Below are 52,647 nucleotides of genomic sequence, written 5' to 3' on the forward strand. Positions count from 1 at the left end.
GGTCAGCAGGCAGCCGCCGATCACCGCGGCGATGATGTAGAGGAACTCGTTGCCCACACCCTCACCGGACTGCACGGAGTCGAACGCGAAGAGGTTGTGCATGCCCAGGACCCAGCCGCAGAAACCCACGGCCATGAACAGGCCGATCTTGGTCTTGGTGACCGGAACACCCACGGCGCGGGCGGCGTTGGCGTCGCCGCCGGCGGCGAAGATCCAGTTGCCCACCTTGGTCCGCAGCAGCACCCAGGACGCCACGGCCACCAGGACGATCCAGAAGAACACGGTGATCTTCACTTCAACACCGGCAATGTTCACCGACGAAGCGAACACCGCCCGGGCCGAGGCAAAACCGTCCATCTGCGCGATCGACGGGGAGGACACGCTGCCGCCGATAAGTCGCGTCAAAGCCAGGTTCAGGCCCGTCAGCATCAGGAACGTGGCCAGCGTGACGATAAAGCTGGGCAGCTTGGTCTTCACCAGGATCCAGCCGTTGATGAAACCGATGGACAGGGACATGGCCAGTGCCAGCAGTACGCCCACCCAGACGTTCACGCTGAAGAACCAGCTGAACATCGACGCCGAGAGCGCCGAGCTGATGACGGCCACGCCGGTGGAGAGGTCGAACTCGCCGCCGATCATGAGCAGTGACACGCCCACGGCCATGATCCCGATGGTGGAGGATCCGTACAGGATGGTCGCAAAGGCATTCGGTTGGGTGAAGGTGCTGGAGACCAGTGCGAAGAAGACGAAAAGGACGATGGCGCCCACCAGGGCACCCACCTCGGGACGTCCGAGGAGCTTGTGGAGCGGACTGCGCTTGGCGACGCGCTCATCGGACGCCGGTGACTTTGTCATTGACTTGGTCTGGGTGATGGTCATGATAATTCTCCTTGCTGCCGGGCCGGCGCGGGGCCGGCCCGGCGAGCGGGCTGTTAGCGGATGCCCTGCTGGACGTACTTCAGCACGTCTGAGATGTTGGATTTGTCCACGATGGCGGGACCGGTCAGGACGGGCTGGCCGCCGCCGACTTTGAAGCCGCCGCGCTTGGTCTGCCACACTGCATCCACTGCCAGGTAACCCTGCAGGAACGGCTGCTGGTCCACCGTGAAGAGAATCTTGCCGTCGTTGATTGCCTCGGCGAGAGCAGGGTTGAGGTCGAAGCTCGCCACCTTGATCGAGCTGTTCGCATCCGTCACCGCTTTGAGGAGTGTGACCGTGTACGGGGCGCCCAGGCCGATGATGACGTCGGCGTCCTTCGAGGCCTGCAGCTTCGCCGTGGCAGTGGACTGGACCGCGGTCATGTCCTTGCCGTCAACGTAGAGGATCTCGGTTCCCGGTACCTTGGCCTTGACACCGGCGCACCGCGCCTCGAGCTGTACCTGCCCCTGTGCCATGATCACGCAAATGGGGTGCTTGTAGCCGTCGGCCGCAAGCTTGGCGCCCACAGCCTCACCGGCCAGCTTCTCGTTGGAACCGAAGTGGGTGAAAGCGCCCAGCTGTGCGGAGACATCTCCGCCGGCATTGAAGCTCACAAGCGGAATGCCCGCGTCAGCGGCCTTCTTCATCACGTCCCTCATTGCGCCCGGGTTGGCAATGGTGACCGCGATGCCGTCAACCTTCTGGTCGATGGCCTGCTGCACAAGCTGTGCCTGGCGGCCGGCTTCGGAATCATTCGTGTAGAGGATCTCGACGTTGTCCTTCGCCGCCGCATCTTCGGCGCCCTTGCGGACGATGTCCCAGAACGTGTCGCCTGCCTCGGCATGGGTAATGAGGGCGACCTTGAGGCGGGGAGTGCTGGCAACCTGGCCGCTTCCTCCAATGGTTGCAGGTTCCGTCTTGCCCCCAGTACTCGAACACGCCGCCAAGGTAATGAGCGGAACGACGGCGAGGGCCATAGCGCCCCGACGCCAACTGAATTTTGCCACGTGAAATCTCCCTTGATTCGCGCAATTTCGACCGTCGTGAACGTTTTCGGTCGCATGCCGGGCATGGAGCGAATACGGAGGTCGCTGATGTTGTGAACGGATGTGATCCATCCCTCAGAATGGAACGCTCCAACTCTAGAATGCAACGAATCTGTAAGTCAATAGACCGTTCCAATAATTCTGTAGACCGTTCCAACGCTTTGTGGTTTGATACTGGAACGCACACAACAGATCGGGCGGCGGCCCTCATTTGTTTCAAAGGAGAACCATGACCAGCACCTATCCCCCGGAACTTGTCGCGTCCTGCTGGACCAGCGCCGGCAACGTTGCGCCGTTGCAAATTCCCGAGACAAGCCCCGTGCCCATCGCGGAACGGCTCGAAGCGATGGCTTCCACAGGTTGGTCAGGGTACGGGCTCGCCCACGACGACCTGGCATCAGCACAGTCAACGCTGGGCTTTCCGGGCCTGCGGAAGCTCATTGACGACGCTGGCTTCCGCTATGTTGAGGTGGAACTCCTCAGCGGCTGGTGGGACAAGAGCCTTGTCCACCTCTGGCGGCCACAATTCGACCTCCTCCTGGATGCGGCCGAAACGCTCGGTGCCCGGTTCATCAAAGTAGGAACGGCCATTGGCGATCCCCTGAATGAGCTCGACTTCCTCGTGGATCCTCTGCGGCGCCTGACAGCTGAGGCCGCGATGCGCGGTACCCGCATTGCTCTTGAACCGATGCCGTTTTCGATGGTCGGAAGCGTGCCGGCGGCTGCTGAGCTCATGCGAAAGGTGGACATGCCCGAATGCGGTCTCGTCGTCGACTACTGGCACGTCTTCCGTGCCGGAACCACCTTTGGCGAGCTGTCCCGGAGCCTTGAGGCCCAACAGATCTTCGGCGTGGAACTCAACGACGCGGACGCCGAAATCAGGGGCTCCCTCTTTGAGGACACACGCGATAACCGCCGCCTGTGCGGACAGGGCGACCAGGACGTTACCGGGTTTATCAGGACAATGAAGGCGATTGGCTTCGATGGTCCCTGGGGTGTGGAAATCCTGTCGAAGGAACATCGTCAGCTGCCCGTCAAGGAGGCCCTGCGGCAGGCCCACGCCACGGCACTGGCCTGCTTTCCGGCGGACCCGACCCCATTGCTGTAGCACTTGCTGCGTGGCGGCTAGGATGTAGCCGTGCACGTCCGAGCCAATGAATGGCACCCCGCAGGCAACGTTTCCGAGCAGGCACCCGGCGTCTTTTTCGTTGAAGGACCGGCTTCCAACTGGATCGTGGTCCGAGACGAAACCGGCTTCATGCTCATTGACAGCGGATACCCCGCCGACCGCCCGCTGGTCCTCGAGTCCATACGTCACGTGGGCTTGCGTCCAGCCGACGCCCGGGCAGTGACTCTCACCCACGGCCACGTCGACCACACCGGCTCCGCTGCCTACTTCTCCGAAACATACAGAACGCCGATCCTTTGCGCCCGGGAAGAACTAGCCCACGTCCAGGGGCGGGAGAAGCACCAGGTCACCTTCGGGCAGGTCATCCTCCGGGCGTGGCGCCCCCGCGTCTTCCGCTGGATGATCCACGCCATCAAGGCAGGATCCCTGACGGCCAAAGCTGCAACGCGGGCCGAGGCCTGGGACGCCGGGAGGCTCCGGAACCTGCCCGGCAGCCCTGAAGCGATCCTGCTCCCGGGCCACACCCCAGGCAACGCCTCGATCCTTCTCCCCGAAGCGGGCGCGATCGCCGTGGGTGACTCGTTTGTCAGCGGCCATCCGCTGAGCCGCAGCACCGGACCCCAGATGCTCCACCGGATGTATCACACGGACCGCGCCGCGGCGCTGGCGGCAACCCACCGGCTCGACGGCGTTACCGCCGCTGTCATACTTCCCGGCCACGGGCCCGCACTACTCATGCCCCTTACCGAAGCGCTGACGGCGCTGCGGCGTTAGGGCACCGCGCCATGTCCCGCATCTTCATCACGGGCTCCACCGACGGACTCGGACTCGCCACCGCCCTGTCTCTCGTGAATGACGGCCACGAGGTTTTGCTGCATGCCCGCTCCAGGGAACGCGCCGCCGTCCTCGATGAAATCGCCCCGCAAGCGGCCGGCGTCGTCATCGGTGACCTGAGCATCGCCACCGAAACGCGGGACCTCGCCGAACAGGTCAACGCGCACGGGCGGATGGACGCCGTCATCCATAACGCCGGCGTCTACCTCTCGCCGGGGCGCATCACCACCCCGGAGGGACACTCCCGAACCCTGGCGGTGAACGTGCTCGCCCCCTACATCCTCACGGCCCTGATCGACAGGCCCCGCCGCCTGATCTACGTCAGCAGCGGCATGCACCGCGGGGCTTCCGGCAACCTGCAGGACATCGACTGGACCGAACGCCGCTGGAATGCCGGCACCGCCTACTCCGAGAGCAAGCTCCACGTTTCCGCCCTCTCCGCGTCGGTGGCCCGCCACTGGCCCACGGTGCTCAGCAACGCCGTCGACCCCGGCTGGGTACCCACCAGGATGGGCGGCGCCGGCGCCCCTGACGATCTGGCCAAGGGCCACGAGACCCAGGCCTGGCTGGCTGTCAGCAACGACCCCGACGCCCTGGTCTCCGGCCGTTACTGGTATCACCGCCGGCAGCGCCTGGCGGCGCCTGAAGCTACCGACGCGACGTTCCAGGACAGACTCACGGCTAAACTCGCCGAACTCACCGGCATCACACTTTTCTAAAGCGCAGCGGCGGCCATGTCCCCCGCAGTCGGATGTCAGTAAAATGGGACGCATGACCGAGCAGGAACCGGCCCCGTTCAGGGCCGCTGCGGCTCCCGACGGCGGCGTCGACACGTCCTTGCGCAGCCCGGAACAGCGGTCCCGGACCTTCGCCGGCATCTTGGCGAACACCGCCTTGGCCAACATCACTACCAGCTACCTCTGGTTCGCCCTGACGTTCTGGGTGTATCTGGAAACGCGCAACGTGATCGCCACCGGCGTGATCGGCGGCGCGTACATGCTGTTGATCGCCCTTTCCAGCATCAGCTTCGGCACCTTCGTGGACCGCTACCGCAAGCTGGAGGTGATGCGTTTCGCCGCCGGCTTCACGCTGATGATGTTCGTACTGTCCGGGGTAATGTTCCTGCTGACTCCGGCCACCTGGATGCTGGACCTGACGCAGCCGTGGTTCTGGCTCTTCGCGCTGGTCATCCTGGTTGGCGCGGTGGTGGAGAACATGCGCAACATCGCCCTGTCCACCACGGTCACCATCCTCATCGAGCCGGATCGGCGAGCGAACGCCAACGGGCTGGTGGGCATGGTGCAGGGGCTGATGTTCATCGTCACGTCCGTATTCTCCGGGCTGTCAGTGGGGCTGCTGGGCATGGGCTGGACGATCGTCGTCGCCCTGGCGCTCACAGCCCTGGCATTCGCACACCTGATCACGCTGCGCATGCCCGAGGAGGTGCGTGCAGCGGCCACGGACGCACACGGCGGATTCGACCTGCGCGGCGCACTCGCCGCCGTGCTGGCCATCTCCGGGCTGTTCGCGCTCATCCTGTTTTCGACGTTCAACAACTTCATTGGCGGCGTGTACATGGCGTTGATGGATCCCTACGGCCTCGAGATGTTCCCCGTTGAGCTTTGGGGGACGTACTTCGCGCTGGGCGCCACCGGATTCGTCGTCGGTGGCGCACTGATCGGAAAGTTTGGCCTGGGGTCCAACCCGTTGTGTTCCATGCTCATCGCCGTGATCCTGATGGGTGTACTCGGTGCGGTGTTTACGCTGCGGGAGTGGGCATGGCTGTACATCGCGGGCATCTGGCTCTACCTGGTCCTGGTGCCTTTCGTGGAGGCCGCCGAGCAGACGGTCATCCAGCAAGTGGTCCCCCTGCACCGGCAAGGCCGGGTGTTCGGATTCGCCATGGCATTCGAGTCCGCGGCAGCGCCAATCACCGCGTTCCTGATCGCGCCCATCGCCCAGGTCTGGATCATCCCGTACGCGCGGTCCTCTGAAGGCGCCGCGCAGCTGGCCCCGTTGCTGGGCGAGGGCACGTCCCGCGGCATCGCGCTAGTGTTCCTGGTCGCCGGGATTGTAATGATCGCGGCCGCGCTGCTGGCGTTCCTGACTCCCGTCTACCGCCGGGTCTCGGCGACTTATGCGGCGACCGAAACGCCGGCACGGGCGGCGGGCTAGGGACGGCCGCCGTCAGCCTGTCAGCAGGTCCGCGTGGTGCACCCCACCGACGTTCGGGTGCGCCCGAAGGCGGTAGCGAAGGGCGTTGTCCCCGTAGGTTTCCAGAATCGGACTGTTCGTCGGGTCAACCGACAGGCCGCGGGCTTTGGCCTGGAACTCTGGGCTCACCGCCAGTTGCGGCATCCTCGCATCCAGCGCCGGATTGTAGAAGAAGGGGAGGGAGATCCTGTCGGTGCCGCGAGGCGGCGAGATCACCCGATGCAGGGTCGCCTTGAGGTAGCCGTTCGTGGCCAGCTCCAGCATCTCGCCGATGTTAACCACAAAGGTTCCGGGCACCTGGGGTGCGTCGATCCATGTCCCTTGGTATTCGACCTGAAGGCCGCCCTTGCCCGGCTCCACCAGAAGGAGCGTCAGCACCCCGCCGTCGCGGTGGGAGCCCACTCCCTGCTTGGGTTCGTCGTGGGATGACCCCGGGTACCGAACAACCTTGAGGACGGGGAAGGCCCGGGCAGCGAAGGCGTCGTCAAAAGCGTCTTCGGGCGCCCCGAGGGATACCGCCAGGGCCCGCAGGAGAGTCAACGAGACTGCGCTCAGCCGCTCCATCCACTCGGCGACAATCCCCCGCATTTCCGGCAGCGCCTCCGGCCACAGGTTGGGCCCTTCGAGTCGCCAGTAGTCCGCGACGCCCGGGCCCGGGGCCACCGCGGGGCGCTCAACTCCGATGTCGATCTGCTCGCGCCAATCTACTGCGCCGTCGGTGAGTTCTCCGCCGACGCGCGTGTAACCGCGGAACTGCGGGCTGTGGACGTTCTCAATCTCAAGTTTCTGCCCCTCGGGCAGCTCGAAGAAGCGGCGGGACACATCCAGCATGGCGTCTGTGAGCTCCTGCGGAATGCCGTGGCCGGCAAGGTACAGGAAACCGACCTCATGCATCGCGTTGCGCAGTTCGTCACGGAACTGCGACGCCTCCTCCGGGCCAGCGTTCAATCGGGAGATGTCGACTACCGGCAGTGTTTCGAATGGCAACGTCTCGGGTCCTTTTCAGCGAACTTGGCAACCCCGCGCATATATCTGCTTCCATGGTACGGCCGGGCCGCGGCGTTGGGCAGGCAGGTGCCGAATCTTCGGCTGCCAACCCCTTGAGTCCTGACCGAATGGCTAGAGGTAGTCGCCGGCCCGTTCGCGGGCGATTTCCAGCAGGGTGGAGTGGAAGGCCACCTCGGCCGGAGCGTAGACCTTGTCCTCGCGCTGCGCCAGCAGTACCCGCCGCAGCGGGGCGGCGGAACCAAGGCTCAGCACCTTGACGTCGGGATGCTGGAGCGCCACGGCGGTCTTGGGCACCATGGCCACGCCCATTCCCACGCTGACCATGGCCTGGGCCTCCTGGTAGTCGTTTGCCAGGAACCCGATCTCGGGTTCGAACCCGGCATCGTGGGCGGAACGCTGCAGAACCTCCACCACGGGGTGGGCTTCCGCACGCACGATCCAGGACTCGTTGCGCAGGTCCTCCATGCTCACTTGCTCCCGGTCGGCGAGCCTGTGGCTGCGGGCCACCAGAATCACTGTGCTTTCCCGGAAGACCTCCGTGACGCGGATGGAATCGTCCTGGAACGGGTTCCAGGGGTAGTCCCAGAGCAGGCACAGCCCCGTGACTCCGGACTGGAGATCCGCCACGAGTTCATCAAAACGGGCGCTGCGCAGGGAAAGCCCGATGGCCGGGTAGCGCTTCTTGAACGTCCGGATGACGATAGGCAGGAAGGATCCGGCCAAGGTCGGGAAGGTGCCCACGGTCAGGGACCCGCGTTTCAGGCCGGCGATCTGGTCCAGGTCTGACCGGGCTGCCTGCATTTGCCAGACGATCTTGCGGGCGTGGCCGGCCAGCACCTGGCCGGCCTCGGTGGGCACCACACCGCGGGAGCGGCGGTTGAGCAGAGGCTGCCCCACCTCTTGTTCAAGCTTGCGCAACTGCTGCGAGACGGCAGAGGGCGTGTACATCATTAGCTCGGCCGCGGCCGTGATGGACCCCTGCTCCACCACCTCAAGCAGCAGCGCCAGCCGCCGTATGTCGAACAAATCCTGCTTCTCGTCGTTTAGCAACGCTTCACCCTTCTGCAAATTTGGTTCATTTCCTGCCTGGAGGCCGCTTCAACCCGGGATACCCGTGCAGTTTCCGGGACGCGGAGCACGGAACTTCGGGAACGGGCCATTGTGCTGGCAGTGAATTAAGTAACTCTACATCCCCCTTCGAAAATCCAACATTGTCTAAAATTGTGATCTGGCTCAATCTCTTTTCAGGTCCTCATCCAAATCTGAGGCACGAGGAGAAGTGGGAACCACCATGAAGATCGAAGCGCAATGGATGCGGGGAGGCACCAGCAAGTGCTGGGTGTTCGAAGCGGAGCACCTTCAGGAGGGCGGCACCAGCCTGGACGTGTTGCTGCCGCGGCTGTTCGGCAGTCCCGACCCCCGCCAGATCGATGGCGTAGGCGGGGCAACCTCGACCACCAGTAAAGCCGTGATCCTGCACCGGCCCGTCGGCGACGACGTCGACGTCGAGTACACCTTCGCCCAGGTGGGCATCGAAGAGGCAGCCGTGGACTGGGGCAGCAACTGCGGCAACGGTTCAGCCGTTGTGGGCCTGTACGCCATCGAGAAGGGGTGGGTGCTCCCCAGCGGAGACGTCACCCGGATCGTCACCCGCAACACCAACACGAACCAGATCATCGTCCAGCGCGTGGCCACCCCCGGCGGTGCTCTGGCCAGCGTTCCTGACGCGCGGATGCCCGGCGTGCCGTTCCCCGGCCACCCCGTGGGGCTCGGTTTCCAGGACCCTGGCGGCAAGACTACCGGTGCGTTGCTGCCCACCGGTGCGGCCACCGACACCATCACCGCAGGGGGAACCCGCTGGACGGTTTCCATGGTCGACGCCGGAGCGCCCGTGGTGATTGTCCGCGCCGAGGAGCTGGGCCTGGACCCGGCCCGGTACGACAGCTGGGGCGCCGGCCTGGAGCTGCAGCTGGACACCCTGGAGCAGCTCCGGCGGCAGGCGGCGGTGCGGATGGGGTTGGCCGCCACCACTGCTGAAGCGGCGCGGGCGATCCCCAAACTCGCCATCGCCGCCGCCCCTGCGGCAACAGACCAGACCTGCGACGTCAACGTCATGATGCTCTCCATGGGCAAGCCCCACCCGGCGCTGGCCATCACCGGCAGCATCGCACTGACTTTGGCGGCCCGCACCCGCGGCACCGTGCTGCACAGCATCACGGGCGACGCTCCGGGAAGCACACTCCGGCTCCGCACGCCTGCCGGAGTCATCGAGACGTGGAGCCAGGAGCACAACGGGACGCTCCTTGTCGGCGTCGACCGCACGGCCCGCACCATCGCCACCACCATCATCCATCTCCCCGAGGTTCCCGGCAGCGCCGTCGCTGCTTCCCTCGCGGGAGCCACTCGCTGAGGAGACCATCATGACCAAAACTGAGCACCGCACCGCCGCCGCTGCGGCCGAGACCCGGGACGAGGGTCCCGGGCGTCCAACCCGTCGCCGCCGTATCCTACTGGTGGCGGTGGCCGCCGGTTTCGCGATCCTGGCGTTGATTGCCCTCATGCTGGGGGGTGACATCTTCAATCCGGCTCCCACCTCGGAACCGGAGCACACCATGACCGCAATCCAGATCATCCCGCTCGTCATCCTCGTCGTCGCCACGAAATGGCCGCTGAACATCGGGGTGATGGGGCTGGTCGCTTCCTTCGGCGTCGGCTACTTCATGCTTGGAATGACCGACAAGGAAATCCTCAAGGACTTCCCCGCCAGCATCGTCCTGACGATCATCGGGGTCACCTACTTCTTCAGCATGGCCCAGCGCAACGGCACCATCGACATCATCGTCCAGTCCTGCGTGCGCCTGGTCAGGGGCAAAACGATGCTGCTCCCCTGGGTGTTCTTCCTGATCGCTGCCGCGCTGACGTCACTGGGCACCTTCTCGCCGGCCGCCGTCGCCTTGCTGGCACCGGCAGCCATCGGGTTTGCCTACGAGTCCCGCATCCATCCTGTTCTGATGGGCGCCTTCATCATCAACGGAGCCCACGCCGGCGGCTTTTCCCCGCTGTCCGTGGCCGGTGTGCTGGTGCATGACATCGCCCTTAAGAACGGTTTTCCCATCTCACAGGGTGCGCTCTTCACCGCCAGCTTCGCCCTGAACCTCATACTCTCCGTCCTCACCATCGTCCTGTTCGCCCTGATCGGCCGCCTCCGCGACGGCGCAGGCGGCCAGCAGGCCGACGTCGACACCGCCCGAACCAGCCGGCCCCACGGACAGCAGATCCTCACCCTGTCCTTGATTGCGGTCATGCTGGTGTGCACCCTCGGCTTCCACATGCCGATCGGCTTCGTCGCCCTCTCCGCCGGACTCCTGCTGGCACTGGTCAACATCAAGGAACACCGGACCTTCATTGGTGGCGTTTCCTGGTCCACAGTCCTTTTGGTGGCGGGCATGATCACCTACGTTTCGCTGCTCCAGCACGTAGGCGTCATCGACACCCTCGCCGAGCAGGCCCTGGCACTGGGCGCACCGCTGCTGGTCGCACTGGTCCTCTGCTACGTCATTGGCGTCGGCTCCGCCTTCGCGTCCTCCACGGCATTGCTGACCGCGTTCATTCCGCTGGCCGGTCCGCTGCTGGCCACCAGCTCGCTGAGCGCCTCCGGTACAGTCGCAGCACTTGCCATCGCTGCCACGGTGGTGGATGTCTCGCCGTTCTCCACCGACGGTGCGCTGGTGGTCGCCAACGCCCGGGAAGACGACCGGCAGCGCGTCTACAAGCAATTGATGGCTTATGCCGGCGGCGTAGTGCTGGTGGCACCGGCCCTGGCCTGGGTCCTGCTGGTACCCACCGGCATCATGTGACAGGACCCGGCCCGTCCCACAGACCGCCGGACTCAGCATCCGGCACGCGTGCTGCGGTTCCCGCACACCATCGCAACAGGTAACCCGAAATTCGGGCGCGAGAACTGCGCAGCACGCAAAGGAGGCAGGGTGGCCACGGGCCACCCTGCCTCCTTCCACATCGATCTCCAGACAAGACATCCCGGCCCCCTCGACCAAGGAGAAATCCCATGGCTTTCCGCCATCGTCCCGCCAAACCGCGTACCGGATCCCCGGCACCTGAACCAGTGGCCAACTGGTCCAAGCTGTCCCGGGCCGACGAAGTGGAGATCCACGGTCACGGACAGGCCATAGCGTCGGGCCGCATCGACATGCTCGCACTGGACGGCAGCGTCCTCTGGCTTGAGCAAAACGGCGGAAAGGGCCGCGCGCTGTTTCTGCACAGCGATGGCGTGCGCGTTTACCGGCGGCCAACAAACAGAGGCGACTAGGGCATCACTGTGCGCGGCTCACGCCGCAGGCTCGTATCCGACAAGCCAGTGGAGTCCGTGACGATCAACGACCTGGCCGTCCGATGCGCCCCATGGCTTTGGTGAGAGGGGATCGATCACGGACCCGTCAACGGAGAGCTTGTCGAACCACTCATGGAGGACTGCCTGCTCGGCGGTTCCCAGTAACGAAAGCATGAGGCCTTCGAGTCGGACCGTTGTTTGGCCTTCGGCTGCATCCGATCCCGCCAGGGCTACTACGCCGCTGAGTACTCCGTGAGCTATGGCGTTTGGTGCGCCGTCGCTCCTGCCGAAGTCCTCGTAGGTGTACAGGGAAAGCTCGCCACCGAAAACATCCGCGTAAAAATTCAGTGCTTCCCGTGCCGTTCCCGGGAAAAAGACATAGACCTGAGGCCCGGCCATGCGTCCAGCTCTCCGGGTGGTGATGGCGGTACTCTCCTTGACGCGGTCCAGGGTCATGTCCCAACCCTCTCGAGTGCCGCCGTGGATAAGTTGTTGCACCTCCTCGATGCCGAGGTGCGCGGGGAACCGGACCGTGAGGGCGAGCTCCGTTTCTGTGCCGACGTCGGCGAGTTGGACTGTGACGATGGGGGCGGTTAGTTCGTTCCCGCCGTCGAGTTTCGGCCAGCCGCCGGCTGCTCCCCACCGGAAGACGAGTCGTTCGTCCGGAACGATCTCCAGGTACGTCCCCCCGGTAGGGTAGCTATGGTCTTGATTGACGACCATCTGCTGTTTCCAGGTACCCCCAACGCGCAGGTCCACTTCAACGGGAGAGGCGGGCGTGGGCATGTCGGGGTTGTAGAACCAGGCGAGGTGCTCAGGGTCGGTCCAGGCCGTGAAGACGGCGTGCCGCGATGCCGCCAAAATTCGGGTAAGGGTGAAGCTTCGAGCCTCTGTCGGGTGGTCGGCCATCGTCTATCCTCCGGTTCGGTGGGCTCGCCTCGGCAATTCCCCGGCTAAAGGGTGCATCCATGTGCGCTTCAGTGTAATTGCGCAGCTAAGTAATACAAGCCTCTCGCCCGTTGCTGGAGTCGATTTAGTCGCCGGTACCCTTCAGCCGGGGAAACAGGGCCTCGGCGTTGTTGCGGTCTATCGCTGCGCGCCGGACGGGGTCAAGCGCGTAGTTCTCGTACTGCGCATTCTGTAACCCGACCGCCATCGACGGGGCGAAGGGAAAGTCAGTGCCGTACGTGATGCGGCCAGGGTCAGCTACCTCGAGCAGGCTGGGCAGCGCCGACGGGCTCGCAGACAGGGCGACGTCGTAGTAGAACCGCCGCAGGATTGATTGCTTCTCGTCTATCAACGCTGCCAACGCGCTGAAGGCCAACTCCTTTTGGTTAAGCATCGTGAGCAGGATCCTGAAGGCGATGTAAGGCACGAAGCCACCCGCGTGGGCCAGGAGGAACTTGATTCCCGAGTACTTCTCCATCGCACCGAACAGGATCAAGCTGATAGCAGTGCGGGTGGTGTCGAGTAAGAAATCCGCGGCGAAGGTGGGGATGCCAGGCACCGCAGGAGCGGGGAGCTCGCCGGGGTGAACGAACACTACAGTGTGCCGGTGGTGCAGGAACTCCAGCAGAGGCGTGAAGTCCGGATCGCCCAGGTAGCGGCCGTCGTTGTTGGCCAGCAACACGACGCCGTCCGCGTGCAGGCTGTCCAAGGCATATTCCGCCTCCGCCAGGGCGCCGTCCACGTCCGGAAGCGTCAGTGTCGCGAAGAACCCGAATCGCTCCGGCCGGCCCGCTACGACGTCCGCGCTGTACTCATTGACCTCCCGCGCACGCCGCCGCGCCTCCAGGGCGTCCCCGAGGTAGACGCCGGGGGTGGACAGGGACAGGATGGCCGTCTGCACATCGTGGCTGTCCATGAACTTCAACGCGGAGCGCTCCGACCACGAGGGCAGGCGCAGGCCGCCCGGGCGGATGCCCTTCTCGTTGAGCCACCGCGCATACTCAGGCGGAACGATGTGCTGGTGAGTATCAATTCGGAACGGCCGACTCATCCAGATCCCCTGCCCAACGTACCCGGTGCGCCGACCCAAGGCCTTCAAATCAGCGGATGCCATCAATCTACTCGCTGTGGCCAGGTCCGTCTTTTGTGTGGGGAATTCTCTTCCTTGGAGACTTTCGCGTGCCATAGTCTGGGCACTCGAGCCTGCGGCCGACGGAGAAGAAGGCGGCGAGCAGGACACAGGACGTTTGGAAGGGACCAGCCATGCTGATCTGCGCAACCTGCGGCGTCGAACGCGACGAACCTGTCCCGGCGCTCTGCCCGATCTGCGCCGATGAACGGCAGTACGTGCCCGAGGACGGACAAAAATGGCTCATGCTGGACGCGATGGCGCAGGAAGGCCAGCAGCTATCGCTGAAGGAGAACGAGCCAGGACTCTTCGGGATCCGGGCGGAGCCAAAAGTCGGGATCGGCCAGACTGCCCAGCTTGTGGTGACACCGGAGGGTTCGCTGCTGTGGGATCCGGTCGGATATGTCGACGACATTGCTGCGAAGGCTGTGCTCGAGCGGGGCCCGGTCCTGGCCATCGCCACGAGCCATCCGCACATGTTCGGCGTGCAGGTCGAGTGGTCGCACCGGCTCGGTGGCGTCCCGGTCCTTGTGGCGGATGCAGACCGGCGATGGCTGGGCCGCCATGATCCGATGATCGAATATTGGGCGGGCAGTCACAGTGTCGCCGCAGGGTTGACCCTCCACCAGACCGGTGGGCACTTCCCCGGCAGCGCGGTGGCGCAGTGGGCTGCAGGAGCCGGCGGCAGAGGAGTCCTGCTAACCGGTGACAGCGTGTTTCCGAATTCGGACCGCCGCTCGATCGCGTTCATGCGAAGCTACCCGAATCATTTGCCGCTTTCCGGCGCGGTGGCCCTGCGCATCGCCGCGCAGCTGGAAGACCTCGAGTTTGACCGGATTTACGGCAACTTCAACAATGCAATCGCGTACGGAGCCAGGGCCGTTCTGCATGATTCTGCGCAAAGGCACAACGCGTGGGCGCGAGGAGACTTCGACGATCTGACCTGACCCGACCAGTACTGGCATGCACTGGCGGCGGCCGCGGTGGCGCTCCTAGACTTGCCTTGGCAATGGGGATAGTGGGCGAGCCTCAGATCGGAGCAGACCATGCTCAGGGCCCTGCTGTGCAAATTGAATCTCCGTCACGATTGGCACGAAGAGCACACCGAGGACGGGGGCCGATACAAGCGCTGCACGCGCTGCGGCAGGGATGACGACCGCGGCGGTGGCGGGACCGGCGCCGGCGGCGCCTGGGCGGGGCCGGCCGGGATGGGCTAAGCCAAACCCCCGCGTTCAGCCTTCCCCCAACCCGTCCCGCACACCACCCGGAAGCGGACCTCCCTCTGTGGGTCGGCGCTCTGTGGGTCGGCGCGCCCCCTACAGGCACGCCCCTTTACAGTAAGTAGGGTGAGCAGCAGAATCAGCACCTACGAGGCATGGCAGCGGCTGCTTGACGGCAACGAGCGTTTCGTCACGGAAGCTTCGCTACACCCGAACCAGAACGCCTCCCGCCGCAGCGAGCTGGTGAACACCCAAAATCCGTTCGCAGTCATCTTTGGCTGTGCGGACTCCCGACTCGCCGCGGAGATCATCTTCGACGTCGGCCTCGGCGACGTTTTCGTGGTGCGCACAGCCGGGCACGTGATCGATGACGCCGTTCTCGGCTCGCTGGAGTACGCGGTCTCGGTTCTCAACGTCCCGCTGATCGTCGTCCTTGGTCATGACAATTGCGGCGCAGTCACGGCCGCGAAGGAAGCCGTGGAAACCGGAGAGTCGCCCCCGGGCCACATCCGCGACCTGGTGGAACGGATCACACCGTCGGTGCTGAGGTCGATCCGTGAGGACAAAACTGACGTCAACGACATGGTGGTCGAGCACGTCAAGCAGACCGTGCGCCGGCTGATGGACAGTTCACGGATGATCTTCGACGCGGTGGACAATTACTCCGCCGCGGTGGTCGGCGTCGCGTACCGGCTCGAGGAGGGCCGGGCGCAGCTCGTCTCCACAGCCGGCGTCCTCTAGGAACCTGGCGAGGCCTGTGCCTCCCGTCGCCGGATAGAACGTGGCGGGCGGGCTTTCTGTCGCCGGCATGCCCCCATTTTGGTGCCCGTTGGCACTCGCCAACGTCCTCTCTTCCCCGTCCCGGAACCGCGTTTTCGTTGCGGAAAATGACCCCGCTTTGCGCCGTGCGAACCGCAGTGACAGTACATGTCAGACAACTTCAGCCCCGGCCCCTTGCGCTTCCAGGGTGATGCAAGACGTCCTCACACGGACCGGCACGACGACGTCCAGCGACTTCTCGACGACGGCACCTCGGCGGACCTCGGGGCTCGCTGGAATGCGGTGGTGGCGGCAGCGGCAGCACTGGCGCAGACTCCCCCGCGGCTCACTCCGGCCCATCTCGAGGCCCTGCAGGATGAGGGGCTGGATCCGCTGGAGCTCGCCGACGTGATCCATGGCAGTGCGTTCTTTAACTGGGCGAACCGGCTGATGCTCTCGCTGGGCGAACCCGAGCAGCCGGCTTAGGCAGCAACGAAGAAGGTGGGCACCCGGGTGTCACCACGGCGTCCTCGGGACAGAGTGCAGGCGGACGCCGTCACGCTTGCCATGCATCTGGCGGCCGGAGCCTTCCAGGCTCACCACCCAGGCAATTCCGGAGTCGGGCGTCTTGGCATCCACCCGGCCGAGGTATGGCAACCCTGCGGGCGGAATGACGTGGACGGTTGCCCCCACCTCTATTCCAGACCAGTCCTGCGCGGGGTGGTCCGGGACGCTGTCCCGGAGGCCAAGAACGCCAGCACTGGTCGTGGCGCCGGCGGCCGGCTGCTCAGGGCGGCGCCGCAGCCGGCGGGTCCCTGACTTGGCCCGTGTCATGCGGCGCTTTCCAGCTGCCCGGCCCGGGACGGCACGCCGTCGAAATAGCCGCCCTTGAAGAAGAGCAGCGGCCCGGCACCGTCCCGTGCACCCAGGGCACGGACCGACCCCACCACAATGGTGTGGTCGCCGCCGTCGTACTCCCGGTACAGCTCGCAATCCACCCACGCAAGGGCCTGATCCAGCACCGGATTACCCAGCGGCGACACCGAAAACCCCACACCGGCGAACTTATCGGTGCCCGAACGGGCAAACTGCGCGGCAAGATGCCGGTGCCCGGCCGGAAGGATGTTCACCGTGAACCGGCCCGCGGCCCGCAGCAGCGGCCAGGTGCTGGAACTGCGGGCCGGACTGAACGTCACCAGCGCCGGATCCAGGGAAAGGGACGAAAAGGACTGGCAGGTGAACCCGGCCGGGCCGTTCTCCGTCGCAGCCGTGACCACCGTCAGCCCGGAGGCGAAATGGCCCAGCACGTGACGCAGGCGCTGCGGAGTGAGATCAAAATGTTCGGTCATGTTCTATCCCTTTCAAGGCCGGTCACCCAAACCAACCACCCGCCCCGCACCCCGTTCAACCGGGAACGAAACGCACCGACGCGCAACGCAACCTGGCTTCACCGCCCGAAGCACAAAGTAACCAACGGGGGACGTGATTCTTCGTCCAGTCCATATTGCTGGCCCGGGGACTCAGGCCCCGCGTATCGTGGAAATCGAAGGTTTGAGGGTGGGCAGGGGCCGCGTCGCATGACCAACGATGGTGATCGCACCGAAGCGCAGACGGGATACGTGGCGCTTGTGACTGGCGCGAGCCGAGGGGTAGGCCGAGGGGTCGCGCTGGGCCTTTTGTCAGCGGGCTTTCGTGTGTATGGCACGGGGCGCTCGATCGACCGGGCGGATCTGCCGAGGGAGGTGCGACGAGTGCGCTGCGACCATCTCAGCGACGAGGAGACGGCCAGTGTCTTTGACGTGATCCGGTCCGAGTGCAGCTCCCTCGACCTCGTCGTCAACTGCGCCTGGGGCGGCTACGAGAAGATGGTCGAAGGCGGCGCGTTTACGTGGACTGCCCCGTTTTGGGAACAGCCGATGCACCGCTGGTCCGGCATGATGGACGCCGGCGTCCGGGCGGCCTTCGTTTGTTCGGCGCACGCGGCGCGCATGATGACAACGCGGCACCAAGGCCTAATCGTCAACATCAGCTTCTGGGCAGCGCAGCGCCACCTCGGCAACACCATCTACGGCATCGCCAAAGCGGCGACGGACAAGATGACGTCCGATATGGCGGTCGAGCTGAAGCCGTTCGGTATACCGGTGATTGCGCTCTACCCCGGTCTGGTGCGAACCGAGGCGGTTCTGGCAGCGGCGGAAAGTGGCGCGTTCGATCTCTCCACCAGCGAAAGCCCCGAGTTCATCGGCCGGGTGATCAACGCGCTGTTCCGCGACCCGAACCTAATGTCGCGCACCGGCCAGGTGCTCGTCGCCGCGGCGGTTGCGAAGGAACTCGGCGTACTGGACATCGATGGAACTTCGCCGCCAGTGCTGACTCTGGCGGACATCTAATCCGGTGCCTGGGCCATGCGTGCCATCCCTGCAGGACCCAATTCCGCCTCATCGCGATAAACTGGACCGATCATGATCGGTGCCCCGCTCCGTCGTCTTCTGATCCGGGTAGTCATCCTGGCGACCCTCCTCTCGGCCTGTACGCCCGCGACCAGACTCGATGAGACCACCACCGGTCAACCAATCCAGACCTCTTCAGCCCCGCCAGCCGCCCCCGCCGACGTCCCCGTTCCAAGGCTGACCCCGTCCCCGGCCCCGACATCGATTCCCGCGCCGCCCCCGGTGCCCCAAGCGTTCGCCCTCAACCTCTACCGGGAAGGGGACTTCGTCCCGCAGTACACGTTTGAGTGGTGTGTGGCGGCGAGCATCCAGATCATGCACAACCTCATCGACGACGCAGGGGCCGGCACGTGGACCGACAGTGCCCAGCAAGGTGAGCTCTGGGAGATGGCCCGGGCACGGTCGTTCAACTCGTTCAACGGTGCCAACCCCTTGGGCTGGGCGCAGGTGCTGAACGAGCTCGGAATGGGGCCGTACGCCGTCGTCAGCGTCGCTGACTACGGCGAAGCGCTGCGGACCGCGGCGCGTGCCATCGCCGAGACGGACCGGCCGGTCGGGCTGGTCCTGTGGCGCGGCCGCCACGTATCGGTGATGAGCGGCTTCGAATCCCTCGGCGATCCCGACCAGTTCCCGGAGTTCTCTGTCACCGGAATCCGCGTCCAAGATCCGCTCTACCCGTACGGCGGCGTGCAGTGGGGACCGTCCCCGGCGCCCAACAGCCTGCTCACCCCCGAGCAGTTGGCCACGCAGTTCGTCGTCCGCGAACCGCGGCGCTGGAGCACCGATATCCCGACCGGCTACCTGCTGGTGCTGCCGGTCGCCAAGGCCTGACCAGACCTTCAAGGAAGAAGCCGGCGCTCCTGAAACCTGAGAAGTGCCGGACGTAGATGGTTGCAGACAAAATCACCCGAGGAGGTCTCCATGACAGTCGCTTTCAACCACACCATCGTCTATGCAACGGACAAACAGCGCTCGGCAAGCTTCCTGGCGAGCGTGCTTGGACTGCCGGCACCCCACGTCATGTGGTCCTTTGTGACCGTTGCGTTGGACCACGGGGTGACCCTCGATTTCGCCACGACTGACCGGCCGATCTCCCCGCAGCACTACGCCTTCCTGGTCAGCGAGGAGGACTTCGACGGAATTTTCGCCAGGATCCAGGCCGAGAACGTCCCCTACTGGGCGGACCCGGGACGGTCCCGCCCGCAGCAGATCAACCACAACGACGGTGGACGCGGCGTCTACTTCGCGGACCCTGACGGGCATTTCCTGGAGGCGATCACGCGTCCGTACGGATCGGATGGTGCTTGACAGCACAGGCGGTCAGCCGAAGGCTTCCTTCGCCTGGGCACGAATGGCCCCGATCACCGGGCCTGACCCCTGGATGCGGTACACATCGATTGGCTTGGATCCCAGTTGCGCGTTGTGGCTGCACATCCAGACCATGGCCTGGGCAGGCGTGAAAGCACCGTGGAGATGACCTACCAGGGCGTCGAGGTCCGCCAACTGAAGCCTGCCATGCACGTCCGGCGCATCCTGGGCAGATGCCCAGCGGCCCAGGAGCTCTTCGCTGACCCCCAGCAGCGGTGCCGCGGCGTCCGCGCCCAACGATCCAATGAGCCGTTCGGCGATCGCCTTCGGGCTGTAGCCGGGGGCGTCCCTCAGCTCAGAAAGGCTGGCAAAAACTGTGGTGACAGACAACGCCGGTTCTTCAGCGCTCATGTGCTGAACCTGTTCCATGACTCAGTCTTGTCCTTTGGCGTCCCGTTGGACTAGGGCCACAGGACCTCCCGGGCCCGGGCGGCCGTTGACATCCCGGCAGGACCCTTTCTGCCGGCCCGTGAACCTAGGCAAGGCCCTGAGCTAGGCTGAACGCGTTGATTCCCGTGGATCCGCATCAGGGATGGAAAGTGCAGATTCGACAATGGGGGCTTGGGCAATGATCTGGCTGGGAACAGCGGCGGTGCTGGGGCCATGAGCGATTCCGTCGAACCGGGGCGCTCAATAACAAAACGGGCTTGGCTGTGCATTGCCGGGCTGATGAGCGTTGTGCTTGGGCTGAGCATTCGCACCTTCAGCGATGCGGCATGGACAGGTCCTGCGGGTGATGGCCTGTACGCGGTAATGGTCTATGTTCTCGTGGCAATCGTGATTCCGTCGAAGTCCAAGGCACTGATTGCTGCCGCTGCCCTTACTGTCTGTGTCATGATCGAGCTCCTCCAGCTCACTGGACTTCCTGCCGAGCTCGGGCAATCCTGGCCACTCCTTCGGCTGGTCCTTGGAACCACGTTCGGCACCGCGGATTTGCTGGCCTACACCGGTGGTGCTGCAGTCGCCTACATCGTGGACCGGATGTCGGCCACGGTGGTGGCTGCCGTCGCCACCACTAGGCGCTGGACAGAAGGTGCAGAATGTCCCTATGAGCGATGGTTCGGGTTTCCCTGCTCTCGACGCGACCGGCCCGGATCCGGAAGCGGACCGGCTACATGAGGCTGGCGTTCGGCTGGTCTTAGGATCCATGGTGAACGCGGCCGGAATCACGCTTGCCAAGAGCGTCCCGGTGGCCCGGGTCGACGCCTTCCACAGGGCCGGCATGGGTGCCGCTCCGGTCTGGCACGTGTTCTGCATCGACGGCGAAATCGCCTTCACCGACAGCATCAGTGCCGTTGGCGATCTGCGCTTGAGGATCGATCCCGACGCGTTGCGCAGCCTCGGAGGCGGCCTGGCGTGGGCACCCGCGGACATGTTCCTTCAGGACGGGAGCCGGGATCCGGCCTGTCCGCGGGGCACGCTCGCCCGTGTCCAGGAGCGGGTCAGGAACGCCGGCTATCACGCTCTCGTGGGCCACGAGCTGGAATTCGTGCTTGTGGCCGCCGACGGCACAGCGCTCGACGACGCCCCCTGGGCTCCGTACGGACTCACCGGATTGCTGGACCGGGAGCAGTTCCTGGCAGAGGTGGTGGCTGCCATGAACGATTCGGGTGCCCAGGTTGAGCAGCTTCACGCGGAATACGGCCGCAACCAGTTTGAGCTTTCACTTGCCCCGAAGGATCCACTCGCAGCAGCGGACACCGCAGTGCTGGCAAAGATCGTTGTCGGCAGGGTCGCCCGTGCACACAAGCTGCAGGCCTCCTTCTCTCCCGCACCTTTCCCCGGCTCGGTGGGCAATGGCGCCCACCAGCACTTCTCCTTCTCCCGTGGCGGAACACCCCTCTTCAGCGGCGGTTCCGGTCCGCACGGCATCACCGAAGAGGGCGGAGCCGCGATCGGCGGAATCATCCAAGGGCTTCCGGAGGTGCAGGGACTGCTCACCGGTTCCATCCTGTCCGGCATGAGGCTCGCACCCGGGGCATGGTCGGGCGCGTTCTTGTGCTGGGGCCTGGAAAACCGTGAAGCATCCGTCCGTTTCGTCGAGGGCGGTGTGAGCAACCCGCACGGTGCCAGTGTCGAAGTCAAGGTCATCGACCCGTCCGCCAACGTCTACCTGGCCACTGCCGCCATCCTGTCCCTCGCGCTCGAGGGCATCACCAGCGGCAGCAGCCTGCCCAATGAAATTCCCGGCGACCCAACCCGTCTTACCGCGGCGGAAAGGGACGCCGCAGGGATCGGCACCGTCCCGGACTCGCCCGCGGCCATCATCACGTCTCTGGACAACTCCGCGTACGCCCGAAGGCTGCTGGGCAACGAGGTGGTGGACACCACGGTGGCGGTGCGGCGCCATGAGCAGGAGGCGCACGGGGCCAAGGACCCCGAGGAACTCGGAGCCCTCTTCCGCCTGGCCTGGTCCATCTGATGACGGAGTCATTCGCCGGGTTTGTCGAAGACGTGCGGCTCATCGACCATCACGTGCACGGCGCGTACGGGGCCGATAGTGGCGAGGAACGCTTTCAGAACTCGCTCAACGAGGGCAACAGCGAACTCCTCGCCGAACCTTCGGCGGCCTATGAATCCCAGCTGGGGTTCGCCTTGCGCCGCTGGTGCGCCGAGATCATTGACTTGCCCCGGCATGTCACGGCCGAGCTCTACTGGCGGCGCCGCAGCGAACTCGGCGAACTGGAAATCAGCCGACGGATGACCCGGGCTGCGGGAGTGAGCCACTGGCTAATCGATACGGGATTCAAGACCGTTGGGATGCTCGATCCACGTGGGATGGCGGAAATTGCCGGGGCCACCGTCCACGAGATCGTACGACTGGAGACCCTCGCCGAAACCCTGATCCAATCGGACCAGGATCCGGGCGGCTACGTGGACGCGTTCACCGGACTGCTGGCCAGCCATGCCCCTATTGTCGTGGGGGCAAAGTCGGTTCTTGCCTACCGGGCCGGCTTCAATCATGACCTCAGCCGGCCGCCGGCAGACCGCGACGTCGCCGCGTCCGCAAGGCTGTGGCGGCAGCGGATCGAGTCCGGTGGGGCGGTGCGCCTCGATGACCCCACCCTCATCGGTTTTGGCCTGCACTGCGCGATCTCCCTCGGGCTTCCACTCCAACTCCATGTCGGGTTCGGGGACCGGGAGCTGGACCTTGACCGGGCCAACCCCCTGCTTCTGCTCGACTTCCTCCGGTCGGTGGAGGCCAGCAAGGTCCCGGTCCTGCTCCTGCACTGCTACCCGTTTGAGCGTGAAGCGGGTTATTTGGCCCAGGCCTTCGACAACGTCTACCTCGACGTCGGCCTGGCGGTGAACCACCTTGGGGTCCGGAGCCGGAGCCTCATCGCGCGCTCCTTCGAACTCGCCCCGTTCACTAAGATCCTCTACTCGTCCGACGCCATCGGCCCGGCTGAACTCCACTACCTCGGCGCCCGGCTGTGGCGCAACGCGATCACCGCCGTCTTCGGCCGGTGGATTGACGACGACGAGTGGTCGGAGGCCGATGCCCGCCGCGTGGTGGAGCTGGTCGCGCGGGACAACGCCCGAAGGGTCTACGGGCTGCCATAACGGCCAGTACCGGCCCCGGATACACCGGGACCGGAACATGGCACCATAGGAACATGGTTCCTCCTCAGGGTTTATCCGGCTTCTTTCGGCGTCCCCAGCCCGTCAAACCCCTGGCCGGCCAGGAATCGGTGTGGGACTACCCGCGGCCGCCGAGGGTCGAGCCGCGCTCCGAACGGGTGATCGTGCGGCTTGGCGGGCAGGTGATTGCCGACACCACCGACGCAGTGCGCGTCCTGGAGACCAGTCATCCGCCTGTCTACTACCTGCCAATGGACGCCTTCCCGGCCGGCGCACTCGTCCCGGCCGGAGGCACCAGCTTCTGCGAGTTCAAGGGAGAAGCGCACTACTTCGACGTTGTTGCCGGCGGAGTCACTGCTCCCCGTGCCGGATGGACCTACCCGGAACCCACCCGTGGCTTCGAGGCGCTCAGCACCCGGGTGGCCCTCTACCCCGGTTCCATGGATTCCTGCGAGGTCAACGGCGAGCAAGTGACCGCCCAGGAAGGCAACTTCTACGGCGGCTGGATCACCCGGCAGATCGTTGGGCCGTTCAAGGGTGCCCCGGGTACCGCCGGGTGGTGAGCACACAGCTCCCGCGCCGGCAAAACGTACCTGGCTCTTCAGCGGGCTACTGGTCCGTGGGCTGCTGGTCCGTGGGCAGCGTGCGTTAGTGCTCGGTGCCTGCCGCAGCAGCCTTCCTGGCGTTCTTGTCGGCGTCCTTCTCGGCGCGCAAGGCCTCCGCGTCGTGCTGTTCCTCGGCTTTTTCCTGGTGGATGAGCTCTGCGAAGAGCTTTTCCATTTCCTTGGCCACGCCGGCAGCTGACGCCGGATTCTGGCCGGTCACCAGCCGGTCGTCCACTACGACCTTCTCCTGAAAGACATCAGCGGAGACGTGTGTGGCGCCCTGTTCCTCAAGCCGGTCAGCCAAAGAGAACGGGATGACCTCGTCCTTCCCCACGGCAACCTCCTCCTCGTTGGTGAAGGCGGCCACCTTCCTGCCCTCGACGAGTCGCAGCCCGTTAGCCAGTTCCACGTTCAGCAGGCCCGCCGGTCCGTGGCAGACCGCGCCCACCAAACCGCCGGCGTTGTAGACACTGGCTACGAGGTTCTGCAAGCCCTTGCTGTCCGGGAAGTCCCACATGGTGCCGTGCCCGCCCACGAGGTAGACGGCGTCGTACTGGCCGGGATCAACGACGTCCACGCGGGCTGTGTTGTAGAGGCCGGCACGCGTGGTTTCGTCCTGCGTGAACGCAACCTGGATGGGATCTTCCGAGTCCACCTCGTCGCGCGGGGGCTGGCCGCCCTGGATGGACGCAAAGTCGACGAAATGCCCGGAATCCTTGAAGACCTTCCAGGGATGTGCAGCTTCGGCCACGTTGTAGCCGGTCTTCTCTCCGGTATCGCCGATCTCGGAAACGCTGGTCAGTACCATGAGGATTTTCTTCATGAAGTGCTCCTTTGTCTCAGTTCCACCCTACGCCCAGCCCAATTCGAGTCCTCCCAACCGCTACATCACGTTCGGCCAAGGTGTTGCGCCGGTCACATTGCCCTGCTATCGTCTATCCGCCCAATGACAAGCATCTCCCACTGAGTGGGAAGTCTTGCACTCGAAGACGCAGGCAGGAATCACATGACGCAGGAACTTTCTTTGGAGGGCAACTCCCTCCCGCTCCAGGGCATCCGTGTGCTGGAGCTCGGCAGCTTTATCGCGGCGCCGTTCGCCGCCCGGCTTTTTGGGGACTTCGGCGCGGAAGTCATCAAGATTGAAAAGCCCCAGGGCGGTGACGAGCTGCGGGATTGGCGCAAGACCCGTGGCACCACCTCCATGCTGTTCCGCACGATCGGCCGCAACAAGAAGTCGGTGGCCCTGGACCTCCGTTCCGAGGCGGGACGCGAAGCGGTCAAGAAGATCGCGGCACAGTGCGACGTTGTCATCGAAAACTTCCGTCCGGGCACCCTCGAGAAGTGGGGGCTCGGCCCGGAGGTGCTCCAGGAGCTCAACCCGGACCTGGTGATGGTGCGGATCTCCGGTTACGGCCAGACCGGACCGTACAAAAACCGCGCCGGTTTTGGCAGCTCCGCGGAATCCTTCGCCGGCCTGCGGTACATCACCGGTGAACCGGACCGTCCCGCTGGGCGTGCGGCGGCCAGCGTCGGCGACACCGTGGCCGGTTTGTACGGGGTCATCGGTGCCCTCATGCTGATGTTCCAGAAGGCCCGCGGGCTGCCCCCCGGCCCGTCGCAGGTGGTGGACGTCGCCCTCTACGAAGGAGTGTTCAGCCTCCTCGAGTCGCTGGTCCCTGACTACGACGCGTACGGAATGGTCCGGCAGCGCACCGGCGGCGCCCTGCCCGGCGTCGTACCAACCGGCTCCTACCTGTGCCAGGACAACCTGGAGGTGGTCATCGGCGGCAACTCCAATTCCGTGTTCGTCCGCCTCATGCGGGCGATCGGCCGCGAGGACCTGGCCGAGGACGAATCGCTGCTTGCTACGGAGGCCCGGGGCGCCCGGGAGGAAGAACTGAACGGTGCCATCTCCGCCTGGACGGGCAGCATGCCACTGACCGAAGTGCTGGACAAACTGGACGACGCCGGGGTCCCCGCGGGTCCCGTCTACGACGCACCCAGCATCGCCGTGGACAAGCATTACCTTGCCCGAGACATGATCCAGACCCACGAAGTGGTCATCGACAACGAACCCGAGCTGATCCGCTTCCCCGGAGTTGTCCCCAAGATCCCGGGACACGAAGGCCGCGTCAAATGGGTCGGGCCTGATCTGGGCCAGCACACGGAAGAGGTCCTGCAGGAACTTGCCGGCATGACCGCCGGCGAAATTGCCGGCCTCGGACTGCAGGGGGTGCGCTAAATGAAGGTGGAAATCACCGACGTCTTCCTGCGCGACGGCCTCCAGGACGAACCGGTCATTGTGTCAGCAGCGCACAAACTCGAAATCTCCGAGGCCCTGATCGCAGCAGGGCTCCAACGCATCGAAGCGGCGTCCTTCGTCAACCCGAAACGCGTGCCGCAGATGGCCGACGCCGCCGACATCATTTCCACCCTGCCCGCAGTTCACGGCGTGACCTTCACCAGCCTGGCGCTCAACGGAAAGGGCATTGACCGGGCCGTGGCCGCAGGCGCAACCGATATCCAGGTGGTCACCTCCGCCAGCCAGGCGCACAGCAACGCCAACGCAGGGCAGGCCATCGAAGACGCCCTCGCCGGCATCAGCGAGGCAGTTTCCCGGTACCCGGAGGTCCGTTTTTTCGCCGGGATCTCCACTGCTTTCACGTGCCCGTTCGAGGGCAGCATCGACCCCGGCTACCTGCTGCGTGTGGTCCGCGCCTTCAAGGACATGGGAATCGCCGACGTCGGGCTGGCCGACACCTTGGGCACCACTCCCACCGCGCGGGTGATGGCCAGCCTGCACACAGTCCGCGACGCCGAACCTGAGCTGACCTACTACCTGCACCTCCACAACGCCCACGGCCAGGCACTGGCCACCGCCAGCGCTGCGGCGGGAACCGGCGTCGTCCGTTTCGACGCCGCACTCGGCGGCTACGGCGGCTGCCCGTTCGCGCCCGGCGCTCACGGCAACATCGCCACCGAGGAACTGGTCAGGCACCTGCACGCCGAAGGCCACGAAACCGGCATCAGCGAGGACCGCCTCGCTGAAGCGGTCAGGCTCGCCCGCGGGATCCTCCTGCGCTCCCCCGCCGCCGGGCTGCTGGACCCTGCCCGCTAACCCCCAACCGCACAACATTCCCGCTATCAATTCCTACTCACCGTTTTGGAGACGAAGATGTCTACAAGCCCGCGCACCACGGAATTTCCCACCGAACCAACGGACACGGCCATGAACGAACCCTCCCCCGGCCCCGCCGGGGGCATCGAACACCCGGTGACCCGGACCGCTGGCCCACGTCCCGGGACCCACTATCCCGGCCGGCAAGGCTTCCGCATCGCCAGCCTTCCCGCCCCGCTGTACCTCGTCCTCGCAGGCCTTGTCCTGACCGCCGCCCTGACCGGCAACCTCCCCGACACGATGGTGGCCGGCTTTGCCACCACCATCCTGCTCGGCGGCCTGTTCATCTGGATCGGGAACCTGTTCCCCGTGGTCCGCGACTTCGGGCTGCCGACCGTCCTGTGCACCTTCGCTCCCGCCACCCTGGCCTTCCTCGGCCTGATGCCCGGGAACCTGGTCACCGTGGTACAGAACTTCATCGACGGCCACGGCTTCCTGGACTTCTTCGTCGTCGGCATCATCGCCGGTTCCATCCTGGGCATGCCACGGGCGCTCCTGCTCAAGGCAGGACCACGCTTCGCGGTGCCCATCGTGGGTTGCCTCATCGCCACCTTCGTCCTGGTGGGGCTCATCGCTGCCCTGACCGGCTTTGGGTTCATCGAAGGGATCCTCTTTGTCGCCGCGCCCATCATGGCCGGCGGGCTGGGCGTCGGCGCCCTGCCGATGTCCGAGATGTACGCCTCAGCCACCGGCGGCGACTCCGCCACCTTCATGGGTGACCTCATGTCCGCCGTGGTCATGGCCAATGTCGTCTGCATCCTCATCGCCGGCGTCTATAACGGACTGGGCAAGCGCAAAAAGCAGCTCTTCGTCGGCTTCAACGGGCACGGCCAGCTCCTGCGGATCAAAGGCCGCTCGGACGAGCTCACCCTGCCTCCGAAGCGGGACACCTCCTCCTTCATCGCCCTGGGCAAGGGCCTGCTCATCGCCGGCAGCCTCTTTGTCTTCGGCAACCTCGCCGCGGGATTCCTTCCCGGGCTGCACCCCTACGCCTGGGCCATCATCGCCGCCGCCGCCGTCAAGATCTTCGGGTTGCTCCCCCAGGACGTCGAGGACTCCACCGCGGACTGGGGCGACCTGATCGGCGCCGTCCTGGTTCCCGCACTCCTGGTGGGCGTCAGCCTCACCTACATCGACATCACCGACGTGCTCGCCTCGCTCAGCAACCCGCTGTTCATCCTCCTGACCATCTGCACGGTCGTCATCGCCACCCTGACCTCCGGCATCCTTGGATGGCTGGTCAAGTTCAACTTCGTCGAAGCCTCCATCACACCCGGCCTGGTGATGGCGGACACCGGCGGTAGCGGTGACGTGGCGGTCCTCAGCGCGGCGAACCGCATGCACCTCATGCCGTTCGCGGCCCTGACCAACCGCCTCGGCGGTGCGCTGGTCCTCTTCGTGACCTCCCTGATCGTCCCGTTCCTCGGCTAGCTGCCTGTTCACCCGGCACCACGGAATTACGACGGCGGCGCCCCGCACCTTCCGCGGGGCACCGCCCCTCCACCCCAGCAAAGGAAAACCCATGACTTCGCACATCCTGGCCATCGACGGCCGCAACCCCGCACTCTCGGAAGATGCGTGGATAGCCCCCACCGCCGTCGTCGTCGGCTCGGCAACCATAGGTGCCGGCACCGGAATCTTCTACGGCGCCGTGGTGCGGGCGGACATGGAGGACATCAGCATCGGCGCCGGCAGCAACATCCAGGACGGCGCCGTCATTCACGCCGACCCGGGCTACCCGGCACGCGTTGGCAGCCGGGTCAGCGTGGGGCACGGGGCCGTGCTGCACGGCTGCACCGTCGGGGACGGGACGCTGATCGGAATGAATGCGACGGTCCTGAACGGCGTCGTCATCGGCGCCGGCTCCCTGATCGCAGCCAACGCCCTGGTGCTCGAAGGTATGGAGGTCCCGCCGGGATCGCTCGTGGCGGGCGTCCCCGGAAAGGTGCGCCGCCCGCTCACCCCCGAAGAAATCAAGCACTGCCGCCAAAACGCCGCCACCTACCTCGAGCTCACCAGGAAGCACCGCGGCGCCGCTCGGCTGGTCCCGTCCGGCAGCTAGCGCCTTGCCCGAACCCAGGAACATGAAGGAAACCATGATCATCACCAGCACAGAACCTGCAACCGACGCACCCGCCCTCCCGGACGAAGGCCACGTATCCGCGGTCGTCGCGGACGTCCTAGCGGAGCGGGCCGGACATCTGTTCGGCCTGATGGGCAACGGCAACGCCCACCTCATCAGCCGGCTCACACGCCGGGGTTTTCCCTTCACATCGGCCCGGCACGAGGCTGCCACCGTGGCCATGGCGGACGCGTACCACCGGGCGACCGGAAGCATTGCCGCCGCCACCACCACCTACGGCGCCGGCTTCACCAACGCGTACACCACCCTCGCCGAGGCGCGGATGGCCCGCATCCCGCTGGTCCTCGTGGTGGGAGACGCGCCCTCCACCGGCCCGAGACCCTTCGACGTCGATCAGGCCAAGGCAGCAGAGGCAGTCGGTGTAGTGACCTTGGTGGCCGGCCCGGGCAACGCCGCCGCCATCACCCACCGCGCGTTCGACCTCGCACTGCAGAGCGTCCAGCCCGTGATCGTGGCCATTCCCTATGACCTCGCCACCGCCCCGCCTTCAGTTCCGGAACCGCTCGAGCCCCTGCCGGCAAAGCCTGCGTGGCCCGCAGAACCGGGAGACCTGGACCGCGTCGCCGGCCTGCTCGCAGCAGCGGAACGGCCGCTGATCCTGGCAGGGCGGGGCGTCCTGCTGGCACAGGCGGCTGAACCCCTGCGCGGCGTGGGAGACCGGCTCGGCGCGCTCTACATGACATCAGTCATGGCGGCCAACGCGTTCAACAGCCCGTGGGACCTCGGCATTGCCGGCGGGTTCACCCGCAGCCACCGCCTGGCCGTCGCGCGCCAGGCCGACGTCGTCCTGGTGGTGGGAGCCAGCCTGAACACCTTCCAAACACGCTACGGAAAACTGTTCCCGGACGGCACCAAAATTGTCCGGGTGGACAACGAACCGGACCCGGGACAGCCGGCGGCGGAGTACATCCGGGCGGACATCCTCCCGTTCATCGAGGGCCTGCTGAAACGCGTCCGCACCGCCTCGTCTTCCACCTGGCGTGACCACGTGCCGGAGGTATCCCGGGCCGAGTTCCGGTCCTCCGTGCCCAGCGAGGACCCGGGCGAGTTCGGACCGGATGGACGGCTAAACCCACGTGCCGTCGTGGCCGCACTGGACCGCATCCTCCCGGCCGAACGCTCTGTGGTCATGGACGGCGGCCACTTCATCTGCTGGGCGCCCATGTACCTGACCGTGCCGGACCCGCACGCCATGGTGCTGGTGGGCACCGCCTTCCAATCGATCGGCCTGGGCTTCGGGTCCGCGGCCGGCGTCTCGGTGGCCCGACCGGAGCGCACCACCGTCTTGGTCAGCGGCGACGGCGGCGGGCTGATGGGGCTCGCCGACTTCGAGACTTTCCTCCGGGCCACCCGAAAAGGTGTGGTGGTGGTGCTCAACGACTCGGCCTACGGAGCGGAGCTTCACCAGTACGCCGCCAAGGGACTCCACGACCAGGCGATGCTGATCGACGAAGTGGACTTCGCCGCCGTCGGGCGTGCACTGGGCGCCCAGGGCGCCAAGGCCCGCACCCTGGCCGACCTTGGCCAGCTGCAGGAGTGGCTTGGGTCCCGCCAGGAAGGCGTTTACGTCCTGGACGTGGCGATCTCCCAAAAAGTGGTGGCCGAGTTCATGGCTGAGTCCGTGGCAGCCAAAGGCTAGCGACGCCATAAGCTGGCCACATGCCCTCTAGCGACACCAACGGAACCAACCGCACGCTCGAACGTGCCGCCGCCATCCTCGATGCCGTGGGCCGGTCCTCGGCGTCGGCCAGCGAGCTGTCCCGGCGCACCGGCCTGTCGCTGTCGACGGCGCACCGCCTTGCGCTGCAGCTCGCCGACTACGGCTTCCTCCGCCGAACCGAAGGCGGCGCGTTCCGGCTCGGGGACCGGTTCGTCAGGTCAGCTCTCGAAAATGCGGGAATACCCGCCCTCAACGACCTCCGCGACCAGACCGGCGAAACAGCACAGCTATGGGTGCGCCGGGGTGACGACCGCGTTTGCCTGCTCAGCGTCGACAGCCGGCACGAACTCCGCGCCACCCTGCCTCCCGGCTCCAGGCTGCCCCTCCCCCAAGGGTCCAGCGGCCGGCTCCTCGCCGCGGAGGAGGATGCCCTGGCAGAACTGGCCGCCAGGGGCTGGATTGAATCGATAGGTTCCCGCACGCCCGGCCTGGGCTCCGTCAGCGCCCCCGTGCGCACCGACGACGGAATCATCGCCGCAGTCTGCCTCGCCATGCCGCTGGCCAGGGTCTCTGAGACCCCGGGCAAGGACCACGGCAACCTGGTGGTGCAGGCGGCGGAGCGCATTGCCGAAGCAGCCCGGCGACGGACCTAGCCCTTACCCACCTCAAGCAGGGGCGCCGCACTGGTCTCGCGCGGCACCAGGACCGGCAGCACGCTGCTGTTCACGGCCTCGGCCCTGCCGCCCACACGCTCCAGCAGGAGGCGTCCGGCGGTTGAACCCATGTTGAGGCCTGATTGATCGACCGTAGTCATCGAGATCGGCGCCAGCGACGTGGTGAAGATGTTGTCAAAGCCCGCCACGGATATTTCGTCCGGCACCCGGATGCCCGCGTTCCACAGTGCCGTCAGGACACCGAACGCAGCAACGTCGCAGCCGGCAAACACAGCCGTAGGCCTCTCTTTCCGGGACAGGATCAACCGGCCCGATTCCTCGCCCCCTTCCTGGCTCCACTGCGATTGGATGATGTCAATGGCGTCCCCCAGGCCGTGACGGATCATCGCATCGACATACCCGCGGACGCGGACCTCCTCAGGGAGCCTGGCGTCGTTCGTTCCGGTCGTCGTGTGGTTGACGTAGGTAATCTGCCGATGCCCGAGGGACACTAGATGGTCAACTACGAGGTTCGCACCGGCAAAGTCGTCGGCGGCGACGGAATCGAACTCCGGGCTGGCCCCGTGGCGGCCGAGTACGACAACAGGGATTTTCTTGGCCAGTTCCTCCAGCTCGGCGTCAGTGCCGAGGGGGGAAATCAGGACGATTCCGTCCATTGCCCGGTCGATCAGGTCTTCGACCATGCGGTCCTGGGCGTCCTTGCCCGAGCCCGCAGGAGCCACCAGCAGCCGGTACTTCTGCCGTTCGCACTCCCGCCTGATGCCTTCGACGAGCAGCGATGAGAATTCGTTGTGCAGGTCCGCGACGACGACGGCCACGGTGTACGTTCGGCCGCGCATGCCACGGGCGGAGGCCAGCGGCCGGTATCCGAGTGCCTTCATGGAAGCCTGCACCTTGGCCTTCATTTCCGGGCTAACACCGTAGGCGCCGCGAAGCACTTTGGACGCGGCGGCGGTGGAAACACCCGCGTGGGCTGCAACGTCCACGATCGTGGGCCGCTTGGTCACGGAACTCCTGCTCATCGCGCCTCCTTGAGCTGCGTTGATGGTGATCACCCCTTCTTATCGCATAAGTAGCGACGACCCCTTGGCAGATCGCCATGTTGTGATCTACGCTATAAAAAGTGTATAACGTACTACACGGATTCAGCGAGAATGTGCTTACATCTTCGTAGAACGTATTACTGGAAACATCACACCGGACACCCCCATCGCGAAGAGCCGAAGCTCAGGCCGCGCAACTTTCTCTGAAACGTTTCAGAGCGGGTGGGTTTCACCTCCGCCAGAGGCGGAGACGTCCTCGACGAAGAGAATGGAGAATGCGATGACCCAACGTGAACTCGCAGACCCCCGCACGGGGGACCCTGGCCGTTCCACGACACCCCAGCCGCCCGGGCCTGCCCGGCCGAGCAGACGCCGGGCAGGCGTCGGCACAAGGGCGCCGTGGTGGTTCCTGCTGCCGGCGCTGGCGCTGTTCACCCTGGTTGTCGTGATCCCCAGCTGGCGCGGGGCGTTCTACTCACTGACGGACTGGGACGGGCTGTCTCCGCGTTTCGACTTCGTCGGACTGGACAACTTCTTCCGCGTCTTCCGGGACTCCGCTACCGGCGCATCAATCATGAACACCGCCCTATACGCGCTCGGCATCACGGTGGTTCAAAACTTCATCGGCCTGCTTTTGGCGCTTGGCGTCAACTCCGCCATCCGCTCCCGCAACTGGCTCCGGGTCCTGTTCTTTGCACCGGCGGTGGTTACGCCACTCGTTGTGGCAAACCTCTGGCAGTACATCCTTGCCCCCCAAGGGGCGCTGAACATCGCCCTTCGAGCGATCGGCTTGGACTTCATGGCCCAGGACTGGCTCGGAAACGCCCAACTGGCGTTGCCGGCAATTATCTCCGTAGTGGTATGGCAGTTTGCCGGATACTCCATGGTGATCTTCCTGGCGGGCCTCCAAAGCATCCCGGAGGACATCTACGAAGCCGCCAGCCTCGACGGGGCCGGGTCTTTCAAGACCTTTTGGAACATCACCCGGCCCCTGCTGGCTCCGTCCATGACCATCAACCTCATGCTGTCACTCATCGGCGGCCTGAAGCTGTTCGACCAGGTGCTGATCATGACCCAGGGCGGGCCGGGAAGCGCCACCGAAAGCCTGAGCACTATCGCCTACAAGGACGCCTTCCAGTTCCAGCTGTTCGGATACAGCACCGCCCTGACGCTGGTCCTGAGCGCGTTCGTCGCGATCGCTTCCATCATCCAGTTCACCCTGCTCCGCCGAGGAGAAGACAAATGAAGCGCTACACCCTGAAGACGGGCGTCCTCGAGGTCGTCATGATCCTTGTCGCCCTGCTGTTCGCGGCCCCGGTATACGTACTGCTGAACACCGCCCTTAAGCCGGGAGGCGTAACAACGTCCCTGGCGCCCGTCCAGAACCCGTCGTTCGACAACTTCGTCACCGCATGGGTCAGCGGAGGACTGGGGCCCGCAATGGTCAACAACATCGTCATCACCGTCGTGTCAGTTTTCCTGATCGTCGTGATCAGCGCCTCCGCAGCCTACCCGCTGGCCCGCATAACCCGGACCTGGTCCAAGCTGACATTTGCGTTCTTCCTGGGCGGGCTGCTCATCCCCGGCCTGCTGGCGCTCATCCCGCTGTACACGACCTTCCGGGACCTGCAACTGATCGGGTCGATCTGGGGTCTGATCATCATCTACGTCGGTGCACAGATGCCCTTTTCCATCTTCCTCTACGTTCAGTTCCTGCGGTCACTTCCCCTTGATTTCGAGGAAGCAGCCACCCTGGACGGCGGAAGCCCGTTCCGGGTCTTCTGGCAGGTCGTGTTCCCGTTGATGCGCCCCATCACAGGCACCGTCGTCATCCTGAACACAATCCATGTCTGGAACGACTTCTTTACCCCTCTCCTTTACCTCTCGGGTAGCGGAACGAACACCATCCCGATCGCGATCTACTCCTTTACCGGGCAGTACGTGAACCAGTGGGGAACGATCTTCGCCGCCCTCATCATCGGGGTCGTCCCCCTCCTGATCTTCTACTTCCTCCTGCAGCGAAGCATCATCAAGGGCTTCGCAGGAGGTCTGAAGGGTTGAGCGCAGCACGCACGCAACATCCCCGCCCAACCAGCACCACCCGCCGTCCACACCCCCCAACCCATGCCTTTCAAGGGAGAATCATGCGTCACAAGAATGTCCTCACCGCCATCGGGGTGATAGCCGCCGTCGGCATCTCGCTCACCGGATGTTCCTCAAACCCGCCTGCAGCCAGCTCAAGCGGCACAGTCACCGTGGCCCGGCTGTCCGGCTCCGATGAGAAGTGGAAGGCAATCGCCGACAAGTTCCACGAACTCAACCCGGACCTGACGATCGAATACACGGTCATCCCCACGGACAGCTACAACCAGCAGATGGGCACCCGCCTCTCGGCAGGAACCGCCACCGACGTCCTGAACGTCTTCCCTGGCAGCGGAAACGCCACTGCCGTACGCACCCTTGCCAAGAACGGCTACCTCGCGGATCTGTCCGGCGAAAGCTGGGCTTCCGGCCAGCCTGGGTCCACCACTGCCCCGACCAGCTACGAGGGCAAGAGGTACATGTTCACCGACGTGGCCACGGCCAACACCCTGGGCGGCGTCTACAACGCCAAGGCTTTGCAGGACGCCGGACTGAAGATCCCCACAACCTACGCCGAAGTCCTGGGCTTGTGCGCCGACGCGCAAAAGGCCGGCAAGGTGGCCTATGCCCTGGGCGCACAGACCCAATGGGTCACCCAGCTGGTTACCTACGCCCTGGCGGCCACGGACGTCTACGCCAAGGATCCGGACTTCAACCAGAAGCAACTCAACAAGGAAGCCACCTTCCAGGACAGCAGCTGGGCAGACGCCATGACCAAGTACAAGGAAATGTACGACAAGGGCTGCTTCAACAAGGACGCCCTGGGCACCTCAGTGGACAGCCAGACCGCCATGGTGGCCGACGGCCGCGCCCTCGGCGCCATCCAGATTTCGACAATGGGCAACTCCATGACAAAAGCGAATCCCGATTTGAAGATCCAGCTGGCGCCCCTTCCGGCAACCGACACAGCAGCCGACACCCGCTTGGCTTTCGGACTCGGAGTGGGCTGGGGCGTCAACGCCAAAGCCAAAAACGCCAACGGCGCGAAAAAGTTCCTCGAATTCCTGGCCGGCAAAGAAGGCAGCGCCATGAACGCCGACAAGTTCGGCGTGGCTCCCGGAGGCGTGATCGAGGCCAACGACGTCAACAGGCTCGAGGTTCCCTTCGTCGAAGAAGGAAAGACTGTTCCGTTCCCTGACGTTGACTGGCCGTCACCCCAGGTACAGAACCTTCACCTGACGGGTGTCCAGGAGATGCTCGGCGGATCCAAGGCCCCGAAGGACGTCCTGACCTCAATGCAGGAAGCCTTTACCGGCGCACTGAAATAGGACCGGCAGAGGGGCGGCCATCAACCATGGCCGCCCCTCGCTACTCACCCTTTGCCGACCAACCGGCAACCCCACGAAACGTCGATGAGAAATGAAAAGCTTCCCAGTGGTTCAAACAGAGCACGTCGTTACGAAGCAGGATCTGGGCGGTCCGTGGTTCGAACTGCCTGCGGGCCCCGATGGGGTACCCGGCGACGGTGTCGCATCGTCCATGCGGTTCCGTTCCCGCGTCGCCGTCGATTCCCCCGTAGCCGGCCCGGCATGGCTCCATATCAGCGCCGACTCACGCTACCGGCTGCACATCAACGGCGCACTTGTCGCCGCCGGCCCCGCCAAGCCTTCCGGCCGGACGTGGTTCGCTGATGCCGTCGACGTCGCTTCCTTCCTTGTCGCCGGTGAGAACATCATCGGGATCGACGTCTTGACGTATTCACCGACGTCCCTCGGAAACGCGTCGGTCCAGCGTACGGGCAGGCCCGGTTTGCTGGTCAGGGGAATCGTCGGGGAAACGGACCTTTCGGTTCCGACGGCCTGGAAATGCCGGCCGGTGAAGGGGCGTCGGTTCCATCAGGGCCGCAGCACTCTTTTCCTCGGCATCCAGGAAACAGTGGATGGGGCCGTCAGCGAGCACGGCTGGCTCAGCGGAAGTTTCAATGACGCCGCCTGGCGGATCCCCGCGCTGGACAGCCAGGAGCCGTTCATCGCAACACCCAGGCCGCCCCTTGCAGCACGGCCCATACCGCAGCTGACACTGGCCCCCGTGCCGGTCATCGGCGTCACCAGGACTTCGGACCCGGGACTTGACTGGACACGGCTCCTCAGCGGCAACACGGTGGAGATCCCGCCCAACTCAGACGTTAGCGTTGATGTGGACGCCGGGTTCCTGATGACCGCGTTCCTGGCCATTGCCGTCGAAGCGGGCCACGGCGCCCGGCTGCAGCTCACGGCGGCCGAGTGCTACGAACAGCTCCCCGTTGACATACCCTGGCTCCGCCGGAAAGCAGACCGCACCGATCACGTCACCGGTGACCTCTACGGGGACCCGGACCACTACGTCTTCGCGGGGACCGGCACCCCGAACGCCCCAGAAGTATTCTCGCCCTTCTGGTTCAGGACCTTCCGGTACCTGCGGCTCAGAATCACCACGACGGACGCGCCCCTCCGGCTGCAATCCCTGAAACTCACCCGGACGCATTATCCGCTCGACGTCACGGGCTCGTTCTCATCGTCCTCGGATGTGCAGCGTCAGCTGTGGGACGTGAGCGTTCGGACCCTGCTGAACTGCATGCATGAAACCTTCGAGGACTGCCCGTTCTATGAACAGCTGCAATACGCCATGGACACCCGTTCTCAGGCACTGTTTTCGCTGCACCTGTCGGCTGATGACCGGCTCATCAGGCGGGCCATCGGGGACTTCGCGGCCTCCGGAAGCCCGACCGGGCTGACCGAAAGCCGTTCCCCCTGTGTCGAGCCCCAGTTCATCCCCGGCTTCTCTCTCTACTGGATCAGGATGGTCGCAGAGCACGTCGATTTCGTTGGCGACCGTTCCTTCACCGAGCGGTTCATCGGCAGGATAGACGCCGTCCTGGGCTACTTTGACGACCGGCTGTCCCCCGACGGATTCATCATCTCCGCCGAGGGCGACGGTATTCTGTGGAACTTCGTTGACTGGACAGAAGCCTGGCGGGCCAGCCGCGGCGTCCCCGATCTGGGACCCCGCCGGGCTAACACCATAGCCACATTCATGTACATCTCCGCCCTGAAGTCAGCGGCATCCATCGCGGACTTCTGCGGGCGGACAGGACTCGCCGAGGAGTACACCTCCCGCGCGGACGCCGTGACCCGCCGGATTGCGGACGGGCCTGCCTGGGACGAGCAAACAGGCTATTACCTAGACACGGACAGCGGGTCACCGCAGAGCGTCCACGCCCAGATGTGGGCCGTCCTCTCCGGAGTTGTGCAGGGCGCTGCGGCCGCGGACCTGCTCCGCAGGGCCGTGGCGGACAGTCGCCTTGCTCCGTGCTCCTACGCCACCGCACTGGACCTTTTTGATGCCCTCCGGCTTGCCGGCGCCCACTACAGCGTGGACTGGAAACCCTGGGAGGACATGCTGGCTCAAAACCTTACGACCTGGGCAGAAGACACGGTAAGCCTGCGCAGTGATTGCCACGCCTGGGGCAGCGTGCCGCTGCAGCACTTCCCGCGTTACATCCTCGGCGTGTCACCGGCAGCGCCAGGCTTCACAAGCGTTGCCATCGACCCGGCACCGAGCGACCTGGAGTGGGCCGAAGGAACCGTCCCCACCCCCCAGGGCTTGGTCACGGTGGCGTGGAAACGCACGCCTTCCGGCCGGGAGGTGACAGTCTCCGCCCCCGTAGCCGCCGTGCTGAACCTTCCCGCTACCGCTTCCGGAACCACCGAGCACGTCGACACCGGCCGACGCACCTTGACCTTCATCCTCTGACGACCTACATCCTCTGACGCACTGCCGCGCAGCAACCAAGAAATGAGAATCCCCGTGAACACACCGCAGAGCGACCTCCGCACCGCCCCCTACACCAACCCCGCGTTGCCCATCCTGGAACGGGTTGATGACCTGCTGGGCAGGATGACGCTGGAAGAGAAGGTGGGCCAGATGCTGCAGCTCGACGCCCGCGGAAACATCGAGGACCTGGTGCTCGGCAAACTGGCCGGATCACTCCTGCACGCCTCCCCCGAACGCATTATGGAAGCACGCAAACTCTTGCTCACCACGCGTTTGCAGATCCCCCTGCTGATGGCAGACGACTGCATCCACGGCCACTCATTCTGGCCCGGAGCCACCATCTTCCCAACGCAACTTGGCATGGCGAGCACCTGGGACCCTGCCCTCGTGGAAAAGGGAGCCCGCGCCACGGCCGTCGAAGTCGCTTCCACCGGGCTGCACTGGACCTTCTCCCCCGTCCTCTGCATCAGCCGTGACCTACGCTGGGGCCGGGTCAACGAGACCTTCGGCGAGGATCCGCACCTGATCGGCGCCCTCGGAAAAGCCATGATCCGCGGCTACCAGGGAAACGGACTCACAGACACCACCGCCATCCTCGCCACCGCGAAACACTTCGCGGGATACTCAGAAACCCAGGGTGGCCGGGACGCCAGCGAGGCGGACATCAGCCGGCGGAAACTGCGGTCGTGGTTCCTACCGCCATTCCAGGAAGCAGTGGAAGCCGGGTGCCGCACCTTCATGCTCGGATACCAGGCCATCGACGGAATCCCCGTGACAGCCAACAAGTGGCTGCTCAACGACGTCCTCAAGGGCGAGTGGGGATTCACCGGCACGCTGGTCACCGACTGGGACAATGTAGGGCGCATGGTGTGGGAACAGAGGGTTTGCGAGGACGACGTCCAGGCAGCAACCGTCGCAGTGGAAGCCGGGAACGACCTCGTTATGACGACGCCGCAGTTCTTCGAAGGAGCGCAGGAGGCCGTCAGGCGCGGTGATCTGGACGAGCGGCTGATCGACGACGCCGTGCGCCGGCTGCTGACCCTGAAATTCGAACTCGGGCTGTTCGAGAATCCCCGCATCCCGGACGCGGCCCGGCAGGCCAAGGTCATCGGCTCCGCAGAGCACGCCGCAGTCAACCTGGAAATGGCCCGACGCTCGCTCGTCCTTCTCACCAACGATGGCACGCTGCCGCTCGACGGCGGTCTGGTCCCGTCGGGCACGGTCAGGGCCGGAATTTCCGGCGAGCCACGAACGATTGCCATCATCGGTCCCAACGCCGATGACCCCCACGCACAGCTGGGCGATTGGGCCGGCGCCTCCGGGCAAATCAACTGGCTGACTGACGGTCACCCAAGGCACCTGACCTCAACCGTGCTCGACGGGTTCCGCGCAGCCGTGCCGGAGGATTGGACCGTCACCCATGCCCGAGGGGCCGACATCGGGCGGCTCGTGCCGGACCCGGCAGGACCCACCTACGCCGACGGACAGCCGCGGCCTCCGATGTTCCTGGCAGCCGGGACCGATGAGGCCATGCTCCAGGAAGCGGTCCAGGCTGCCCGGAACGCCGACTACGTCGTCGCCGTCATCGGCGACACCGTGGCGCTGGCCGGCGAGACCAAATCGACGGCAACCCTGGAACTCCAAGGCGGCCAAATCGAGCTTGTGGACCGCCTCATCAAAACCGGCGTTCCCGTCGTCGTCGTTCTCGTTCAATCAAAGCCCTCGGTCCTGCCGCGGTCCGTCCTCGACGCCGCTGCCATCATCGAGGCGTTCAACCCCGGCATGATGGGTGGCCGGGCCGTCGCCGAACTGGTCCTGGGGCTGATCGAACCGACCGGCCGGTTACCCATCTCCTTCGCACGCCACGCCGGTCAACTCCCTATCTACTACAACCAAATCCGGGGCCAGCACGGCGACCGCTACGCAGACCTGTCCCAAGACCCGCTGTTCGCATTCGGCGAAGGCCTCAGCTACACCACCATCGAATACTCCGGGCTCCGAATCCTTAACGAATCAGTTACTCCTGACGACACAGTGCAAGCCGTCGTAACCCTCAGAAACACCGGAAACCGGCCTGCCATCGAGACCGTCCAGGCCTACGTCACCGACGTCGTCACCAGTGTGACCTGGGCGGAACGCGAGCTGAAGTTGTTCACGCGGGTGCGCGTCGGGCCCGGACAATCCGTCGACGTCGAACTGTCCCTCCCGGCCTCCGCATGCTCCCTCGTGGACCAAAACGGCCACCGAGTCGTCGAACCGGGTGTCTTTGAGCTCCTGGTCGGCAAGAACTCCCGCGACGCCGGGATGCTGAAGGCAGAATTCCGGATCACCGCATAGCCCCCGCAAGACCCGGTCAGGAGACGTCAAGTCCGAGGCCCCGATTGGGGCGGCCAAAGGGGCCAGAAGGCAGGTTAATTCGGGTTCAACGCCTTTTGCCCCCGACACCCGGCACGGACGCGGCCTGCTTCATCCACGCCGCATTCTGTCGCTCGTCGATGTCCTCGATGGATTCGAGCTCCACGCCCCGCGTCGACTTGCCCATCCCGACCGGTGTCACCGGCGGTTCAGGCTCGAGCGCCCCACCATTGATGAACATGAGCTTCACATGGCCGGCAAAGCCGCCGCAGCTGAAACACCATCCGTCGCCGACACCGTAGTAAGCCATGCCCCACTTCACGGAGCGCCGGAGGCCGGGCAGCGTCTTCGCCGCCAGCGCATCGACCGCTTCGGCGATGCCGCGCTGCGGCTGCGGCAGGCTGGCGATATAGGCGAAGACCGGCTTGTCTCCGACCGCCGCTTTCGCGGGGCTGGCCCTGCCGGTCATGGCTTCCGGCAGCGTGGTGGCGGCATCGGCATCTGCCCCGGCGTGCGTGGCCGGCTTTTGGGCTTCCCTCTTACCGATCTCCCTACTCGTCATGGAGAGCATTATTCCTCACGCCTCCCGGGACGCCGCCGGTCCTCAGGCAATCAGGTTGAGCGTGAGTTCCACGGCACTGAGGAAGAGCGCCAGAACCGACGTGCCAAGCCCAGCCACCAAAAGCAGGCCCGGGTGGGCCAGACCCACCACAACGCGCCGGAGTTGGGGCGAATGCCGCAGGAACCTCTTGGGCAGCCGCGACTCTTCCGGGATCTGCCGCCACCCGCGGAGACGGCGCAGGAACCACGCGCAGCGCACGATAAGCGCCATCCACAACACCGACACAACCAGCGGGACCGCCGCAAGGAGCAGATTGAACCCCAATGACGTCACGGCACGTTCCGAGTTCCCGGCCAGTGCCTGCACCGTTGTGGAAATCGAGCCGCTGGCCACGACGGAGAGGCCCCACACCAGAAACGCGGCCGTCAGCGCGAGGAACCGGACAAAGAAGTGCGCGAGCACCGATTCCTTCTGGGGCTTGAGGTAGCGACGAGGGGTCGCATGGAGCACGGCCACAGTGCAGGCCAGTGTGGGCAGGGCCGCCATCCCCACCAGCACGTACCAGGTCCAGCCGGCGAGGTCCACGAACTCGTCAACGACGATCAGCAACGCCCAGAAACCGGTCCAAACCCAGCCTGCATAAAGCGGATTCCGGATCAGCCAAGCAGGCAGACGCTGAGCCACCGGGACAGAGGGCGGAACAGGTGGCAAGGAATCAGGATTCCGGACCCTCCCAGTTACGGGCGCAACAGCAGCCGGACCGACGCCGACGGCGCCGTTGGGCAGGGCCCCTGCCCGGGCGTCCGGCGGGTTTTGTTCCCCTTCAGCCATGCTCATGGGCTCACTGTAGCAATGCGGGAGGCGGGTCCGCCGTCGTCCGTCCCTGCGGTTGAGTACGGCGCGGGGCAGCGGAGAGCCGCTGGGTATCGCTGAGGAAATCGGCCCGTTCCAGGGTCGGGGCCGGAAGCCGTGTGTAGGGTACTGATATGGCTTCTCCGCAGACGCTAAGCGAGGCCGAGCGCCGCGTCGTCGCAAGTTGGGCAGCCGACTGCGCTGAGCGGGTCGTTGCCTTATTTGAGGCAGAGGCGCCGGCAGATGGCCGCCCCCGTGATGCGATCGCCCGAGCCCGGGCCTTCGCCCGCGGTGAGCTCAGTGCCGCCGACGAGATCCGCCGGCGGTTTGTTGCCGGCCGTGCCGCAGGAGAGGTAGACAGCCCTGCTGCGGTGGCTGCCGCCCGGTCTGCCACGCAAGCCGCAGCCGTCGCCCACATGGGAGCGCACGCCTTGGGCGCCGCCGCCTATGCCGCGAAAGCGGCCGGGCTGGCAGCACCCCATCGACCCGGGACGGTCGACGACGAAGTCCGGTGGCAACTCGAGCACATGACTGACGAAGCCCGGTCTGCGCTTCGACGCTTGCCGCCGCTAGGTGAAAATTCCGCCGGTCCGCTGGGTCCAGGACTGCTCTCGTCCGGCATCCTCGCCACGATCATCCGCGCGATCCAGGCCGACCTGGCTCGCCCTGACCGGCCTGCCTCCCCCAACTGAAACTGCTGCCCACCCGCGGTCCTGTCCGGAGGCACGTTCGGTGCTGCCGCAGGCTATGGCCGCCGGCTACCCGGCAGACTTAAACTTGTTGTACTTTCCGGGATTTCGTGCACGAGGGAGAAATGTCATGGAGATCATGGAGCAGGTGCGTGAAGGAATGCACGTCGTGGCATCTGACGGGAAGAAGATTGGCAAGTCGAGGACCTGAAAATGGGTGACCCGGAGGCAGTGACCTCAGACGGCCAGACTGACCCGGAAACAGGAGGCCTCGCCAACACCGTGATCGAAAGCTTTGCTGTTTCCTCCAGCCTGCCTCGGCACGCTGCAGAAAGGCTCCTGCGGATCGGCTATGTAAAGGTCAACAGGTCCGGTTTCCTGGCCGGGCACGGCTACTTCGCCTCGGATGAGCTGGACCGGGTCGACGGCGATACTTTGTGGCTCAAAGCGGGCCGGAACGCAGATTCATAGAGAGCCGAAAGCCCATATGGCAGGGCCGACCGGATGGAAGCACGAAGCGCGAGTACGCGATGGAAACCCGCAGCGGGGAAACAGGTAGCGCTCACTCACGCCGGTCAACCGGAGACGTCATAGACTTTGGTTCCGTTCGCCGCCTGGGGGATTTCCGGCCACCCTCCCGTGTAGCAGAATGGGCGCATGTGCGGCAGATACGTGATGTCAAAGGCGACCGGGGATCTTCTCTCGAAGTTTGATGCCAAGGAAATCGAGGGCACCCCGCCCGCGCCGAGCTGGAACGTGGCCCCTACACAGGACGTTCCGATCATCGCCGAAAGGCTGGACGAGGGCGCCTTTGACCGGCGGCTGCTGATCGCCCGCTGGGGCCTGGTCCCGTCCTGGGCCAAAGACCTCAAGATCGGCTCTCGGCTGATCAACGCCCGGAGCGAATCCATCCTGGAGAAGCCCTCGTTCCGCAAAGCAGCCGTGAAGCGCCGAGCCGTGATTCCCGCGGAGGGCTACTACGAATGGCAGAAGACCGAGGACGGGAAGAAGATCCCGAACTACCTTTACTCCGAGACGGACGACGTCCTCGCCTTCGCCGGCCTCTACGAGTTCTGGCCGGACCCGACTCTGCCCGAGGACGATCCCGGCCGCTGGCTCCTCAGCTGCACGGTCCTCACCACGACGTCCCATGACACGCTCGGGCACGTCCACGACCGCGCCCCCGTTATCGTCCCTCCAGCCATGTACGCGGACTGGCTAAACCCCGGAACGACCGACAAAGATGCCGTGCAGCGGCTCCTGAACGGCATCCCGGAGCCGGTTCTTACTCCGCGCGTCGTTAGCGACCGGGTGAACAGCGTCCGGAACGACGGGCCGGAACTCATTGAACCGGCCTCCTGAACCACCTCGTCTATGACGAACGCTGGCGGTTAAGAACGCCCTCTTAACTGTTCCTACTCACCATCGTCCGGTGACGCCGCGGCATGCCTTCCGGACGGCGCTCTCCTGACAACGGGAACAGCTGCTGTATCGAAAAACTGATAGTCGGTCGCTGGAACACGGATGGTTCCGGCAGCCTCCGCTTTCTCCCGGATGAAATCGTGATCGGCCCGCGAAAGCACAATCTGCCCGTGCGGGTCGCACTCGAAGTCCCTGCGGGCTTCCTTGCTGATTTTTGCCGACACAGTACGGGGCACCACCAGACATCCCGGATTTTCCAGAAGCCAGGTCCGGGTCTCGGAATCGAGACGGTCCCACTCGTCCTTGAGGCTCATACCTGCCTGTACCCCTTCCAATACGTCTTGTCATGAGGTGAATTCCGTTTAGAGTACGCCTCCAGTCATGCGGTTGACAGCCCCCAAACGTGCCCGCGGGAATTACCGGCCCGGAGGCCACGCCAACCGGCCCGGGAGCGACCATAATGCCGCAAGGGAGGTGGGAGCCTCGCCGGCTTTTCCTTCAAAAAGGGGTGTGACCGGGCAGAAAGACAGGTAACTGATACTCCAGCCCAAACCGGGACGTCTGCTTACAGTTTTTATGAGAGGTCGTTTTCCTTGGAAACAACTCTCGGCGGTAGCTGCGCCAGTGCCCGGATCACGGTGGGCAGCCTTTCGTCAGCACCCCGGCAGTTTCGGCCGAAGATTGGAAGGCCACAGTGCCTGTTATCAAAGCCCGTAGAGGCGTAGCGTCAATCCAACGGAGTACTGCGGCGATCGACGGTTCCACTTAGAGCCCGTGCCGTCGCCCCGGTCTTGAGCCGTTTGAGGAGGCGGGGATGGCTGGATGGAATGCTGACACAGCTGCTGGGCCCGTAGGGTCCGGGACGGTCACTTTGGTGGAGGGTTCATCCTTCTGTATTTCGTTGGCCAATGGCGACATCCATCCGGAACATCCGCACGGTGTCTTCTACGAGGACACCCGCATCCTGTCGCGCTGGAACCTGGCAATCAATGGGCAGCCGCTGGAGGCGCTGACAGCTTCGACGATGGAACCCTATCGGGCCTTGTTTATCGGCCGCGTTCCCCGCTCCGACGGATACGCGGACAGCCCCCTGATCGTGGAGCGCCTGCGGGAAGTGGGTGCAGGGATCACGGAGGAGATCACCATCCGGAACTACTCTTTGGACGAAACCGACTGTGTGGTCACCTTCAACGTTGAATCGGACTTCGCGGACCTCTTTGAAGTCAAGGAGGCACGTGTCCAGCGGCGGTGGGAGGAAGTCCGCCAAACGGAGGGCGACTCACTCACCATTGAGGCAGCCTGGCAGGACGTCCGCAAGGGCGTGGTCGTTAATGCGAGTGGCGCAGACGTCACCCCGGAGGCACTGACCTATCGGGTGGTCGTTCCGGCGCGCGGACACTGGAGCACCCGGGTGAACGTAGTGCCAGCCGTCGACGGCACCGGCCGCGTGGCACCGTTCGTTCGTCCGGTTCCAGGTGAGGTTTCTCCCAGCGACCGTCGCCGCCAGGAGTGGGTTGCGAAGATTCCCAAACTGCACATGGGTAACCGCTCCATCGAGCGGACCCTGCGTCGCAGCTACGACGACCTGGGCGCCCTCCGCATCGAGGACCCCGCCCACCCGGAGCGGATCGTGGTGGCCGCCGGCGCACCGTGGTTCATGACGCTATTTGGCCGGGACTCGCTCTGGGCCTCGGAAATGGCACTACCGGTGGACCCGTCAGTGGCACTCGGGACCTTGCAGACACTGGCTGACCGGCAAGGCAGTGTGGTGGATCCGATGAGCGAGGAGGAGCCGGCAAGATCCTGCACGAGGTCAGGCTCGGTGTGTCCAGCGGGCTCTCCCTGGGCGGCAAGTCCGTCTACTACGGCAGCGTCGACGCGACCCCGCAATTCGTGATGACCCTCGCGTCCGTGAGCCGTTGGGGTTTTGCCAAGGACACCATTTCCGCGCTGCTGCCCCACGCCGACCGCGCACTGGATTGGATCCGGACATACGGTGACAAGGACGGTGACGGGTTTGTCGAGTATGAGCGGCTCAACGAGCAGGGCCTCGTCAACCAAGGCTGGAAAGACTCCTGGGACGGGATCAACTTCGCCGACGGGCGTGTGGCGGAGCCGCCCATCGCGCTCTGCGAAGTCCAGGCCCTCACCTACTCAGCGTTCTTGTCCCGGGCATGGATGGCGTACGACGCCGGTGACTCGGCTTTGGCTGCGCGGCTTACGGAGGACGCCGCACAGTTGAAGAAGAGGTTCAACGAACAGTTCTGGATGCCGGACCGCGGCTACTACGCCATCGCGCTGGACGGCAAGAAACGGCAGGTCGATGCGTGCGCATCCAACATGGGCCAGTGCCTGTGGCACGGCATCGTCGATGAAGACAAGGCTCCGAAGGTGGCTGAACGTCTCATGTCCCCCGAAATGTTCAGCGGCTGGGGCGTGCGAACCCTCGCCAGTGACATGGGCGCCTACAACCCCGCGAGTTACCACAACGGCTCGGTCTGGCCGCATGACAACGCGGTCATCGCCGCCGGCCTGATGCGCTACGGTTTTGTAAAAGAGGCGCAGAGGATCTCCACCGCCCTCTTCGAAGCGGCCGACTACACCGACGGCCGACTCCCGGAGCTGTTCTGTGGCTTCACTCGCGAGCAGGTCGCCGAGCCCGTGCCATATCCCACCGCATGCTCTCCACAGGCCTGGGCGGCCACGACACCGATCATGCTTGTGACGAGCCTGATGCGGTACGACGCCCATATTTCCCGCGGCGGATTCTGGATGGACCCGGCCCTCCCGGAATCCTACGGCGACCTGCACATCACCAACGCGCCCATGGCGGCAGGCCGGATCACCATCGACGTCAGGGCTTCAGAACCGTCCGTGCAGGGCCTGCCAGAGGGAATAGTCTTCCACCGTGGATATCGGCCGTGGCTGACTGAACTCGTGGAACAAGCCAAACTGGGAAACGACGGCTAGCAGGACCCCTGCGAAGCCAGACAGCAATGTTTGCGGCAAAAGCCCCGGGTGGATCTTGACACCCGGGGCTATGGCTACCTCCTCAGCTCAGCACTCGATGACGTTGACGGCGAGGCCTCCGCGGGAGGTTTCTTTGTATTTGGTTTTCATGTCCGCTCCTGTCTCACGCATGGTTTTGATGGCTTTGTCGAGGGATACTTTGTGGCTTCCGTCGCCGTGGAGGGAGAGTCGTGCGGCGTTGATGGCTTTCACGCTGGCGATGGCGTTCCGTTCGATGCAGGGGATTTGTACTAGTCCGCCGACGGGGTCGCAGGTCAGGCCGAGGTTGTGTTCGATGCCGACTTCGGCGGCGTTTTCGACTTGTTCGGGGGTTCCGCCGAGGACTTCGCAGAGCCCGGCGGCTGCCATGGAGCAGGCGGAACCCACCTCACCCTGGCAGCCCACCTCGGCGCCGGAGATGGAGGCGTTGATCTTGAACAGGATTCCGACGGCGGCCGCCGCCAGCAGGAAGCGGACCACGCCGTCGTCGTTGGCGCCGGGGACGAACTTCACGTAGTAGTGCAGCACCGCCGGGACGATGCCCGCCGCGCCGTTGGTGGGCGCGGTGACGATCCGGCCGCCGGCGGCGTTCTCCTCGTTCACGGCCAGGGCGAAGAGGTTCACCCATTCCATGGCCCGCAGCGGATCGGTCACGCCGGTGTCCGCCGTCAGGGTCTGGAACAACGACGGCGCACGGCGGCGAACGTTGAGGCCGCCCGGAAGGATTCCTTCCGCGGCGCAGCCGTTGTCCACGCATTCGCGCATGACGGCCCACAGCTTCAGCAGTTCCTCCCGGAGTTCGGTTTCGGTCCGCCATGTCAGTTCGTTGGCGAGCATGACGTCGGAGATGGACATGCCCTCGCGTTTGCAGATTGCCAGGAGTGCGTCGGCGGTGGTGAAGGGGTAGGGCAGGACGGTGTCATCAGCCACCACGTTGTCGCCCGGGGCGGCGTCCCCGTCGACGACGAAGCCGCCGCCGATGGAGTAGAAACTCCGTTCGCTCAGGACGGCCCCGGTGTGGTCCAGGGCGCGGAAGGTCATGCCGTTGGGGTGGGCCGGGAGGGACTTGCGGCGGTGCAGGAGCACGTCCTCGTCCCAGTTGAAGTCCACCCGGTGGGTTCCGGCGATCAGGAGTTCGGCGTCGAGGGCTGCGGCGGCGACCTGGTCGTCCGCGGTGGTGGTGTCCACGGTTTCGGGGTCCAGGCCCTTGAAGCCCAGGACCACGGCTTTGTCCGAGCCGTGGCCCCGCCCGGTCGCGCCGAGCGATCCGAACAGTTCTGCCTGGACGCGTTTGGTGGAGCTCAGGTGGCCGTCGCCTTTGAGTCCGTCGGCGAACAGCTTCGCTGCCCGCATCGGGCCGACCGTGTGGGAGGAGGACGGCCCGATGCCAACGGAGAACAGGTCCAGGACGCTGAGGGCCATTTAGGGGACCTCGGGCGAGGCGTACTCGCGCATGGCGTCCAGGAGCCAGCGGCCCAGGAAGTCCGCGAACGAGGCCCGGGGGAAGAGCCGGAAGCTTTCCTCGCCGGTCTTCTGCAGGACCACGGGGATGTTGCCGACCTCGGTGGAGAGCGCGGTTCCCGGGGTGAAGCTGCGCGGGTGCAGGTCCAGGGCACAGCCCTTTTCCAGGACGGCCCGGGCCCGCGGGCCGGTGAGCTCGAACGTGGTGCGGTTCGCGGAGAGGTCCACGACCTGGCCCGGGGCGCCGCCGAGGGCTTCGGTGAGGGAGCCGATGAGGTTCCCGCCCAAAGAGTCGTGGGCTTCTTCCGGTGCGATCACGAGGAACTCGGCCGGGCCGAGCCAGAGGACGCTGACGCCGTCGGCGCCGCCCACCTCGCCGCAGCGTGCGGGCAGGCCGCCGGTGCCGGCGGCAATCCGTGCGCCTTCTTCGGAGCGGGGGTTCACCCGGACCCCGGCCATGGTCTGGAAGGGGCCTTCGGCGAGGACGACCTTGCCGGGGACGGAGCCGGTTTCCAGTGCGGGAGCGAGGTGGGAGGCGGGGCTGCGGCGGATGTCCCGGAGTCCATTGATGCCTGTCAGTGCTGGGGTGTTAGCCATCTTTGCGGGTCCCTTCGGGGTCAAACAGTACGGTTTCGGCGACGACGACGTCCACGAGCTGGTCGCCGGCGGCAGCAGTGAGGGTTTCGCCAATGCGGTTGCGGCCGTTCTTGATCAGGGCCAGGCCAAAGGACCTGCCCAGGGCGGCGCTGTGGTAGCTGGAGGTGACGAAGCCTTCCATCGGGACCGGCCCGTAGGCGGGGTTGGTGGAACGGCCCTTCTCCACGAGCTGGGTGCCTTCGGGCAGCCGGATGGTGCCGTCCACGGGAAGGACGCTGACCAGGTGCTTGCGGTCCTCCCGGCTCGCGTCGGCCCGGGCGTAGGAGCGTTTGCCGATGAAGTCCTTGGCCTTGGAAACGATCCAGTCCATGCCCGCGTCCTGCGGGGTGACGGTCCCGTCCGTGTCCTGGCCGACGATCGGGTAGCCCTTCTCGGCGCGGAGCACGTGCATGGTTTCGGTGCCGTACGGGGTGATGTTGAACTCGGCCCCGGCCGCGGCCACGGCCTCCCAGGTGTTCAGCCCGTACCAGGACGGCACGTTGATCTCGTAGGCCAGCTCACCGGAGAACGAGATCCGGCAGATCCGGGCGCGGACGCCGGAGGCGAGGGTGGTTTCGCGGAACGTCATGAACGGGAACGCATCGGCTTCCAGTCCGCCGTCATTGGCGAGTTCCGGGGCCACCTTAGCCAGGACCGCCCGGGACTTGGGCCCGACGACGGCGATGGTGGACCACTGTTCGGTCACCGAGGTGCAGTGCACGTCCAGTTCGGGCCATTCGGTCTGCAGCCATTCTTCCAGCCAGTCCAGGACCTTCGCGGCACCGCCGGTGGTGGTGGTCATGAAGAACCGGTCCTCGTCCAGGCGCAGGGTCACACCGTCGTCGAAAATCATGCCGTCCGGACCGCACATCACACCGTAGCGGGCCGAGCCCGGGGCGAGCTTCTTGAACGCGTTGGTGTAGACCCGGTTGAGGAACTCACCGGCGTCCTTGCCCCGGATTTCGATCTTGCCCAGGGTGGTGGCGTCCATAAAGCCCACGGACTCCCGGACCGCGGCGCATTCGCGCAGCACCGCAGCATCCATGTCCTCGCCGGCCTGCGGGTAGTACCAGGGCCGCTTCCACTGCCCCACGTCCTCGAACAGGGCGCCCTTGGCAACATGCCACGGGTTGATCGACGTCACCCGGGCCGGGTCGAACAGCTCGCCGCGCTGGCGACCGGCCAGTGCCGCGAACGCGACCGGGGTGAACGGTGCACGGTAGGTGGTGGTGCCGATGTCGCCGATGCCGCGGGAGGCTTCGCCGGCGGTGCGGAGCGCGGCGGCGATCACGCCGATCGCGTTCACCCCGGAAGTCTTGCCCTGATCGTTGGCGGTGCTGATCGAGGTGTAGCGCTTGATGTGTTCCACCGAGCGCATCCCGGCCCCGGTGGAGCGGAGGACATCTGCCACGGACTGGTCGCGCTGGAAGTCCACGAAGTGGTGGTGCCAGTCATCCGGCGTGCCGGCCTGGCCCGGGACCAGCCACAGCTGCCGGGTCGGGGCGGACGCCTTCGGCTCCCCGATCACGGCGGGTTTGGTGTCGGATTCGAAGCCGGCGGCGATGGCGGCCGCGGCGCCGGCGGAGATGCCCTCGGCCAGGACGTCCGCGAGTTCGAAGCTGCCCCGGCCCGAACCGATGGTCTGCTGGTTCGGGACCACGGTGCCCGGCACAAACGCGGCGAGCTCCTCGTCCCAGCGCAGCTTGCCCTGGCGCTGGGAGTGCAGGTGCACCAGCGGGCTCCAGCCGCCGGAAACGGCCAGCAGGTCACAGGCGATCTCTTCAACACCGGAGGTGAGCTCGCCGTCGTCGTTGATGCTGCGGACGGTGACGCTCTCCACGCGGCCGTCCGCCGCAGAGGAGGAGGTGTCAGCGACCGCGCTGCCGATCAGCACCCGGGTGCCGGCCTCAACGGCGGCAGCCGCCACCGGGGTCAGGGCGGGGCGGGCGTCGACGACGGCGGCGACCTTGACGCCCGCAGCGCGGAGGTCCGCGGCCAGGGCGTACGCGGAATCATTGGTGGTGCCGATGACCACACGCTGCCCGGCGGCCACGGCATAGCGGTTGAGGTAGCTGCGGGCAGCGGAGGCCAGGATGATGCCGGGCCGGTCGTTGTTCTCGAACACCAGCGGGCGTTCATGCGCACCCGGAGCCAGCACCACCTGCTGGGCACGCACATGCCAGATCCGCTGGCGGGAGACGCCGGGTGCGGCCGGGCTGGACAGGTGGTCGGTGCGGTTCTGCACCGCGATGACGTAGTTCGCGTCATAGGCGCCGAAAGCGCTGGTGCGGTTCAGGACAGTGCATTCGGCGCCGGAGACGAGCTCGGCCTCAACGTCGGCTACCCATTCCAGGGCCGGCCTGCCCTCGATGGTCTCAGCCAGCCCGGGGGCGGTGGAGCCTGACAGCAGTGAGCCGCCCAGTTCGGGCTGGTCGTCCATCAGGATCACGCGGGCGCCGGTGCGGACCGCCTCACGGGCCGCGGCCAGGCCGGCGGGACCACCGCCGATCACCAGCACATCGGTGTGGACGTACTTCTTGTCGTACTCCGCACGGTCCTCGTCCGGGTCCAGCTTGCCCAGGCCGTTAAGGAGTTCAGCCTTCAACCCGTCCACCAGGGTCACGGTGGTCGCAGGCAGCATGGACTCGGCAACATCGCCCGGGAAACGCGGGGAGATCTTCACCATCGCGTTCGATTCCTCCACACCGGCGGACATGATGCCCCGGGCACGGTCCTCGTACAACGAGTTACCGGCCAAGATCCGGCCGTTGGCAATCAGGGCCGAGGCCAGCGTGTCCCCGGGATGGCCGGTGAACTCCTCCCCGTCCACGGTGAAACGCCAGGAAATGGTGCGGTCAATGCGTCCGCCGGCGGCGAGGCGGGCGTTCTGGGAAGTCACTTGGTTGCTCCTTCCGGGGCGATAGTGCCGGTGCCGGTTCCGGTTCCGGTGCTGGCGGTGGGGCTGGCGTGGGGTCCGGTGCTGGCGGGGGCGATGCTGGTGCCCGAGATGCTGGGCGCCGCGGTGCCGGTGGTGGTGCTGTCCGCGGCCAGGCTGGCCGTGCCCGTCTCGGCGGTCGGCTTCCCGGCGCTGTCCGGCCGGGGGGCGCCCATCGGGTAGACGGCCTGGATGTCGTACGTGACCGTGTCGCGGAGCATGTTGAACCACTGGCGGCAGCCCGTGCTGTGCAGCCAGCGCTCAGCGAACGTGCCCTTGGTGTTATCGCGGTAGAACAGGTACTCGGCCCACTCGCGGTCAGTCAGCTCGTTCGGGTTTTCCGGGTAGGCCACGTGGGCCTGGCCGCCATAGTGGAACTCGGTCTCGTCGCGCGAGCCGCAGTTGGGGCAGGAGATGAGCAGCATGTGCGTCTTCTTTCTAAAGTGCAGTGTTCGCTGGCGGCTAGTGGGCCACGGCGGCGGCGCCGTGTTCATCGACCAGGGCACCGGTTTCAAAACGTTCCAGCGCAAACGGCTTATTCAGCTTGTGCGGGGCACCCGTGGCGATATTGTGCG

The 52,647-nt window shown here is 65.4% G+C and carries 49 protein-coding genes and 2 pseudogenes; 32 read left to right on the forward strand and 19 right to left on the reverse strand.

Annotation, left to right across the window (positions count from 1 at the left end; translation table 11 throughout):
* Both PV761_RS17830 and PV761_RS17835 read right to left on the reverse strand, forming a co-directional pair.
* A partial coding sequence (locus PV761_RS17830; RefSeq protein ID WP_347898792.1) for an ABC transporter permease occupies positions 1-879 on the reverse strand: 879 nt, incomplete at its 3' end.
* Between the two features lie 53 nt (positions 880-932).
* Positions 933-1,925 carry a substrate-binding domain-containing protein gene (locus tag PV761_RS17835; protein ID WP_347898794.1) on the reverse strand — a complete coding sequence of 331 codons (993 nt, stop codon included), beginning with the start codon at positions 1,923-1,925 and terminating at the stop codon, positions 933-935.
* Positions 1,926-2,193: 268 nt separating this feature from the next.
* Here PV761_RS17835 and PV761_RS17840 point away from each other — a divergent pair, with 268 nt between their 5' ends.
* Genes PV761_RS17840 through PV761_RS17855 form a run of 4 tightly spaced genes read left to right on the forward strand, consistent with a single transcriptional unit; the run spans position 2,194 to position 6,102 of the window.
* Positions 2,194-3,072 (forward strand): sugar phosphate isomerase/epimerase family protein, encoded by an 879-nt coding sequence (locus tag PV761_RS17840; protein ID WP_347898797.1) that lies wholly within the window; start codon positions 2,194-2,196, stop codon positions 3,070-3,072.
* Between the two features lie 30 nt (positions 3,073-3,102).
* Entirely contained in the window at positions 3,103-3,867 is a 765-nt protein-coding gene (locus tag PV761_RS17845) for an MBL fold metallo-hydrolase (protein WP_347898799.1), read from the forward strand.
* 11 nt (positions 3,868-3,878) lie between these two features.
* The gene (locus tag PV761_RS17850) at positions 3,879-4,646 is read left to right on the forward strand and encodes an SDR family NAD(P)-dependent oxidoreductase (RefSeq protein WP_347898800.1); all 768 of its coding nucleotides are present in this window, start codon (positions 3,879-3,881) and stop codon (positions 4,644-4,646) included.
* 52 nt (positions 4,647-4,698) lie between these two features.
* Positions 4,699-6,102 carry an MFS transporter gene (locus PV761_RS17855; protein ID WP_347898801.1) on the forward strand — a complete coding sequence of 468 codons (1,404 nt, stop codon included), beginning with the start codon at positions 4,699-4,701 and terminating at the stop codon, positions 6,100-6,102.
* A gap of 12 nt (positions 6,103-6,114) precedes the next feature.
* Here the strand turns inward: PV761_RS17855 and PV761_RS17860 are convergent, their stop codons facing one another.
* Complete coding sequence (locus PV761_RS17860) at positions 6,115-7,128, reverse strand: 2-oxoglutarate and iron-dependent oxygenase domain-containing protein (protein ID WP_347898803.1); 1,014 nt, start codon at positions 7,126-7,128, stop codon at positions 6,115-6,117.
* 132 nt (positions 7,129-7,260) lie between these two features.
* Positions 7,261-8,199, reverse strand: coding sequence for a LysR family transcriptional regulator (locus PV761_RS17865; RefSeq protein WP_028272956.1), 939 nt, complete (start codon positions 8,197-8,199; stop codon positions 7,261-7,263).
* Between the two features lie 241 nt (positions 8,200-8,440).
* On the opposite strand from PV761_RS17865, the gene PV761_RS17870 reads away from it, so the two are divergent.
* From PV761_RS17870 to PV761_RS17880, 3 genes are all read left to right on the forward strand, one after another.
* Positions 8,441-9,559 (forward strand): PrpF domain-containing protein, encoded by a 1,119-nt coding sequence (locus PV761_RS17870; protein ID WP_347898873.1) that lies wholly within the window; start codon positions 8,441-8,443, stop codon positions 9,557-9,559.
* A gap of 10 nt (positions 9,560-9,569) precedes the next feature.
* On the forward strand, positions 9,570-11,006 hold the full coding sequence (locus PV761_RS17875) for an SLC13 family permease (protein ID WP_347898805.1): 1,437 nt from the start codon (positions 9,570-9,572) through the stop codon (positions 11,004-11,006).
* A 209-nt stretch (positions 11,007-11,215) separates the two neighbouring features.
* On the forward strand, positions 11,216-11,476 hold the full coding sequence (locus PV761_RS17880; RefSeq protein ID WP_051629135.1) for a hypothetical protein: 261 nt from the start codon (positions 11,216-11,218) through the stop codon (positions 11,474-11,476).
* 18 nt (positions 11,477-11,494) lie between these two features.
* Here PV761_RS17880 and PV761_RS17885 read toward each other — a convergent pair whose 3' ends face one another.
* From PV761_RS17885 to PV761_RS17895, 3 genes and pseudogenes are all read right to left on the reverse strand, one after another.
* Positions 11,495-11,896: a VOC family protein gene (locus PV761_RS17885; protein ID WP_347898875.1), complete on the reverse strand. Its 402-nt coding sequence runs from the start codon at positions 11,894-11,896 to the stop codon at positions 11,495-11,497.
* A 45-nt stretch (positions 11,897-11,941) separates the two neighbouring features.
* A pseudogene (locus PV761_RS17890) lies at positions 11,942-12,406 on the reverse strand (SRPBCC domain-containing protein); the annotation flags it as partial.
* A gap of 124 nt (positions 12,407-12,530) precedes the next feature.
* On the reverse strand, positions 12,531-13,496 hold the full coding sequence (locus tag PV761_RS17895) for an amidohydrolase family protein (protein WP_347898807.1): 966 nt from the start codon (positions 13,494-13,496) through the stop codon (positions 12,531-12,533).
* A 212-nt stretch (positions 13,497-13,708) separates the two neighbouring features.
* Between PV761_RS17895 and PV761_RS17900 the strand changes: the two genes are divergently transcribed.
* From PV761_RS17900 to PV761_RS17910, 3 genes are all read left to right on the forward strand, one after another.
* Positions 13,709-14,521 (forward strand): hydrolase, encoded by an 813-nt coding sequence (locus PV761_RS17900; protein WP_347898809.1) that lies wholly within the window; start codon positions 13,709-13,711, stop codon positions 14,519-14,521.
* A gap of 399 nt (positions 14,522-14,920) precedes the next feature.
* Positions 14,921-15,535: a carbonic anhydrase gene (locus tag PV761_RS17905; protein ID WP_028272950.1), complete on the forward strand. Its 615-nt coding sequence runs from the start codon at positions 14,921-14,923 to the stop codon at positions 15,533-15,535.
* A 186-nt stretch (positions 15,536-15,721) separates the two neighbouring features.
* Entirely contained in the window at positions 15,722-16,039 is a 318-nt protein-coding gene (locus PV761_RS17910) for a hypothetical protein (RefSeq protein WP_347898811.1), read from the forward strand.
* Positions 16,040-16,069: 30 nt separating this feature from the next.
* On the opposite strand, the gene PV761_RS17915 is transcribed toward PV761_RS17910, so the two are convergent.
* Complete coding sequence (locus PV761_RS17915) at positions 16,070-16,387, reverse strand: hypothetical protein (protein WP_347898813.1); 318 nt, start codon at positions 16,385-16,387, stop codon at positions 16,070-16,072.
* The gene (locus PV761_RS17920) at positions 16,384-16,902 is read right to left on the reverse strand and encodes a flavin reductase family protein (RefSeq protein WP_347898815.1); all 519 of its coding nucleotides are present in this window, start codon (positions 16,900-16,902) and stop codon (positions 16,384-16,386) included. Before PV761_RS17920 ends, PV761_RS17915 begins: the two co-directional genes overlap by 4 nt.
* A 228-nt stretch (positions 16,903-17,130) precedes the next feature.
* Between PV761_RS17920 and PV761_RS17925 the strand changes: the two genes are divergently transcribed.
* The 3 genes from PV761_RS17925 to PV761_RS17935 all read left to right on the forward strand — a co-directional run bounded on the left by PV761_RS17925 (position 17,131) and on the right by PV761_RS17935 (position 19,311).
* Complete coding sequence (locus PV761_RS17925) at positions 17,131-17,943, forward strand: SDR family NAD(P)-dependent oxidoreductase (RefSeq protein ID WP_347898817.1); 813 nt, start codon at positions 17,131-17,133, stop codon at positions 17,941-17,943.
* 72 nt (positions 17,944-18,015) lie between these two features.
* Positions 18,016-18,834: a hypothetical protein gene (locus PV761_RS17930; RefSeq protein WP_028272737.1), complete on the forward strand. Its 819-nt coding sequence runs from the start codon at positions 18,016-18,018 to the stop codon at positions 18,832-18,834.
* Between the two features lie 90 nt (positions 18,835-18,924).
* The gene (locus PV761_RS17935) at positions 18,925-19,311 is read left to right on the forward strand and encodes a VOC family protein (RefSeq protein ID WP_347898819.1); all 387 of its coding nucleotides are present in this window, start codon (positions 18,925-18,927) and stop codon (positions 19,309-19,311) included.
* Positions 19,312-19,323: 12 nt separating this feature from the next.
* Here PV761_RS17935 and PV761_RS17940 read toward each other — a convergent pair whose 3' ends face one another.
* Positions 19,324-19,722, reverse strand: a complete 399-nt coding sequence (locus tag PV761_RS17940) for a hypothetical protein (RefSeq protein WP_347898821.1) — start codon at positions 19,720-19,722, stop codon at positions 19,324-19,326.
* Between the two features lie 210 nt (positions 19,723-19,932).
* Between PV761_RS17940 and PV761_RS17945 the strand changes: the two genes are divergently transcribed.
* From PV761_RS17945 to PV761_RS17960, 4 genes are read left to right on the forward strand one after another with little or no spacing between them, the layout of a single operon-like run.
* Positions 19,933-20,490, forward strand: a complete 558-nt coding sequence (locus PV761_RS17945; protein WP_347898823.1) for a DUF2809 domain-containing protein — start codon at positions 19,933-19,935, stop codon at positions 20,488-20,490.
* A 28-nt stretch (positions 20,491-20,518) separates the two neighbouring features.
* The gene (locus PV761_RS17950; RefSeq protein ID WP_347898825.1) at positions 20,519-21,793 is read left to right on the forward strand and encodes a glutamine synthetase family protein; all 1,275 of its coding nucleotides are present in this window, start codon (positions 20,519-20,521) and stop codon (positions 21,791-21,793) included.
* Positions 21,793-22,935, forward strand: a complete 1,143-nt coding sequence (locus tag PV761_RS17955) for an amidohydrolase family protein (RefSeq protein ID WP_347898827.1) — start codon at positions 21,793-21,795, stop codon at positions 22,933-22,935. Before PV761_RS17950 ends, PV761_RS17955 begins: the two co-directional genes overlap by 1 nt.
* Before the next feature lie 53 nt (positions 22,936-22,988).
* Positions 22,989-23,516, forward strand: a complete 528-nt coding sequence (locus PV761_RS17960) for a DUF427 domain-containing protein (protein WP_347898829.1) — start codon at positions 22,989-22,991, stop codon at positions 23,514-23,516.
* Between the two features lie 85 nt (positions 23,517-23,601).
* Here PV761_RS17960 and PV761_RS17965 read toward each other — a convergent pair whose 3' ends face one another.
* Positions 23,602-24,381 carry a type 1 glutamine amidotransferase domain-containing protein gene (locus PV761_RS17965; protein ID WP_347898831.1) on the reverse strand — a complete coding sequence of 260 codons (780 nt, stop codon included), beginning with the start codon at positions 24,379-24,381 and terminating at the stop codon, positions 23,602-23,604.
* 183 nt (positions 24,382-24,564) lie between these two features.
* On the opposite strand from PV761_RS17965, the gene PV761_RS17970 reads away from it, so the two are divergent.
* From PV761_RS17970 to PV761_RS17995, 6 genes are all read left to right on the forward strand, one after another.
* Positions 24,565-25,800 carry a CaiB/BaiF CoA-transferase family protein gene (locus tag PV761_RS17970; RefSeq protein WP_347898833.1) on the forward strand — a complete coding sequence of 412 codons (1,236 nt, stop codon included), beginning with the start codon at positions 24,565-24,567 and terminating at the stop codon, positions 25,798-25,800.
* Entirely contained in the window at positions 25,801-26,676 is an 876-nt protein-coding gene (locus PV761_RS17975) for a hydroxymethylglutaryl-CoA lyase (protein ID WP_347898835.1), read from the forward strand.
* A gap of 57 nt (positions 26,677-26,733) precedes the next feature.
* Positions 26,734-28,167 (forward strand): 2-hydroxycarboxylate transporter family protein, encoded by a 1,434-nt coding sequence (locus PV761_RS17980; RefSeq protein WP_231511410.1) that lies wholly within the window; start codon positions 26,734-26,736, stop codon positions 28,165-28,167.
* A gap of 91 nt (positions 28,168-28,258) precedes the next feature.
* Positions 28,259-28,798, forward strand: coding sequence for a gamma carbonic anhydrase family protein (locus PV761_RS17985; protein ID WP_347898838.1), 540 nt, complete (start codon positions 28,259-28,261; stop codon positions 28,796-28,798).
* 34 nt (positions 28,799-28,832) lie between these two features.
* Positions 28,833-30,518: a thiamine pyrophosphate-binding protein gene (locus PV761_RS17990; RefSeq protein WP_347898840.1), complete on the forward strand. Its 1,686-nt coding sequence runs from the start codon at positions 28,833-28,835 to the stop codon at positions 30,516-30,518.
* 20 nt (positions 30,519-30,538) lie between these two features.
* A complete protein-coding gene (locus PV761_RS17995; protein WP_347898842.1) occupies positions 30,539-31,192 on the forward strand; it encodes a helix-turn-helix domain-containing protein in 654 nt (217 codons plus the stop codon).
* Here the strand turns inward: PV761_RS17995 and PV761_RS18000 are convergent.
* Positions 31,189-32,235, reverse strand: a complete 1,047-nt coding sequence (locus PV761_RS18000) for a LacI family DNA-binding transcriptional regulator (protein ID WP_347898844.1) — start codon at positions 32,233-32,235, stop codon at positions 31,189-31,191. The two genes, PV761_RS17995 and PV761_RS18000, sit on opposite strands and share 4 nt — an antisense overlap.
* A 301-nt stretch (positions 32,236-32,536) precedes the next feature.
* Here PV761_RS18000 and PV761_RS18005 point away from each other — a divergent pair, with 301 nt between their 5' ends.
* The 5 genes from PV761_RS18005 to PV761_RS18025 all read left to right on the forward strand — a co-directional run bounded on the left by PV761_RS18005 (position 32,537) and on the right by PV761_RS18025 (position 40,488).
* A complete protein-coding gene (locus PV761_RS18005; RefSeq protein ID WP_347898846.1) occupies positions 32,537-33,502 on the forward strand; it encodes a sugar ABC transporter permease in 966 nt (321 codons plus the stop codon).
* Positions 33,499-34,317: a carbohydrate ABC transporter permease gene (locus tag PV761_RS18010; RefSeq protein WP_028272752.1), complete on the forward strand. Its 819-nt coding sequence runs from the start codon at positions 33,499-33,501 to the stop codon at positions 34,315-34,317. Before PV761_RS18005 ends, PV761_RS18010 begins: the two co-directional genes overlap by 4 nt.
* A gap of 83 nt (positions 34,318-34,400) precedes the next feature.
* Complete coding sequence (locus PV761_RS18015; RefSeq protein WP_347898848.1) at positions 34,401-35,666, forward strand: extracellular solute-binding protein; 1,266 nt, start codon at positions 34,401-34,403, stop codon at positions 35,664-35,666.
* Between the two features lie 91 nt (positions 35,667-35,757).
* The gene (locus tag PV761_RS18020) at positions 35,758-38,130 is read left to right on the forward strand and encodes an alpha-L-rhamnosidase C-terminal domain-containing protein (protein WP_347898850.1); all 2,373 of its coding nucleotides are present in this window, start codon (positions 35,758-35,760) and stop codon (positions 38,128-38,130) included.
* 54 nt (positions 38,131-38,184) lie between these two features.
* Entirely contained in the window at positions 38,185-40,488 is a 2,304-nt protein-coding gene (locus PV761_RS18025; protein ID WP_347898852.1) for a glycoside hydrolase family 3 N-terminal domain-containing protein, read from the forward strand.
* Positions 40,489-40,573: 85 nt separating this feature from the next.
* Here PV761_RS18025 and PV761_RS18030 read toward each other — a convergent pair whose 3' ends face one another.
* Both PV761_RS18030 and PV761_RS18035 read right to left on the reverse strand, forming a co-directional pair.
* Positions 40,574-41,077: a DUF1801 domain-containing protein gene (locus PV761_RS18030; protein WP_347898854.1), complete on the reverse strand. Its 504-nt coding sequence runs from the start codon at positions 41,075-41,077 to the stop codon at positions 40,574-40,576.
* A 33-nt stretch (positions 41,078-41,110) separates the two neighbouring features.
* Positions 41,111-41,905 (reverse strand): hypothetical protein, encoded by a 795-nt coding sequence (locus tag PV761_RS18035; RefSeq protein WP_347898856.1) that lies wholly within the window; start codon positions 41,903-41,905, stop codon positions 41,111-41,113.
* Between the two features lie 149 nt (positions 41,906-42,054).
* On the opposite strand from PV761_RS18035, the gene PV761_RS18040 reads away from it, so the two are divergent.
* The 3 genes from PV761_RS18040 (at position 42,055) to PV761_RS18050 (ending at position 43,971) form a co-directional block, all read left to right on the forward strand.
* Complete coding sequence (locus tag PV761_RS18040) at positions 42,055-42,612, forward strand: putative immunity protein (RefSeq protein ID WP_028272756.1); 558 nt, start codon at positions 42,055-42,057, stop codon at positions 42,610-42,612.
* Between the two features lie 210 nt (positions 42,613-42,822).
* Positions 42,823-43,080: a hypothetical protein gene (locus PV761_RS18045; RefSeq protein ID WP_347898858.1), complete on the forward strand. Its 258-nt coding sequence runs from the start codon at positions 42,823-42,825 to the stop codon at positions 43,078-43,080.
* A 186-nt stretch (positions 43,081-43,266) separates the two neighbouring features.
* The gene (locus tag PV761_RS18050) at positions 43,267-43,971 is read left to right on the forward strand and encodes an SOS response-associated peptidase (protein WP_347898860.1); all 705 of its coding nucleotides are present in this window, start codon (positions 43,267-43,269) and stop codon (positions 43,969-43,971) included.
* Positions 43,972-44,024: 53 nt separating this feature from the next.
* Here PV761_RS18050 and PV761_RS18055 read toward each other — a convergent pair whose 3' ends face one another.
* Positions 44,025-44,345 carry a hypothetical protein gene (locus tag PV761_RS18055; RefSeq protein WP_347898862.1) on the reverse strand — a complete coding sequence of 107 codons (321 nt, stop codon included), beginning with the start codon at positions 44,343-44,345 and terminating at the stop codon, positions 44,025-44,027.
* Between the two features lie 500 nt (positions 44,346-44,845).
* On the opposite strand from PV761_RS18055, the pseudogene PV761_RS18060 reads away from it, so the two are divergent.
* Positions 44,846-47,001: pseudogene (locus tag PV761_RS18060) on the forward strand (glycogen debranching N-terminal domain-containing protein).
* 87 nt (positions 47,002-47,088) lie between these two features.
* Here the strand turns inward: PV761_RS18060 and PV761_RS18065 are convergent.
* Genes PV761_RS18065 through PV761_RS18080 form a run of 4 tightly spaced genes read right to left on the reverse strand, consistent with a single transcriptional unit; the run spans position 47,089 to position 52,497 of the window.
* On the reverse strand, positions 47,089-48,462 hold the full coding sequence (locus tag PV761_RS18065; RefSeq protein WP_347898864.1) for an L-serine ammonia-lyase: 1,374 nt from the start codon (positions 48,460-48,462) through the stop codon (positions 47,089-47,091).
* The gene (locus tag PV761_RS18070) at positions 48,463-49,098 is read right to left on the reverse strand and encodes a sarcosine oxidase subunit gamma family protein (protein WP_347898866.1); all 636 of its coding nucleotides are present in this window, start codon (positions 49,096-49,098) and stop codon (positions 48,463-48,465) included. It lies immediately after the preceding gene.
* On the reverse strand, positions 49,091-52,036 hold the full coding sequence (locus PV761_RS18075; RefSeq protein WP_347898868.1) for a sarcosine oxidase subunit alpha family protein: 2,946 nt from the start codon (positions 52,034-52,036) through the stop codon (positions 49,091-49,093). Before PV761_RS18075 ends, PV761_RS18070 begins: the two co-directional genes overlap by 8 nt.
* Entirely contained in the window at positions 52,033-52,497 is a 465-nt protein-coding gene (locus PV761_RS18080; protein WP_347898870.1) for a sarcosine oxidase subunit delta, read from the reverse strand. Before PV761_RS18080 ends, PV761_RS18075 begins: the two co-directional genes overlap by 4 nt.
* Between the last annotated feature and the right edge of the window lie 150 nt (positions 52,498-52,647).

It is taken from the genome of Arthrobacter sp. CC3 (assembly GCF_039907775.1).
In the GTDB taxonomy this organism is placed as follows: Bacteria; Actinomycetota; Actinomycetes; order Actinomycetales; family Micrococcaceae; genus Arthrobacter.

What these genes read in the sequence shown, in the direction of transcription:
- PV761_RS17850 (WP_347898800.1), top strand. Translation starts at nt 3,879, where the DNA reads ATGTCCCGCATCTTCATCACGGGCTCCACCGACGGACTCGGACTCGCC.
- PV761_RS17965 (WP_347898831.1), bottom strand. Translation starts at nt 24,381, where the DNA reads ATGAAGAAAATCCTCATGGTACTGACCAGCGTTTCCGAGATCGGCGAT.
- PV761_RS17955 (WP_347898827.1), top strand. Translation starts at nt 21,793, where the DNA reads ATGACGGAGTCATTCGCCGGGTTTGTCGAAGACGTGCGGCTCATCGAC.
- PV761_RS18000 (WP_347898844.1), bottom strand. Translation starts at nt 32,235, where the DNA reads ATGAGCAGGAGTTCCGTGACCAAGCGGCCCACGATCGTGGACGTTGCA.
- PV761_RS17935 (WP_347898819.1), top strand. Translation starts at nt 18,925, where the DNA reads ATGACAGTCGCTTTCAACCACACCATCGTCTATGCAACGGACAAACAG.
- PV761_RS17875 (WP_347898805.1), top strand. Translation starts at nt 9,570, where the DNA reads ATGACCAAAACTGAGCACCGCACCGCCGCCGCTGCGGCCGAGACCCGG.
- PV761_RS18035 (WP_347898856.1), bottom strand. Translation starts at nt 41,905, where the DNA reads ATGAGCATGGCTGAAGGGGAACAAAACCCGCCGGACGCCCGGGCAGGG.
- PV761_RS17990 (WP_347898840.1), top strand. Translation starts at nt 28,833, where the DNA reads ATGATCATCACCAGCACAGAACCTGCAACCGACGCACCCGCCCTCCCG.
- PV761_RS17885 (WP_347898875.1), bottom strand. Translation starts at nt 11,896, where the DNA reads ATGGCCGGGCCTCAGGTCTATGTCTTTTTCCCGGGAACGGCACGGGAA.
- PV761_RS17910 (WP_347898811.1), top strand. Translation starts at nt 15,722, where the DNA reads ATGTCAGACAACTTCAGCCCCGGCCCCTTGCGCTTCCAGGGTGATGCA.
- PV761_RS17980 (WP_231511410.1), top strand. Translation starts at nt 26,734, where the DNA reads ATGTCTACAAGCCCGCGCACCACGGAATTTCCCACCGAACCAACGGAC.
- PV761_RS18010 (WP_028272752.1), top strand. Translation starts at nt 33,499, where the DNA reads ATGAAGCGCTACACCCTGAAGACGGGCGTCCTCGAGGTCGTCATGATC.
- PV761_RS17930 (WP_028272737.1), top strand. Translation starts at nt 18,016, where the DNA reads ATGATCGGTGCCCCGCTCCGTCGTCTTCTGATCCGGGTAGTCATCCTG.
- PV761_RS17975 (WP_347898835.1), top strand. Translation starts at nt 25,801, where the DNA reads ATGAAGGTGGAAATCACCGACGTCTTCCTGCGCGACGGCCTCCAGGAC.
- PV761_RS17880 (WP_051629135.1), top strand. Translation starts at nt 11,216, where the DNA reads ATGGCTTTCCGCCATCGTCCCGCCAAACCGCGTACCGGATCCCCGGCA.
- PV761_RS18080 (WP_347898870.1), bottom strand. Translation starts at nt 52,497, where the DNA reads ATGCTGCTCATCTCCTGCCCCAACTGCGGCTCGCGCGACGAGACCGAG.
- PV761_RS18070 (WP_347898866.1), bottom strand. Translation starts at nt 49,098, where the DNA reads ATGGCTAACACCCCAGCACTGACAGGCATCAATGGACTCCGGGACATC.
- PV761_RS17995 (WP_347898842.1), top strand. Translation starts at nt 30,539, where the DNA reads ATGCCCTCTAGCGACACCAACGGAACCAACCGCACGCTCGAACGTGCC.
- PV761_RS18005 (WP_347898846.1), top strand. Translation starts at nt 32,537, where the DNA reads ATGACCCAACGTGAACTCGCAGACCCCCGCACGGGGGACCCTGGCCGT.
- PV761_RS18065 (WP_347898864.1), bottom strand. Translation starts at nt 48,462, where the DNA reads ATGGCCCTCAGCGTCCTGGACCTGTTCTCCGTTGGCATCGGGCCGTCC.
- PV761_RS17950 (WP_347898825.1), top strand. Translation starts at nt 20,519, where the DNA reads ATGGTGAACGCGGCCGGAATCACGCTTGCCAAGAGCGTCCCGGTGGCC.
- PV761_RS17870 (WP_347898873.1), top strand. Translation starts at nt 8,441, where the DNA reads ATGAAGATCGAAGCGCAATGGATGCGGGGAGGCACCAGCAAGTGCTGG.
- PV761_RS17940 (WP_347898821.1), bottom strand. Translation starts at nt 19,722, where the DNA reads ATGAGCGCTGAAGAACCGGCGTTGTCTGTCACCACAGTTTTTGCCAGC.
- PV761_RS17900 (WP_347898809.1), top strand. Translation starts at nt 13,709, where the DNA reads ATGCTGATCTGCGCAACCTGCGGCGTCGAACGCGACGAACCTGTCCCG.
- PV761_RS17925 (WP_347898817.1), top strand. Translation starts at nt 17,131, where the DNA reads ATGACCAACGATGGTGATCGCACCGAAGCGCAGACGGGATACGTGGCG.
- PV761_RS18040 (WP_028272756.1), top strand. Translation starts at nt 42,055, where the DNA reads ATGGCTTCTCCGCAGACGCTAAGCGAGGCCGAGCGCCGCGTCGTCGCA.
- PV761_RS17985 (WP_347898838.1), top strand. Translation starts at nt 28,259, where the DNA reads ATGACTTCGCACATCCTGGCCATCGACGGCCGCAACCCCGCACTCTCG.
- PV761_RS17970 (WP_347898833.1), top strand. Translation starts at nt 24,565, where the DNA reads ATGACGCAGGAACTTTCTTTGGAGGGCAACTCCCTCCCGCTCCAGGGC.
- PV761_RS18020 (WP_347898850.1), top strand. Translation starts at nt 35,758, where the DNA reads ATGAAAAGCTTCCCAGTGGTTCAAACAGAGCACGTCGTTACGAAGCAG.
- PV761_RS17840 (WP_347898797.1), top strand. Translation starts at nt 2,194, where the DNA reads ATGACCAGCACCTATCCCCCGGAACTTGTCGCGTCCTGCTGGACCAGC.
- PV761_RS17915 (WP_347898813.1), bottom strand. Translation starts at nt 16,387, where the DNA reads ATGACACGGGCCAAGTCAGGGACCCGCCGGCTGCGGCGCCGCCCTGAG.
- PV761_RS17920 (WP_347898815.1), bottom strand. Translation starts at nt 16,902, where the DNA reads ATGACCGAACATTTTGATCTCACTCCGCAGCGCCTGCGTCACGTGCTG.
- PV761_RS18015 (WP_347898848.1), top strand. Translation starts at nt 34,401, where the DNA reads ATGCGTCACAAGAATGTCCTCACCGCCATCGGGGTGATAGCCGCCGTC.
- PV761_RS18045 (WP_347898858.1), top strand. Translation starts at nt 42,823, where the DNA reads ATGGGTGACCCGGAGGCAGTGACCTCAGACGGCCAGACTGACCCGGAA.
- PV761_RS18050 (WP_347898860.1), top strand. Translation starts at nt 43,267, where the DNA reads ATGTGCGGCAGATACGTGATGTCAAAGGCGACCGGGGATCTTCTCTCG.
- PV761_RS18030 (WP_347898854.1), bottom strand. Translation starts at nt 41,077, where the DNA reads ATGCTCTCCATGACGAGTAGGGAGATCGGTAAGAGGGAAGCCCAAAAG.
- PV761_RS18055 (WP_347898862.1), bottom strand. Translation starts at nt 44,345, where the DNA reads ATGAGCCTCAAGGACGAGTGGGACCGTCTCGATTCCGAGACCCGGACC.
- PV761_RS17960 (WP_347898829.1), top strand. Translation starts at nt 22,989, where the DNA reads ATGGTTCCTCCTCAGGGTTTATCCGGCTTCTTTCGGCGTCCCCAGCCC.
- PV761_RS17855 (WP_347898801.1), top strand. Translation starts at nt 4,699, where the DNA reads ATGACCGAGCAGGAACCGGCCCCGTTCAGGGCCGCTGCGGCTCCCGAC.
- PV761_RS17895 (WP_347898807.1), bottom strand. Translation starts at nt 13,496, where the DNA reads ATGAGTCGGCCGTTCCGAATTGATACTCACCAGCACATCGTTCCGCCT.